We start from the raw sequence: 57,671 nt of genomic DNA on the forward strand, positions 1-57,671 counted from the left end.
ATAATACTAAGCAACTGACTTTATTTTTCATTATTTAAAAATCAAGAAAAAAAATTAAATTGACAAATCCTTTATTTGTTTTTTATCTTCTGTTTTTAAGTCTTTTATAATTTTCCCAAAATCAAATTTAATAATACGATCTGCATGATTGAAATAAGCATCGTCATGCGTAACTGCAATTATTGTTTTTCCATCTTTTTTAAATTTAGGAATTAACTCTTCATAAAAGAATTTCCTAAAGTAAGGATCTTGATCTGCTGCCCATTCATCTAGAATTAAAACTGGTTTTTTTTCTAAAAGCGCAAAAATCATCGACATTCTTTTACTTTGTCCTTTTGAAAAATTTCTTCTAGCAGATTCTTCTTTATCATCTTCTACAACAACATCTAGCTCCATTTGCTTTAGTAACTCTTGATATTCTTTATTACTTTCGAGCTTATAATCATCATAGTTTTTTGAAAAAATATGATTGTTGGTAAAAATTGCCGTCATGTAGTTCTGTAGTTCACTTTTTGGATCAATAATAGATGATTCATTTACAATAATTTCTCCATCAGAAGGCTGATAAAGTCCCGTAAGGATATTTATAAACGTACTTTTTCCCGAACCATTTCCTCCAATTATAAAGATGACTTCTCCTTTTTTTACTTCAAGATTTACGGGACCAAGAGTAAATGTATTTTCTTTGTTTTTCTCTTCGTAATTAAAACATATGTTTTTGAATTCGATAGATTGAAAAGATGTAGAAATTTGTGGAGTATCTACTCGATCTTCTTCAATTTGGAAGTCTTTCCTAAATTTTTTAATTCTCCTATTTGCTACCATAAAACGTGTATATGTTTGCTGCAAGTTGATAAGATTGTTTATAGGTCCTGAAATGAATAGTATCACCACTACATATGAGATGACTCCTGCTCTATCAAGAAGTCCTAAGGCAGGCAATCCAAACATTACAACAGCTATAAGGAAATGAAGCCCATATTGACTGATCATATTAATAGATAAAAACACATAATTTATTTTAAAATCTAGTCCTTCAGATGCATCACGGTTTGGACCAAGGTATTCATTCATTATATTTTTTCTTCTGTTGGCACTCAATTTTAATTCTTTGAATCCTCTGATTAAATCATTCACATAGCCATAATAATGCTCGTTGTACTTTCGCAAAGTTGCAACTTCTTTAGACATCGAATTCATGATTATAAAGTAAGATAACGCCAATAAAACAATAAGAACTGATACTACAATTGCAGATGGAACAGATAGTGATATCATATATATTAATCCGATGACAAGCATTAAAAGAGAACTTACAGTATGTGTTATAACATAAGGTAAGTTTGAGAAGATTCTTAAGTCTTCCATTGCGGTATAAAAACGTTGCGTTCCAAAGTTTTCTAAGGTAATTAATGGCGCTTTTAAGATTTGATCAAATAATTTTTTCTCATTCTCGTATAATATTTTAAAAGCATACTTATTGAGTCCTTTTTGAAAAACAATATTGAGCAGATAGGAATATACTATTATAGCTGAAAAAACTATAATCATATAATCTCTTAAAAAATTTTGATTTCCTGAAAGTACATTATTAATTATATATATGACACTAAAACTTAATATTGTATTTGGTATAGCATATAGAATAACTAGGAGAATATCTTTTTTCTTAAATTTAAACATTCACTGATATTTTTAAAGAATTATAATAGGGCTTTTGATGTAGATTGTTAACATCATTGTCTTTAGTAGTATACTTTCGCACTTTTAATAACTTCCGCTATTTTTTCTGGATACTCATAAATAAAGAAATGATTTCCTTTTAAGATTTGGCTTTCAAAATATGAAAAAGTATATCTTTTCCAATTGTCTATATAATCTACATATTCCTCTTCATCACCCATTAATACATGAATTGGGATGTTTACTCTTTCGTTTTGTGCTTCTAGATTGCTTTCATCCTTTTCAACAACCTCGAAATCAGCTCTTAGAATAGGTGTAAAAAAATCGAACAGTTCTTTGTTTGTAAAGATTTCTTCATTAACGCCACCTAATTCTTTTAGCTCTTCTTTAAATTCTTCGTCATTCATGAGATATCTTTTGGGCTTTTTTACAATATTTCCCTCTTCATCATATTCAATGACATTTGGCCCAGAATTTCCAGATAGCACAAGTTTTACTGGTGGATCTCCAATTCGTTCCATTTCTTTTGCAACAAAATAAGCTAAATAAGCACCCATACTATGCCCGTATAACACATAAGAAGCACTAGTTCTTTTTTCTTTAATTTGAGATACATAATCTTTCACCGCATCAGATCGGTTCATCAAAAAGGCATCTTTATAGCGTTTGCCTCTACCTGGCAATTCTAGCTGTAAAAAATCAAAGTTATCTGGTATGCTTTTTCTTAAAAACTCATAAGAATAACAGCTTCCGCCAGCAAAATGTAGTAAAAAAAGTTGCATATTTTATTTAATTATATCTAAAATAATATGTGTCTGGTTATAAAGCTTTATTGGTTGTGTCTTAATGTTTAAAAACGGTTTCTTTCGTTTTCATTACCAAAGTCTCTTTCTCGGTTTTGTAAATCTTTGTTCCCAAAACTATAAGATACTGATAAACGGAAATATCTTGTAAAGCCAAAGTATCGCTGTTCTTGTCTGATATTATTGATGTTAGAAACTCGCGTATTTGCCGATTTATTGAAAATATCAAACATTCCTGCTGATAGATTCAAATTGTTGTCCATCATTGAATATCTAAGAGAAACATCTAAACTGTGTGATTCTGAAATTTCGTATAAGCTTCTTACAAAAGGAGAATCATACCAAAAACTTACTTGTGCTTTTAATTTTTTCTTGCTGTCTAGAGTAAATGTATTGCTCGCCTTGAAATAGTAACTTAATTGATCAACGTCTGCGATGGAATTTTGATTGCTATCTCCGTTAAAATCTGCTCTTACAAAGTAAGTGTATCCGTTTAGAGATGTTTCCCACCAAGGGAAAATTTTGGCATAATACGACTCACTTAAACCAATGGTAAATTGATTGAAAAAGTTGTCTGTAATTAATGCTGTTTCATTCGTGTCTTCATCTCCACTCAAAATAACGTCAAATCCATTGGTCACGTAACTCATAAAAAGATTGGTGACAAATTTGCCTTTGTAGGTGTGTGTTAATTCAAAGTTATGATTGATAGATGGCGTGATGAATGGATTTCCTTCAGAGTAGATGAATGAGTTGATGTAGAATCGGAAAGGACTTAATAGTAAGAATCCTGGACGATTGATTCGTTTTCCATAATTCATTGATAATGAATTGTTTTCATTTGGTTTGTACCAAATATAAAACGTTGGAAATACATTGAGGAAATCTTGTTTTGCTTTGGTGTTTTCTCGCTGAGAAATGGTTTCTATGTGTGTATTTTCTAAGCGTATTCCTGCTTGTACATATAGTTTTTTACTTAACGATGTGGAAGCACTTGCATAAACCGCTTCAATACGTTCCTTGTACTGAAAGTTATCTGTTTGATCTGCTATTACAACAGGTGTTCCTGTGATTTCATCCACAAATTTGGTGGCACTTTCATTTTCAACATATCCAATTCGCACTCCGTAGGATAGTTTCAACTTTTTAATTGGATGTTCCACATCTACTCTAGCACTGTAATTGACAGCATCAAGCTCGGTTTTGTTCATTCCTAAGAAGTTAATCTCAACAAAGTCACCATTCTCGTCAAACTCATTTGTAAGAAAGTTGTGTTCTTGAATAGAATTGTAGTTTAGAAAGTCTAAATCGACACTTATTTTTCTTCCAAGTGTGTCTAGTTTTGAAATTAAATGGGCATTGATCGTATTGTTTGTGGCGTTGAATGTTGATGGTGAATCTGCTCTTAGCAACGCAAAATCGGTTGTTCTGATAAAAGTGTCACCCGTGTTGTCTTTGTTAGCGTCCACAAAATTTCCATAATATTGCACACCTATTGTTGTGTTTTTGGAAACGGAATAGTCTAGTTCAAATCTTCCTGTAAAAAGGTCTCTGTTTCTGTCTATGTTTCTAAATGTTTCCCATCTTCCTTCATTAAATACAGATTTTATATCTTCTTTGAAGATCATGTTTTCTTTTCTGGCATTGATATTTGCTAGCATTCTAACTTTTCCTTTTTTGTAGGTAAAATTGTTTTGCAGATTGTAAAAAGGCACTTGTCGTTGAATGTAACGTCCTATGATGGTATTTTTCCAACTATCTATCGTTGCTTTTTTTAGAACAATATTGATTAAGCCTGAATTTCCAGAAGCTTGGTATTTTGCTGAAGGATTCGTAATTACTTCAATTTTTTCGATTTCATCGGAAGCAATGGTACTGATATAAGTCGATAATTCTTCCCCGCTAAGTTGCACAAGTCGATCATTAATCATGACACGTACACCATCTTTTCCAATAAGCGATATTTGATCGTTCTGAATTCGTATACCTGGCACGACGGTTAAGACTTCCATTGCGTCTGTTCCTGAGCCCATAACGCTGTTTTGCACATTGAAAACTAGTCTATCAACCTTGCGTTCTATCAACTTTTTTTCTCCTATAACAACAACTTCATCTAAGTCATTACCTCCAGATTGTAAGATAATAGTTCCTAAATCCATATTTTCTTTTACACTAATACTTTTTTTCAATTCTTTATATCCCAAGAAACTTACTACTATATCGTAATCTCCTGCTTTAGTTTTGATTTCAAAACTTCCGTCATCTTCACTAATTGATCCTGAAATTATTTTATTCGCATTATCCAGAAGTACTACGTTCGCATACGGGATAGGATTCGTTCCATCAGTAACTTTTCCTGTGATAGTATGTTGAGAAAAAACACAAACAGGTAAAATGAATAGGAGTATAAAAATGATATAATTTGGTTTTGTTTTCATGGTAAAAAAGATTTTGTTGTGTGATAATTTACGATGGTTTCTTATAAAGTTTTGCATGCTGACTTATAGATTGTTTTGTTACATAAGACATTGAGTTGGTTATTTGCAGCTTCCCATTTTGATGTATACTTATTGATTTTCCTCTCTAGCATTTCAATATTTTTTTTCAATTCTTCAAAATTATTTTCTGTATTTATTGAAGATGGTCCTCCTCCATATTTTGAATTCTCAACAATATCTTCTATAGAATCCGAAAGATTATATTTATTTAAAGATTCTGACTCGTTCAATTTACTAATTTTTGTCATATTAGAGATAGATTTCCCTACTAAAAAATGTGCTTCTCTAAAAGGAAATCCATATTCTAAAACAAGTTTATTGGCATATTCAGTAGCAATAGTATGTGATTCTAAGGCTCTTTTTTTCATACTCCCTTTTTTAGGTTTGGCATTTTCAATAAAAATTTTCAAAAGCTCTATAGCATCAATAAATTCTTGCTTAGATTGGTTTAAAAATAATTTTGATTCTGTACCAACGCTGATGCTATTGGTGAAAGGTGTTTTATGCATCGCCGTGATTGCGCCTGAAAAAGATGCTGAAACTACTCCTAGTTTTCCTTGAATATTCTCTAAAATAAAAGGATTTCTCTTGTTTGGCATAATAGAACTTGCGCCTGTAATTTGGTCACTCAATTCAAATAAACTAAACTCTTGGGTATTCCATAAAATAAAATCGGTTGCAATTCTACTTACAAGAACACTACTTATTGATATTTTAGACAAAAAATCTAAAATAAAATCTCTTGATGCAACAGATTCCATTGCATTCATAGGTCCTTTATCAAAGCCCAATAATTTAGCTATAAAGTCTGTATCAATTGGCACAGATGTTCCTCCAACAGAACAACTTCCCATAGGAGATACTTTTAAGGTTTCCTCAATAGAAAGGAATTGTTCTGTATGTTTTTTTAATGCAATTGCAATTGCTTGCAAATAATACCCATAAGTTATAGGTACCGCAGGTTGAAAATGTGTGTATGCAGGCATCACAAAATCTTTGTATTCCTTTGATATGGAACATAACATTTCAACAAATTCCAGCAGCTTTGCTACGACTTCTATAATATCTTTTCGCGTTTGTAGCATTGCCATAGTAGCATTCATATCGTTTCTTGATCTTCCTAAGTGAATTGACCCAGCAACATCCATTCCTAATTGTTCTATTAGCCAATTTTCATAACACATGTACAAACCTCGTGGTGCATGCGTACCTATAAGAGGTTCAAAATTGATTTTTTCAAAATAGGCGATTTCAAAAAGTATTTTTGAAGCCTTTTCTTGAGACATCAACCCAACTTCTTTAAGCATTAAAATATGTGCTTTATCTATTTTAGAAATCAAGAACAATTCTTTCAAATCTTTCTTTTGAATTTTATTTCCAAAAATTATTTTTTTTATACGAGGATCTATACCCTTTTCAATTCTTCCTGTATTATCCATATCTAAGAATTTAATTCTATCTAATATATTATTAAGTAGCTCATTCACTTCTTCCTTAGCTTTATCTAAAGCGGAATCAACAGTAATAACATGTCCTATTCTATCTCTAAAATCAAAGGATTTCACAAATGGATTAAGAGTTTTATTATACATTTTAAATTCTAAAAAGGATTTCCAGTTTTGAGTATTTAGAGTAGTGAAGTCACATCCTATTTTTCCTGATTTTTCTGGGATTATAAATCGTATGCAAGCGCTTGCATCTTTATTCTTTTTTTCAGTATTTGGTTTCGCTGTCACTTTTAGGAATAATCTTTTAAGCAGATCAATACCATATGCTTCTTGTATTAAAAGTGGAATAAATCCTCCAGCCAATCTAGGATTGACTTCAACAATGAATAGTTCATCTATTTTCTGAATAAATTCTATGTGAAAAGCTCCCCAATTTAGGTCTACTATATCTTTTAATTGATCGAGCATTTTTGCCACTAATTCCATAAAAGCATCATTCCCTATGAAAGGAAAGTCATGTCCTATTTCTACAAAGTATGGTAATTGACTTTTATATTTTTTTGTAACACCAATGATTTCTCCATCAAAAACTTCTAATGAAAACTCATCTCCTTCAATAAACTCTTCAACTAAAAACGAATTGTCTACTTTTTGTTTTCTTTCGTTTACCGTTTTTTTAAGTAATTCTTCTCCATGACTTACAAGCGCTGCATGGTTAGTTATCAGCTTAACTCCTATGCTTCCAGAACCAGTAACAGGTTTTACGATAACGGGATAATTAAAATTTTTATCAAAGTTTTCATTGTGTAATGATTCCTTATCCTTTATCAATTTAAACTGTGGGCATTGCATTCCTTCTGCAAGAAGTAAACTTCTAAAATCAAATTTGTTTCTGCATTGTTGAATCGTATTGACATTAGGATGCGGCAAGTTGTATTTTTGAGCTAGTTTTCCAGCCAATTCTATGTAATAATCTGATGTAGAAGTAATTCCAACAAGTGTATACTTCTTCCCTAATTCTGAAATAACTTTAAAAAGTTCATCAAATTCAAAACTTTCAGAAATTTGTTTTTCTACATGTGAATCAAAATTATAGTTTGTAATTCCCTGTGTGATTAAGATCACTTTTAAATTTTCTTGATGCGCTAAATTTGCAAAAATTACTCCTGTTCCAGAAGTATTGCTTTCAATTAATAGTATAGCTTCTTTAAAGTTATTCTTCATGGCAAACAATATTTTTTTCTTCTACAGATTTGATATTTCTTTTATTCCATTGCATGTATGACCATTTTTGATCTTCACATTCTAAAGGACCTTCTACAAGTACTGGTTCACTTATTTCCCCAGTTTTTTTATATAAGTTTTGTTCTTTTAGCCAATCATCATTAAAAATAGTACTGACGTATCTATGTCCTTCATCTGGAAGAATGATGACAACTTTCTTTTTAGGATTTTTCTCAGCCCACCATTTCCCTACTAAATAAGCAGCTCCGCTTGTTCCGCCCATATATAAAAGAGCGTTCCTATACATTTCTTTACATGTTAGATATGCGTCTGGAGCATTTACCCAATGTACTTCATTGAATACGGAATGATTTACATTTTTTGGAAGTACACTATTTCCCAAACCTCTTAGATGCCGCACACCATCTTTTTGACCAAAAAGTATGCTACCATGTGTATCTACTCCAATCACATGTAAATGATTTCTTTTTTCTCTTATATAGTTTGAAATTCCACATACAGATCCTCCAGATCCAACAGGTCCGACCAAACAATCTATCGTATCTAAATGAGATAAAACTTTATCTGCTACAAGCTTGTAAGATTCTGTATTTAAGTTGTTATCGTATTGTTGTGGCCAAAAAGTATTTTTATTTGCCTTTCTAATTTCATTAAGTTTTTCCAAACGCAAGTTTTGAATTCCTTTGCCTTCTTCAGGAAGTACTATTTCAACTTGCGCTCCTAAGATTTCAAGTTTTCTTTTGAGATTGTCATCAATTGCCGGATCTCCAACAATTATTAACGGAAGTTTGTGTTTTGCACAAACAAGTGCTAATCCTAGTGCAAATGTTCCTGAACTTGACTCAATAACAGTCATATCCTTGGTTAAGACACCTGATTTCAAGGATTCTTCAATAATATATCTTGCAGGTAATAGTTTCATGACGTGAAATTTTAAAACATGCACCTGCTCTGTGATTTGTATTATCTCAGGAAGTTCAATTAATTCTATATTATCTTTGTATATCATAATTATTTAGTAAAAGTCCAGAATGATTTAATATTTAGTGCTCTAAGTTGTTCTTTAGTATTTTCTATTTTATCCTCAATGAATGGTATTGAATTATCCCAAATTAATCCCATTAGGTTTCCAGAGTGAGAGATCTGAATACCAGCTGATTGATTGTCTTCCATAATTTTAAGAATCTTATCTAAATTCTTTTTTTGATAGTAATTTTGATTAATTAGCGTTGACTGTGTTGTGACTTTACCCAATAAATTTACATCTTGAGTTTTGATTGAATTTCTGAGTATATCTCTTAGTTCATTGAATTGGAGTTTTTCCTTAGAATTGTATTTCAAAGGTTCCATACTTACAGTACAGTATCCATCATTTGAAGGATCTGAAAAACCTAAAACATGTATTTGAGGAATACTTTGAGGAAATTTTTCAATGATTAGTCCCTTTCTTTGAGCAAATAAAACTTCATCCTTGAACATGATGCTATCACTAGCGGTTTCTGAATATACAGCCAACTTTGCTATTGTCATTTCGTTCAATTCGAGTTCTAAAACATCTAATACTGCCATGATTGAACTCACAACATCGGTTGTAGAAGATCCGAACCCTAGTTTTGGACGAATATCGCTGTCTATTACTAATCTTCCTCCAATATTAATGTTTAGGTATTTTAATAAGTTTTCCACACCCTTTTTTGCTTTTATTTTATATTCTGGAAACACCTTTATTTCTTTATCATCCGTTTTATAAAACTGAGCTTTAGAAGAAAATATATTACATTTTAGAGTGCATAAACCATAAACACTTTGTTTGAGTTCATCACAATAAAATTCTCCCTGCAATATTTCTCCATGATGGCAGAATGAGGATCCAACTCCGGGGACTTTCCAATTTTTGTTAGTCGCTTGAAGTTTTTCCTGATATAATGCCTTTATTTTTTCTATTTCCATTTAAGCAAACAATATTAGTATTTATATAAAATTGTATTTAGTATTTAGTATCTACTATAGATGATTACTCTAAATCATTTAAGCATTTAGTAACTGGTATGAAATACAGATTAGTGTTGTGGGGAATTTTACTAATCTTCGTTATTACTTGTTGTATTGTAAAGTGTTCTTAATTTCAAATTAATTAAGACTTAAAAATTCGATGATACCATTTTTGAAGAGGTACAAAGTATTTTAGTATTGTTGAGTTCTGATTTTTTTCTACAGAAGTAGCTACTGTTTTGAGTCTATTAATTTCTGTATCAAACGCCTCTTTGTTTTTACTTATTCGCTCTTCGAAAACTTGACAAGCATATTCATATAGTTTGTAATCTAGCGCATTTGTTTTCTTTATAAAGTTTTTTACCTCATCTGTGGTTTGTTCAGGAGCCAAAACTACTTTAGCTACATTATGCTTCTTCTTATCATGAAGATGTATTCGCATTCCGTGTGTTATATTTAGCATTGTCACCGTATCAGTAAATCTTTCTGTGATACCAAATGTTGGGAAAAACTTTGTTAGGTTCGTTTTTGCTTTTTCTAACAGTTCTTCTGTGCATTTTCCAAAAGGTATATCATATGAACCGGACAACATTCTAACCATTGCATTGTCTAGTTCTGTACTTATTTTACTTTCTACAAACTCATGTAAAGACCACCTATTTGCTATGATTTGATCATGCAGATAATGTCCTTCCCAACCTAATGCATATCCATAAATAGAAATAATACGATCTACTGGGTTTCTTAATAAAGTAAAATAACTATAGTTTGAATAGTATTCATGAAGTCCAAAGTATGCATGACCGCCAATAAATTTTATCTTTTCTTTTTCCGCTTGTGGAAGCTCTATAAAACGTTGTACAGCATTTCTGGAATTTCCACCTTCTTCTTCAACGTAAACAACATAGCGTTCCTCTGGTTTAAAAAAAGGATATAGAATTTTACTCATAGACACGCCTCCAGTTCTTGGAACATGTAAAAAGATGAATGGTAATTTGTTGGGTGTAAGCATGTGTATATTCTATTTATTAATTGTAATTATTCAATTAAAGTGTTTATTTTTATTTTAGTTACTTCATTGAAAATATCAGCCATTTCTTTCGCTGCATCTCTAGGCAAATAGTGTCCAACATCTGGAATTTCATATAAACTTACATCGCTTGCAAAAGCTTCCCATTCTTTATATTTTTTCTTATATCCTTTTGTCACCGGATCTTTATCACCTGTGATGAAATGAATTGGAAAATTAAACTTTGGAAAGTCTCTTTTTTCTATTGCTCTTTTGTAATGATAAAACCCTATTGAACCTACAGATGTATCATATTTATAATTACTGATAAAAAATTCTTTGTCAGGAGATACTTTTGGATAATTCCCTCCTAATTTTTCTAAGAAGTCTAGAATTGTAGTTTCACTTCTTCTATCGGGTTCACTAGCTGGATTTGCAGGCAATAGCATTGCTCCAATACAAAGCCCCATAACCTCTGCATTTTGGTTTCTAAGTTCATCAGCAATTCCTAATGCAAGTGCACTTCCATTACATTGTCCGTATATTAGCACAGGTCCAGAAATAGTCGTTTTTATTTCGGCAACTATTTCTTTTATTAATTCTTTTCGAACTTCGTCAAAACTTTGTCCGTCTTTCATTCTTCTTCTAGGTAATTCAACTCCATAATAATCTACATACGGATTGTTCTGTTGCATTTCTATGGCGATGTCTCTAAAACTAAAAGGTTCGCCAGCTGAGTTTGGAACAGATACTATTGAAACTACCGTATGTTTATTTGCTTTTGTTAATCGTTCTAATACATTTACATTTGCTTCTTTGGTTGTTTTATTTTCTTTTATGAGAAATTCAGCTAATTGCTTAATTGTTGGATTATTGTAAAGATCATTAACCGTAAATAAGTTTTTGCTTTTCGCGACTAAGCGTATTGCTTTAAAAGAATCTCCTCCTAAGTCAAAGAAATCATCATGTATGCTTATCTCTCCTAGATTCAGCGTTGTTTGCCATAATTTCATTACCTCAGCTTCTTTCTCATTATTTACAACTTGATTTACAACTTGCTTTTCTTCTGGTAAGTCTATTGATTTGATAAGTTTTCTGTCGGTTTTACCATTTGGAGTTAATGGAAATTCTTTTATATCTATTAAATATGAAGGAATCATATAATTTGGCATTTTTTCGCGCAGATTTTTTCGGATAGTTTCTTTATCTATATTCTTATCTATTGTATAGTAAGCAGCTAATACCAATTCTCCTCTACTGTCTTTTTTATCAACTACAATGGCTTGCTTTATTTCTGGAATTTTATTCAGGTTTACCTCAATTTCTTCCATTTCAATTCTATGTCCTTTTATTTTTACTTGATAGTCTTTTCTACCGTAGAATTCTAAATATCCTTCTGATGTCAACTTTCCAACGTCACCTGTTCTATACATTCTTCGCCCTTCTACATGCGGATCGTCTAAGTATGCTTTGTTCGTAAGTCCTGGCTCATTTAAATATCCTCTTCCAACACCTATTCCTGAAACTATGATTTCTCCTCTTACGCCAATTGGACAAAAGTTAAAATCGTTATCTAATATATAAACAGCAAAATTTTGAATTGGTGTTCCTAATGGAATGCTAACACAATCTGGCATTACGTCTGTTATATAATGTGTTACATCATCGGAAGCTTCTGTTGGTCCGTAAGCATTTGCTACAGGTATATGTGTATAATTGTCAAACCATATTTTCATTAAGTTAATAGGTAATGTTTCTCCATTGAGAATCATATATTCCATATCGGAAAATTTAGGTCGTATACTTTCTGGTTCTTCGGTAAGCTCAAAAAATATCGATAAGTATGAAGGAACCAATTCCAAAATAGATACTTTGTCTTCATCAACAAGATTGAAAAAATGAACTGGATCTAAGATGGTGTTTTTATCATATATAATTGTTCTTCCACCAATCACTAGTGGCGTAAGTGCCTGCCATACAGAAATATCAAAACATTGTGATGAGTTCTGAGCAATGATACTTTTATCAGTTACCTGAAAGTCATTTACTTTAGCCAAAATATGATTGGTCATTCCTACATGTTCAATCATAGCTCCTTTTGGCTTTCCAGTAGTTCCGGATGTAAAAATGATGTATGCCAAATTATTCGGTGAGACTGTAATTTCCGTATTGTGTATGTTTTTCTGAGCTTCAGGTGTATTTAACTTTTCAAAGAAAGATTCTTCTATGATTAGTTTACACGATTCACTAATGTATTCAATTCTTGATTGTGGAAAATCAGGATCTATTGGTACATAAACTGCTGCCAATTTGAACAATGCAAACATGCAAACTACCATCATTTCAGATCTATCAAACATAATTCCTACCAAATCTTCCTCTCCTATTTTATGATGTTCTTTTAGGTAGTGTGCTAATACATTGGCTTTTTCATTGAGTTCTTGATAGGTTAATTTAATTGCTCCGTATTCTACAGCAATATTGTTCGAGTTTAGTACAGCTTGTTCTTCAAAACGCCCCAATACGGTTTTATGATGATCGAAATCAACACTTGTATCATTGAGTTTATTTATTATTGCTTCTTCTTCTTCCGAAATCCAAATAATATTTTTTATTAAGATGGATTTATTAGCAATGATTTGCTGAATAATTCTAGTAATTTGCGCTTGTAGTTGTTTTATGAATTCTGCACCATATACTTTTGGATTGTAATTGAATCTAATTTCAGTCACTTCCTGCGTAAAGATATCTAATGCTAAGTCATAGTTGGTTTGCTCAAAACTTTTAGAATGCGCTACTGAAAACTCTGGACGCTCAGTTTTTGTTATACTATTATTACTTAACTTTTCACCTTGTGGTAATTCTACTATAGGGTAGTCTTCAAATACTAAAACATGATCGAATAATCCTCTTTTTAATCCGCTTTTTGATTGAATCTCACTTAGCTTTAAATAGTGATGATCTAAGCTTTCTAATGAGTTTGCCTGCATGTTTTGTAATAAGTCTTTGAAAGAAGTTTTTGCATCAAATTTTACTCTTACAGGGATTGTGTTTATAAATAATCCAATCATGGTCTCTATTCCGTCTAAACTAGGCGGTCTTCCCGAAACAACCATTCCAAATAAGGCATCTCTAGAATTGGTATGTTTGGCAAGTAATGTTCCCCAAATTGCTTGTAAGAATACGCTTTCTGTGATTTCTAACTCTTTGCATAGAGCAGCTATTTCTTTTGATTGTTTTAGTGTAAATTGAGATACTTGTGGTTCAAAAGTTAGGTTTTCCTTTTTTATCTTTTTTTCAAAATTAGTTTGCGAGTTGAAATCAGATAAGTAGTTTTCCCAATAGCTTTGTGAAGCTTGCTTATCTACGGTATCTAACCATTGTATATAATTTGAATATGGATGTATTTTTTCTAATTGAATCGGTGCACCTTCTATCATTTTAAAATAGGCTTCAAAAAACTCTTTGGTGATAATGTTATTACACCAACCATCCATTAAAATATGATGGTAACTCCAAATGAATTCAAATGATTTTGCTTCTGTTTTAACTAAAGTTAAGCGCATTAAGGGTCCAGTTTCTAAATCGAATCCCTTTTTTCTATCTTCCTTTTTAAAATTATCAAGTTCTGTACTTGGCTCATCACTGAAATCCAAGTAATTAAAATCGCATGTCTCTGATTTTTTCACCACTTGCAATAATTCATCTTCCACTTCTCTTGTAAAAACTGTCCTCAGTATTGGATAGCGATCAATAATCATTTGAAAACTTTTCTTGAGCGTTTCTATTTCTATATCTCCTTGCACTTTATAGCACATTTGTTGAAAATACAACGAAGGATTTTTTGAAGTAATCCAGTGATAGTAAATTCCTGACTGCAAAGGACTTAAAGCATAAACATCTTCAATCATTTTTATATATTTTTAAGTTTTAATCGATTTTTTTTGATAACTGATGAGCATCAGTTATATCTTTATTGTAACTATATATAGTAGTTAGTATGTTATTAATTCTCTTTTTTTTGGAATAGCTTTTCGAGCTTTTTGAATTGATCTACGTTTAATTTTTTATAGGTCAGATCAACGGGTGTAATTGTTTTTTCTCTGTTAGAAAGCGTTTGGATTAAATCCGTCAGATTTTTTTCATACGCAGCTAATAAACCTTGTATGGTTTCTCTATAAAATTGTTTGGCACTGTATCCTATTTGAATGCTTAATATTCCTGCGACAACCATTCCTGAGATATCTAAAAGTGCATCTCTTTCCATTGTTGATGATAATACATTTCCTTTATACACATTTGTATATTCAAAATGATTGGACTCTTTATTATCATTGGGAACATTGCTTCCAAAATCGCCTAAATAATTGAATGTTATTTCTGAGGAAATCGTCTCAATGGTATTGGATATGTATTTCAATATTCCGTAGCCAATTCCTTTATCAGGTATTCTATGCAACGTTTCTTTTACACTTACTAGGTGATCTTCTGCTTCTTTCTTTTCAACATTTATGTAGACTGGAAATAGCGTAGTAAACCATCCTACTGTGCGTGTAATATCTAAATCGTCTTCTATTTGTTCTCTTCCATGACCTTCCATATTCACAAATACTTTTTGCATTCCAAACACTTCCAAAAGCGCGGCGCTAAAAGAAGCAAGTAGTACATCATTTACAGAAGTTGAATAGGCTTCATTAGCTTTGGTGAGCAATAGATTTGTGAGTTCTTCTGAAAGTGCGAAAGATGCTATAGAAGAATCTCCATAAAAATTATCTGTAGTATTTATATCAATTGGTAATTTGTCTGCATGTTTTGCATTATTTACTAGTTGAGTCCAGTAAGGAAGTTGTTTTTGAATATGATTAGTTTTAGAAAATATAGTTAATTGATCTACCCAATACCCGAACGAATGTGTTTTTAATGGCATTGCAAAACTTTCCCCTTGTAAATATTGACTGTGTAAATTTGTAAAATCTTCAAGTAGTATTCGCCAAGAAACACCATCAATTATTAAGTGATGTGCTGTAAATAGCAAGTATTCCTCATTTTTATTTTTTAGTAATGCCACTTTGAAAAGCGGTCCTTCTTCCAGTACAAAATTTGCTTGAAAAGCATCACAATATGCTTTGTAGTCTTCATCATTGCTTACTTCTTTTTCTTCAAAAATATACCCTTTAGTGTTTCCTTCATTTTCCTGAATCCATATGCCTTTTTCTTTGTAAAACACCATACGAAGTGCATCGTGATGCAGCACTAATTTGGCAATTACAGCTTCTACAGCTTCTCTTGAAACGACATGGTTACTTTTTAGAATTACTGATTGGTTGAAATGATGTTTACTCGTTCGTTCTGTATTTAAAAACCATTTTTGAATTGGACTAAGCGACAATTTTCCAACTATTATTTCTTGATCAATTTTCTTTGTAAGCGGAAATACTTTATGAGATAACTCTTTGATGACAGGAAATTGTAATATATCTTTTAAATCTACCTTATAGCCGTTTTGTTTTAGTCTCGATACAATTTGTATCGATTTTATTGAGTCGCCTCCTAATCTAAAAAAGCTGTCTTGGATTCCAATACGCCTATTTGGAAAAATATATTCATAAATCTGTACTAGTAATTCTTCAATTTCGGTTGTTGGTGCTTCATATATATCTTCGCTTTCCAGTGTTGTACCTTCTGGATTGGGCAATTTACTTCTGTCTAGTTTTCCATTGGTTAATAGTGGCAATTCTTTTAATTTCACAAAGTAATTTGGCAGCATATATTGCGGAAGAGACTTTCCTAAATAGTTTCTTAATTCACTTATTTCTAACTCTTTTTCAGGAACTATATAAGCAATTAACTCCATTTGTTCTTTGATTCTTTTTGCAATTACAACCGATGTTTTGATAGTATTATATTGATTTAATTTAGATTCAATTTCTCCAAGTTCTATACGATATCCTCGTATTTTAACTTGAAAATCTTTTCTTCCATATAATTGAATGGTTCCATTTGGAAGCCATCTTCCTATATCTCCAGTTTTATATAATTTCTGACCTTTCACATATGGATTATCAATAAATTTCTCATTCGTTATTTCTTCATTATTGATATATCCTGGCGATAATCCTAAGCCTGTAATGCAAAGTTCTCCTGGAACGCCAACAGGTTGAAAATTCATTGTATCCGAAAGTATGTAGATATTAGTGTTATCTACTGGTGCTCCAATATTGATAGCTTTTTTATCTGTAATTATAGCCGTGGTTGTATATATAGTATTTTCAGTAGGTCCGTATAGGTTTCTCACTTTTACTTTTTGAAGGTCAACACCTTTTAAGTGACTTTCTTTGAGCTGTTCTCCTGCTAAGTTTATAGCTGTAAACGCCCTAAAATCAATTTGTTTTGCTCTTAGGATATCCATAGCACTTGGCACTGTGTTTAAGAGTATTTTTCCTTCTTTTAAATCTGTGGCCTCAATTTCAAAAACGTTTTTAAAGAGTACTAGTTTTTTTCCTGAGCATAATGTGTAGAAGAATTCAAATATCGAGATATCAAAAGATACCGAAGTTGTTGCTAATACAGTATCTATATCATCTAAACTAAACTCACTTCTTGCCCAACTAATGAATGAAGATACATTTTTATGGCTAATCTTCACTCCTTTTGGTTGCCCTGTTGAACCTGAAGTATAAATGATATATGTTATGTCATCTTGCGTTGTGGCGGTAGAGAGTTTACTTTTTTCATATGTATCAATAGATGATACAAACTCTTGGACAGTAGTAGTATTTATTATTATTTTACTCTTACAATTACTTGCTATATAGTCTATTCTTTCCTGCGGATAATCAATTTCAATAGGCACATAAACTGCTCCTAGTTTTTGTATTCCTAAGATAATTGTCATCAACCATTCATCTCTTTCTGCATGTACACCTATAATATCTCCATGTACTATCTTATACTTTTTACTAAGAAAATTGGCAAATTGGCATGCGCGCTCATTGAGTGTCTTATATGAGATTTCGGTTTCCTTTACTACCACAGCAATTTGATGCGATTTTTTTTGTACTTGTGCTTCAAATAGTTGGTTGATGGAAGTCCATTTTTTATCCCAATTAAGTTTAGGATTGAATGTGTTTACAACTGCTTCCTTTTCAGTAGCATTTAAAAAATTTAAAGCATTTATACCCATTTTGGAATTGCTCGTGCAAGCCTCCATCAATGTTTCAATGTGATCAAAGAATCGTAATATGGTTGTTTCTTTAAATAAATCGGTATTGTATTCAATTGTCGCCACTAAATCGTCGCCATATTCTTCAAAACCAAATGTAATATCAAACTTGCTATATACTTTTGGTGCTACGTCAAAACTACCAATTGTAATATCTTTATTTGTGTCTTCTGAAATTTCTGCTGTTTCATCGTTTTGCAGTAACAACATCACATCAAAAATTGGCGTTCTACTAGCATCTTGTTTTAAGTCGAGAGATTTTACCAATTCATCAAAAGGATACTGATCATTTTCAAAGACACTAATCGTATTTTTTTTAATATCGTGAAAGAGTTTTAAAAAACTAGTCTTAGAAGTAAAGCTATTTCGTAATGCTAGTGTGTTGATATAGCACCCTAATTGATGTTCTAAATCAACAGAGTTTCTTCCTGCTACTGGTGTTCCTATTATAAAATCTGTTTGATTCGTGCATTTATAGAGAAATATATTTAGTATTGTTAGTAAGCCAATAAAAAGTGTTCCTTCTTCTTTATAACAAAAAGCATTGAAACGTTTGAAGGTTTCTGAATTGAATACTTTTCTTTTCTTGGCTCCATTGTATGTTTTTATCGGTGGCCTTGGATAGTCAGTAGGCAGGTTTAATACAGGTAATGTACTGTTTAGTTGATCGGTCCAAAATGTTTTTTGCTGCTTTTGGTTTGTATCATTTAGTAGATTTTGCTGCCAAACTGCATAATCTTTGTATTGAATAGTTAACTCAGGTAGGTTTTCCTTTCTATTTTTTGTGATAGCTTCATAGATTTCTAAGAATTCTTTGATAAAAACTCCCATTGACCAACCATCACTAATAATATGGTGCATTCCGAGCAATAACCAATATTTGTCAGATTCAACTTTGTAAAGCGAGAGCCTTACTAAGAGACCTAATTCAAGATCAAAAGATGCAATGAATTCTTTTTGTGCATTTTTTTGTATGTCAGCTATTGATTTGTTACTACAATCTAGATAACGGATATTCGTATCTATCTCGTTCATATTTTTGATATACTGCCTTAACTCTCCTTCATTATTTTCCTTGAAAACAGTTCTTAAAATTTCATGTCGTTTCACTATCTTTTTAAAGGCAGTTTCAATAGCTAGTTTGTCTATTTCGCCATTTATTGTATTTAGACTATACATATTGTAAGCGATACTACCTTCTTCTAGTTGACTTAATAACCAGATTCTATATTGAGATGAAGATAGAGGATATGACGTATTTTCCATTGTTAACGGAATATTATCTTCTTGACCTGCATCAAATTGTGACAAGTATTGAATGAGTTGTTCTTTGCTATTCCGAATTTCTTTTATCAATAAAGGATCTATATCAGATACAGCAGATACTTTTAAGACTCCGGATTCTAAGAATACGTGAATATTTTGGGTTGCTAGTTTGTTTATTAAATCTACCATTATATTTAGTTCAGACTATAGTATTGTATACTTTTCGCTGTTTTATATTTTGTTTTGAATGTACCTATTGTAGTATTAATTTATAGTACTGTTTGAATTAGATGATATCAATGATTCTACCTTCTGCTTTGCTTGCTTTTTCAGAATCTTTAATCCAAAGATTCGCTTTGATGACCTTACCTAGTTCTTCAATTGTAGGATTGGTAAATATATCTTTGATTTTAATTTTGATGCCTAATTCGCTATTGATAAAACTTGCCAAACGCGTTGCTTTTAAACTGTGTCCGCCCAAATCAAAGAAGTTATCTTTTATCCCTATTTTTTCTTTAGATAGTAGCAGTTTCCAGATTTCTACCAATTGAATTTGTATCTCATCTGTAGCTTCAACATATTCTGTTTTTTCATTAACCATCATAGGATTTGGCAATGATTGTCTGTCTGTCTTTCCACTATTATTTAGCGGTAATGATTCCATGAATACAATATGAGTTGGAATCATATATGCAGGCACTTTTTGATTTAAAAAGTCTTTAATTTCATTACGTTTTATATCTTTTTCACATACTAAGTATGCAATTAGCTCTGTTTCATTTTCTTCATTGATTCTGCTAATTACAACAGCATTGTCAATTGCGTGATGTTGATGCAGTATTGTCTCTATTTCACCTAATTCAATTCTAAAGCCTCTAAGTTTGATCTGTTCATCTTTCCGTCCTAAAAATTCTATATCTCCATTAGACAACCATCTTCCCATGTCTCCGGTTTTATAGAGCTTGGTATATTTGAGCGCTTCTTCATTGATAACTTTACTTTGTTTTATACCACAGAAAAAGTTGAGATTGTATTCTTGCAAACCATTTTTACTGCGAACTCTTGTTTTTACAGTGTAGTGCTCAATTTCTGTTAAATTGTATTGCAGCAACTTTTCAATGATATAGTATTTATCTTCTGAAGCTGTAATTCCAGGTGTTAATTTGTTTTCGTACTTGGTGTAACTAAAATTACTTGTATTGATACCATCTTCAAATTCAACGATTGGTAAAAGAGTTCCGAGGACAAATCTTCCGTCATCTTTTAGGCTCATTGCCATATTTTTCATCAAATTTTTAGGAAATTGAACTCTATCTAGCGTTAGGATACTAATGGCAAAATCAATTGAGTTTGGATTGAGTTTACTCATTTCAAAGAAATACTCGTTAGTTGTATCTACTTTACATATATGACTTTCAATTCCTTTTTTCTTTAGGTTATTCACAAAAAATGGATTAATATCTAAGCCAACAATATTTTTCACTCCATTTTCAAATATTCTTTGCACTAATTCTCCGTTTCCACATCCAAAATCAACTCCTTTACTATTTTCTGATATCGGTATTTTTAGTAAAGCATTTAAAGCTTCCCATGATAAGCTGTCTGAGCTATAGTTTTGATACATACCTTCGTAGAAATATCGTTGGAATGCATAGATAAATTGCTCATCATGTGCACTCTGTTTCAACATGGTATTTACATCTTCACAAATTTCTGTACTGAAACGAGTTTTTATATCTTCTTTAATTTCTTCAATGGTTTTATTTGACAATTGATTGATGATATCGTAATTAATCGCATTCAGAGATACAAATTCATCTTGCCCAATTACATTGTTTGGAATTTCATCACAGTCTTTAAAGAACATTTTTAAGTATGTTACATTAGGAACAAAAGATTCAAAAGTCTTCTTTACGTTGTTCAAATATCCTCTACTTATTCCATAACCACTTAAACAAATTTCTCCAGCTATTCCAACAGGAGCTAAGTTCAATGACTCATCCAAGATGTAACTCTTCAAATTATGTCTTGGTTTTCCAATAGGAATAATATCTCCAGAAGTTTTATCATCCCACACATGAGAATATACAGTATATTCTGTAGGTCCATATCCATTAATTAATGTACAGTATAGATTCCATTTTTTATATAAATCTTGTGGACACTTCTCTCCTACTGAAACGATTCTTGATTTGTATTCTAAATATTGTGGATCTAGTTGTTTAAGTAATGATGGTACTGTTACAATAACATCTATTTCTTTTTCATTGATGATCGCTATTAAATTCAAGAAATCTTCATTAGAAATCATTTGCAACTTACATCCATTTGTCAATGCCATGACCATTTCTCCTATGGAAGCATCAAAACTCAGTGATCCCATTTGGGATATTGTTTTGTAACTTGATAGATTGAAATATGCTTTTTGCCAAATCGATAAATCTACAATCGATTTATGTTCTATCATTACTCCTTTTGGCTTTCCTGTAGATCCTGAAGTATAGATAATATATGCTAAATCTGATCCAGATATGTGAACTGACGGTTTGCTAAAATCATATTTATTAATAGCACTTCTATCTATTTGATATTTACTTTTTTCCAAGTGAGAAGTATCGAAAGCCTTGTTTACTGTCAGCAATGCATCATATCTAAACTTCGTTAATTCATTTTTTATCGTGCAAATTTTCTCGCTAAACTCAGCATGTGCGATACCAAGATTTTCATGTGTTAAATCTTCTAGAAAAGCTTTAGAAATAAACAATTCATTTGACCAATCTAATTTTGTATTGTAGTCTGAATTGGTATTGTTTATTTTAAAATTCTCCAAGTCATGAATTAAATCTTCTCGTCTGTCTTCATCCATTAAATCACCTAAGAAAATATATCCATTAGGTTTCATTTTCTTGGTTGCCTTTCGAAGTACATCTCTCAAATAATTATGACCATTAAAACTTTGCACTACACTATTGATAATAATTAGATCAAAATCATCATAAGAAAGTTGATCAATTTCGTTGGCAGCTATACGTTCAAGACTGATATTGGTGTGTCCATCTTTAGTTACCTTTTTCTGCGTTAGTTCTAATATGTTTTGAGAAATATCTGTTCCTATGTATTGTTTTACTTTTGGAGCTACTGGAAACATTGTTAGTCCTGAAGAGCATCCTATTTCCAAGACTTTCATATTTTCATGTAAAATAGGCGCTAGTTTTAAATATGCATTGCTACTGTATTCCGCCATTTCTTTTTCTGAAATGTATTCGCCCGTGTAACTACTCATCCATCCTCCGGCAGTAATTTCATCAACAGCGGTTTCTCCAACATGTTCCCACAAATCTCTATCCATATATTCATTCTCGATACGACCAGATTCATTGTATATTTCTTCTGTATCAGTACAGAGTATATATTTAATTGATTTTACTCTCCATTGTAATTTATTTGCAAACTCAATTAAGTTTTTCTCTGTAATTAATACTTCAACATCCGAATTTTCTAAGATATATACGAGTCTGTCTTCTGGCGAATTTATATCTAATGGAACATAAGTTCCTCCAGCTTTCATGATTCCTAGTATATCTACAGTAATGTCTTTTGTACGAGAACGCAAGAGCCCTAAACCTGTTTCTTTGGTAAGGTGTAATTCTTTCACTAAGAATTGCGCCAATTGATTGGATTGGTTTTGCAATTCTTCATAGGTTAACGAACCATGATCATCTTCTACTGCAATTGCCGTTTCTGTTTGAGCAGCATGATGCTCGAATAGTTGTAAAATATTTTCAGATTTTTTGACATCTGTATTTACTTTTCCATTTACAAAATTGGTAGCTATTTTTTCTATCTCATGAGATGATAATAAATTGATATCATTTATTTTGATAGTTGGCTTCTTCAGTATAATTTGTATGATGTTTTGGAAATGTTCTGCCATACGAACAATTGTTTCTTCTTTAAAGATTGCGGTATAGTATTCTATTTCAATTGTGATTGTTTCTGCTGAATCATAGATAAACCAAGTTAAATCGAACTTACTTGAGGTATGCTCTTTTCCCAGTCTATTCATTGTTCCCATATTGATAGACTGCAATTCTTCTATTTCCGCATATCGTCTATCATAATTTTGAAGCACCATAGATACATCAAAAATTGGGTTTCCAGAAGGTTCACGCTGTACATTAAGTAATTGCACTAAATCTTCAAATTGTAAATCCTGATTTTCATAAGCGAGAATACACTTAGAAATTACTTGCTTGTAAAACGATTGGAAATCTTGATCGGTTTCTGGAAAACAACGAATACATATTGTATTTACAAACATTCCAACAATTGTATCTAAATCGGAGTGACGGCGACCATTTATTCCACAACCAATCACAACATCTTCTTGTTGTGTATACTTATGAAGTAGTGTAAATAAAATAGTCATTAATGTCATTTGCAGACTGGCTCCGTTTTGCAAACCTAATGCTTTGAGTTGCTCGCTATCTTCTTTGTTTATTGTAAATATGTGGTTGGTCCCTTGAAATGTAAAAACCTGTGGTCTTGGAAAATCTGTAGGTAAATTTAATTTCTCTGTTGGTACTGCAAATTCCGATTGCCAATATTCTATTTGGTTTTGTATTCCGCCAGTTTCAAACAAGTTGTTTTGCCATTCTGAAAAATCTTTATACTGTAATCGTAATTCTGGTAATTCTTCTTCATTGTATAATTTTAAAAAGTCATTAATAAGAATTTGTTGAGAGCTTCCATCAGAGATTATATGGTGCAAATCTACAATCCAAGCATATTCGTCTGCTCCAATTTGGACTATTGAAGACCTAATTAACGGTGCTTTTGATAAATCGAAAGGACGTGTATATTCTTGAATATAGGCTTCTAATTCTTCAGAATTATCAATAGCATGTGTATCTAACTTAAAATCAAAATCTGTATGCACTAGCTGCATTACTTCTCCTTCAATTTCTACAAAAGAAGTTCGTAAGATTTCATGTCTATTGATTAATCGTATGATGGTATCTTCTATTTTTTCAGCATGTACATCTCCACTCAAAACTCTTACAACTGGCATATTATAAGCAATACTTTCTGTATCAAATTGTTGTAAGAAGTACAGGCGTTTGTGACTTGATGATAATGGATAGTGGGGTTTTGTATCCGCAACTTCAATTTCTTTAAATGCAACTTTTGCTTTCCCTTTTATGGTTGTTGCCATCTCTTCTAAAACTGGTGTTAAGAAAATTTCTTCTATTCCTAGAATGACATCAAATTCTTTATGTATTTGTGTAATTAAGCGTGTTGCACTCAAACTATGTCCACCTAATAAGAAAAAATCGTCTTTTATTCCAATCTGTTGTGTGTTAAGTATATTTCCCCAAAGAACTATAAGCCTTCGTTGTGTATCATTGGTTGGCTTGATATATTCAATAGTTTTATTACCTGAATCTTCAACTTGTATCGTAGCTAAATGCTTTCTATCAATTTTCTTGTTATCTGTTAGTGGAAACGAACTTAGTTTAATAAAGTTTTCAGGAATTAGATATGAAGGAACACGTTGTTCTAAAAACTTCTTTATAGTCGTTGTTTCAATACCTTCTTGAGAGATTACAAACGCTTTTAATGTGTTTTCATTTTGCTGATTTTTATGACAAATTACCACAACCGAATCAACGCCTTCACATTCATTTATAGCTTTCTCTATTTCTCCTAACTCAACTCTGTATCCTCTTATTTTTACTTGATTGTCCTTTCTTCCAATAAATTCTATATTGTTATCAGGAAGCCATCGAACCAAATCACCTGTTTTATAAAGCAAAGTATTCCCACCTGCATCAAAAGGATTCTTAATAAAAGTAGCCGCTGTTAACTCCGATTTGTTTAAATATCCTTTAGCTAAACTTTTTCCGCCAATATATAGTTCTCCAATAGCACCTTTTGGCATCAATGCTAAATTAGCATCGAGTACAAAAAAGCTTGTTTGATTTATTGGACTTCCTATAGAAATATGTTGTTCAAATTCTGAGAAATTTTCCTTTGTAATATTGTAAACACTTACACCAATAGTAGTTTCTGTAGGTCCATAGTGATTGATGATCTGAATATCTGAATTGTATACTACTTTCTTAATATATGATGTATCTGCTTTATCGCCACCAGTAATAATTAATCGTAAAGTTTCACTATCTAATAACTTAGAAGATGCTGTATTCTCAAACAACAAATGGAGATATACAGGAGTTCCTTTTATAAATGTGATTCCTTTATCAGAAATATAGTTGATCATTTTAAAAGGATCTTGCACTGTTTGGCTTCTTACAATGTGCAATGTTGCTCCAGTTAGCAAACATCCGTATATGCAGGTTAAAACACCATCAAAAGATGGACTCGACACCAACATACTACTATCTAATGCTGAGATTTTATATTCTTTTGCAAACCAATCAACATAATTGAGTAGTGATGCATGCGCTATCACTACACCTTTTGGGTTTCCTGTAGAACCTGAGGTGTATATAACGTACATAGTACTTTCAGGCGTACTTGTTGTAGTGATACTTTCGCTAGAGAATGTAGTTTGCGTAGCTATAAACTCTTGAATGTCTTTCGCTTCAATACATACTTTGCATTTGCTGTCTTCTTTTATGTATTTAATTCTAGTTTCAGGATATTCATTATCAATAGGAACATAAGCTGCATCACATTTTAAAATTCCCAACATGACTATGATGATCCATTCGCTTCGTTCAAGATTGATGGCAACTAAATCTTCTGCTAATACGTTGTGTTGTTGTTTTAAAAAGTTTGCAAACTGATTAGAGCGTTCTTCTAGTTCTTTATACGTGATTGTTGTTTCTTCAAAAACAACTGCTACAGCTGTTGGAAAAGCATTTGCTTTCTCTCTGAATATATCTATAACCGTTTTTTCTGTTTTGTTTTGCATAGTAACGCTTTCTACTAGCGCTAGTTGTTGTTTGGTTTCTTCTGCAGATAAGAACGTAATGTCTTCAATTATAGTTGCTGTGTTCTCTACTATTTGCTGTACTAAGTTTTTATAATGTGATAGTAAACTCATCATCATTTCCTGCTCATATACATCTTCATTGTAGTCAAACCTTAAGTATACTTGCTCTCCTATTTCTTCCGCAGCGATATTGATATCAAATTTCACATTACACTTTCCTAGATCTGTGATTTCATTCTCATCAAAATTTTTAGATGGTATCAAATCTCTTTTATCACCAGCATTTTGTAATGTTAACATAACATCAAATACAGCACTTCTACTTGTATCTCTAGTTAGCTGTAATTTTTCTATCAACATATCAAAAGGATATGCTTGGTGTTCATATGCCGCAAGTGTATTGTCTTTTACTTTTTTGAAAAAGTCTATAAATGAATCTTTAGGATTGAGCTGATTTCTTAGTGTTAATGTATTCACATAGAAACCTATTTGATTTTCTAGATCTAAATGTTCTCTTCCAGCTACAGGAACACCAATTATCAAATCCTTTTCCATTGTATATCTATACAATAAGACATTCCAACTTGAAAGTAATCCCATAAATAGACTTCCATCTAGTGTTTCACAGAATTGTTTTAACTTTTGAGTACTTTCTTTAGGAAGAAAGGTTCCAAGTCTTTGTCCATTAAAGGTCTTTATAGCTGGTCTGATTTTTCTAGAAGGCAAATTAATCGTTGGCAAATCGCTCGATAATGTGTTTAACCAATATTCTTGTCCTTTTTGAAAAGCGCTAGATTCTAATTGTTTTAATTGCCATTCTGAATAATCTTTGTATTGAATATTTAAAGGTTCGAAAGAAGGCGCAATTCCCGTTGTCAAAGATTCGTAACAATACATTACTTCTTTAGAAAGTATATCTAACGACCAACCATCACTTATAATATGATGCATATTGTAATAGAATACATAACGATCTTCTTCTAATTTTAAAAAGCTTACTCTCAACAAGGGTTCATTTTCCAAATCAAATTCTTTGTAAGCGTCTTCTTGAATGTATTGTGCGACTAAATTTTGTTTGTTTTCTTCGTTTTCATAGTCCTTGAATTCGACTTTAAACCCTAGCTCTTCCCTTGATAAAATCCACTGACGAACTTCTTCAGAAGCATCTCTTTTGAATACTGTTCTCAAAATTTCATGGCGATCTACTACAGTTTCTATAGCCTGAATAAAGTTTTCAATATTTATATCGCTTGCCAACTCTATGCTTGTAGGCATATTGTATGCAATAGAACCATTTTTAAACTGACACATGATCCACAATCTTTTTTGCGCAGATGATAATGGATATGATTCTTTTATGGTTGCTTTAGGAATCTTCTCAGTGGTAATATTTTCTCGCTTATATTTAGTGAGGAAGTCTAATAATTCTTCCTTGTGTTCTTTAATTTCACTCACTAATTCATTTGTAAGTACTCCTTGAGGAGCCTCAATATCTAATTTTCCCTGAACTGCTTCGATTTTTACGTTTAGGTTTCTAAGCTTTTTATATAGGTCAAAACTCATATTGATATTTTTTCAGTATTATTAGATTCTTTTGTGTCTTCTTGACTAGCCCAATTTATTTTTTCAATTTCTGAGGCCAATTCTGCGATAGTAGGGTTATTAAAAACATCTCTGATTCCAATATTTACTTCTATCTTATTTACTATTCTATTTACAAGTGCTCCAACAGTTAGTGAGTCTATTCCTAGTTCAAAAAAGTTCGCATCTGTGCTTACTTCCGAGTTAAGAATTGATTTTAAAATATCTGATAATTTGATTTCTAACTCAGTTTGTGGATGCACATACCCTTCCTGATTGGATGAAGCTTCAGATATGTCGGGTTTGGGTAGTTGTTTTCTATCTATTTTTCCATTGCTGTTTAATGGCAATGCTTCTAAGAATACACAGTATTCAGGAATCATATATTCAGGCAGATAATCTCTTATATATAAACGTATTTCTTCAAACGTTATTGGTGTTTCTTGTACAACATATACTACCAATTGCTGAACATCTGCGTCATTTTTGAGTAAGCTTACAATGGCTTCTTTTACATGTTCATTTTTTCTAACCACACTTTCAATTTCGCCCAATTCTACTCTAAATCCTCTAATTTTTACTTGGTAATCTTTTCTTCCTAGGAACTCCATATTTCCATCTGGCATCATGCGTCCAATATCACCAGTTTTGTACATCATTCCGCCTAATTCTTTATCAAATGGATCGGGCACAAAAGAAGCATTCGTTTTTACAGAATCATTTGCATAACCTCTTGCCACACCAACGCCGCCAATAAAGAGTTCGCCAGAAGTTCCTACAGGAACTTTATTTAAGTGATCATCTAATATGTAGAAGAAATTGTTTTTTATCGGTTTACCATATGGTATTGAACTCCATGTAGGATCAACTTCTTTAATAGGATAATAATTAGACCAAACTGTTCCTTCGGTTGCGCCACCTAAACTGATTACATTGGCGTTTGGGAAAAACTTACGAATCTTATCTGGAAGTTGTGTTGGAATCCAATCACCACTCATGAATACAAGTTTTAATTCTTCTTGTAGAAAGTCTGTGTTTTCATATTCGAGTTCGGCTACGAGATAGTTCATCGTTGTTGGTACAGAATCCCAAAACGTAATTTTTTCTTTTTTGATGATCTCTTTTAATACCGAAAAATTGGTAATTTCTTCTTGTGATACGATTACGATTGATCCACCAGCTGCCAACATTCCAAAAATGTCATATACAGATAAGTCAAAACACATTGAGGTCACAAAAAGAAGGTTGTCATCTTCATTAATGTTGTAGGTTTCATTTACCCATTCTACTAAATTGACTGCTGCATGATGTGGAATCATTACTCCTTTTGGTCTTCCTGTAGAACCTGATGTATAGATTGTATAGGCAAGTTGATTGCTGTCTATCTCAATTCCTAGATTATTTGTAGCGCAATCTGAAATTGTGTCTTCATTTAAGAATATTTTTGTTATGTTTTCTGCATCAAAATCGTTTTGAATATCATCTATCAATAACCAACTTACATGTGAGTTTTCGATGAGATAGGATTTTCTTTCCGCAGGATAAATCGGATCAATAGGAATATAAACGCCGCCAGCTTTGAGAATCCCTAGTAAACCAATAATCATACTGAAATTTCTAGAAGCAATGATTCCAACATGATCGCCTGTATTCAGTCCTTTTTCTCTTAGGTAATGTGCTACTTGATTGGCTTGCTCGTTTAAACTTTTATAATCTAACTCGTTTATATTGTGCTTTAAAGCAATTGCTTCCGGTAATATTGCTGCTTTTCTTTCAAATAGTTCATGAATTTTTGAGTTAGATTCATATGCTTCTTTTGTTTGATTAAAGGCGTCAATTAATGAAGTATCTTCCGCTGTTAATAATAAAATATCTTCACATTGCATTGTTGGATTGTCTACAAAACTTTGAAGAATCATTTCATAAAGCTCAGCAGCTTTTATCATGTCTTCTTTGTTAAAGTATGTATTTGCGTATTTGATAGCAACCGTCAAATTATTCAATGTTTTATCGACTTCTAAATCAAATAATGTATTTGTCATTTCATGATTCTGAATTGTATGGTCAAACAACTCATTATGTGTTTGATTTACTTCCGATTCCTCATTCCAGTTTTCAAATTGATGGAAATCCGTATAGTTCATCAACGTATCAAAGATTGGATTGTTTAGTGTTGATTTTTCTCCTATGATTTGCGCTATTTCGGCAAGATGAATTTCTTTTGATTTCATTTTTATCAAATGCTCATTAACCATAGTTATTAGAGAAGTTACATTTGAACATTCAGCAATATTTAATCGGATTGGAACTGTATTTAGAAAACATCCCATAATGTTCAAACCATCTTCTATTTCTGGGCGTTCATGAGTTACAACACCAGTTACTATCTCAGTTTCAGAACAGACTACTTTGAGCAAATAGGCATGTGCAGCCAAACAGATTGTTTTTACCGATACTTTAAGTTCTTCTGAAAGTTTAGTGATTTCAGTCATTAATTGGGCTGGCAACCATCTTGAAATAATAGACATTCCAGTTTCATCATTTAATCTTTTTCTATTTGTATTGAATGGCAATTTATTTCGTGTATATCCATCGAGCATTTCTTTCCAAAAACCTTCTACGCCTTCTAATTTTTTTCTTCCAATAGTAATTGCGCAGTAATCTTTATATGTAGATTTTAAAGGTTTTAAATCTGTATGCGTGATGTTGGAAAGTTCTGTTTTAAAGATAGAAGTACTCCATCCATCTAGTAAAGCATGATGAAAACTAAAAAATATTGAATATAAATTGTCAGAGATTCGAAATGCTTTTACTCTCCAAAGAAGGTCGTCATTAAAATCGAGTCTTAAGTTAAGGTCTGCTTCTGAATAGTCTAAAATTTTAGATCTTTTTTCTTCATCTGGCACCATTCTTAAGTCTTCTATTATTAAAGGAACTTTTGGCGTTGTATATACTACTTTGGTTGGTTGACTAAAGCTTTTTGTATAATATTTGGTTCTTAGCGAAGCATGTCTGTTTGCTAATTTTGTGATGTTTTTTTCAAATTCAGCTTCGTTTTCAATGATTAAGGTATAGGAGTATTGATCGTAATATACAGGTTCTTCATTTCTGATTAAGGAAGAAAATATCATTCCAACTTCGATTGGAGTTAACGGATAAATTTCTTCATATTCATCTGATATAATTTTGATCCGCTTGTTTTCTTTTTCTATTCCTTTTTCAAATTTTTGTATTTCTTGATGTCCAGTTTTTAAGTATTCTTGAACTGTATTTCCTCCTCTTTTGTCTTCAATAACAGGAACAAGTTCTTGAATAGTCTGCTTTTCAAAAATATCAGCTACACTTAAATCAGAACCGAATATTTTCTTGATTTCAATTACTAATTGAATTGCTCTTATAGAATCGCCTCCAAGTGAAAAGAAATTATCTGTAATTCCAATGTCTTCCTTTTGCAAATGTTTTTCCCAAAGAGAAATCAACTGTTCTTCTGCAGCATTTTCTGGTGCCACATAACTAGTTTTGTTGGCTTCTTCGAAATCAATTTGTACTAGCTTTTCTTTGTCAATCTTTCCATTTGATGTTAGTGGAAATTCATCTAGTTCTAAGTAAATATTTGGAATTGTATACGCTGGTAATTTTTTGCCTACATATGATTTTAGTGCTTCAGTTTTTACTTCTTGCGTTGTTTTGATGTAAGCTACAAGTATTTTTTCTCCTAAAGAATTTTCCCTGCATAATACTGTAGAAGTTTCAATTGATGGGTGCGTAGAAATGAGTTCATTTATTTCTCCTAATTCAATTCTGTATCCGCTAATTTTTACTTGCTCATCATTTCTTCCTATGTATTCTAATTCTTCATCAAAAGACCATCTTCCTAAATCACCTGTTTTATAAATTCTTTTTTTCTGCCCAAAAATGCTTTCTTTAAATTTTTCTGCGGTTAGTTTTTCATTATTTATGTATCCTTCAGCTATACCCAAACCACTTATACATAATTCTCCCATAACACCTTTAGGTTGTATCATACCTGCAGAATTTACAATGTGAATGTCTGTGTTTAGAATAGGTTTTCCGATAAAAATGGTTTCTTCATTTCCTCTAATTTCATATACACTACAACCAACAGTTGCTTCTGTAGGTCCATATTCGTTTATGATTCTTGCAGATGGAAATATTTTTTGAGCAATCTCTACTTGATATTTATGAAGCCTGTCTCCTCCAACAATTACTAATTGAATGTTTGTATTTTGAATTTCAATACCTTCTAGTAAATTAATATGCGCTGGCGTAAGCTTTATACATGGTATGTTTTTGGAGAAATAGTTTTGCAAGGTTACTCCTATATTATTTTCTGAAGCTAATATGTGAAGCGTATGACCACTTACTAATGGAAGAAATAAGCTCGTTACTGTTAAGTCGAATGAAATAGACGTAAATAGTCCAAAATCTCCAGTATATTTTTGATCTTTTATATAATACGATTTTCCCCATGTTAAATAGTTAGCTAATGCCGTATTGGAAATCATTACTCCTTTTGGTTTTCCTGTAGAACCTGAAGTATATAATACGTATGCTACGTTATTTTTTGATGTAGAGGCTACATGTGTGTTTTCGAATTCTTCTGGATCAAACTCAACATCTATTGCAAAAACATTTCCATCATATTCAGGTAATTCAAACATGTAGTTTGTTTCAGTTATCAGCAATTTTGGAGCTGCATCATCTAAAATATCTTGAACTCTTGCTATTGGATAGTTTGTATCGATAGGAATATATGCTGCGCCCGTTTTTAAAATTCCTAACATGGCGATTACCATTTCATCACTTCTATCTAAATAAATTCCAACTAAATCATTTTCTTCTATAGCGTAATTTTGACGTAAGGAACTTGCCAATTTATTCGATAACTCGTCTAATTCGCTATACGTTATTTCTTTGTTTTGAGCTACTAATGCAACTGCTTTAGGCTTCTCTTTTGCCTGCTTTTGAAACATCTCTACAAGGTTTTGTAATGATGCTTCGCTTTCTGTAGTATGTGTAGATAAGGCTTCATCTTCAACAAGTGCTACTGTTCTAATTTCGTCATTTGGAGATTGTATGAGTTTTGATACCATCTTTTTATAATCTCCTAAAAATTGATGCATCAACTCACTTTCATAAAGATCGGTATTGTAATTCATTTGAATTTCCAAATCGTCTACCAAATCGGTAATATGAAACTCAATGTCAAACTTCACTAAACCTTTTCCTAATATTTTGATAGTTCCTGATTCCTCAGGCGTTAATAATGCTATTGGATTCTCATTGTTATGATAATCCATCAATACATCAAACAAAGGACTTCTACTGGAATCTCTTCGTTTTGATTGCGTATTTTTCACAATACTTTCAAAAGGATATTGCTGATGCGTAAAAGCTTCTAAGGTGGTTTGTTTGATTTTTGAAAATACTTGGTTGAATGACGCTTCTTCTTTTATATGATTTCTAAGCGGTAATAAGTTTACGTAAAATCCTATCTGGTTTTCTAAATCAGAATGATTTCTTCCAGTTACAGGAGCACCAATAATGATATCTTTTTGCAAAGTGTAGCGCTGTAAGATTACATTCAACCCAGAAAGTAAACTCATAAATACACTTCCGCCATTTTCAATACTATAAGTTCGAAGATTGGACGTTAATGAAGCTCCTAAATTTGTAACTATCTTTTCTGCATCAAAAGTTTTTATGAGTGGTCTTGTCGTTTTTGATGGAAAGTTGATGACAGGTAATGTTCCCGATAATCTTTCTGTCCAATAGTCTTTACTAATTTGATTTTGAGCTGTATCTAATTGATTTTGTTGCCAAGTAGCATAGTCTTTGTATTGAATTGATAAGTTATCTAACTTGATTTCTATTCCTTCCTTAAAAGCTTGATAATATGCTATGACTTCATCTGCCAATACTTTTATAGACCATTCATCACTAATGATATGATGCATGTTACAGTAAAATAAATAATGTTCTTTTTCTAACTGCAATAAACTGCATCTAAATGCTGGTGCTTCTTCTAAATTGAAAGGTTGTTGTAAATCTGTAGTGATATAATTTCGAATTGCAGCTTCTTGATTTTCAACATTTATATAATTGTGCGTTGTTATTTTTAAGTCTAATTCCTCTACTGATAAAATCCATTGACGAATTTCTCCTTCTTCATTTTCTTTGAAAGCCGTGCGCAGAATTTCATGTCTTTCAATTACGTTATGAATTGCTTTTTCAAAATTTGTAATATCAACATCTCCAATAATAGCAAACGTTTGCGGAATATTATATGCAATAGAGCTTGTTTCTAGTTGACTCGCTAACCATACTGCATTTTGTGGAGATGATAAAAGGTAATTTTCTGAATTAGTCGCTTTAGGAATCTTATTTTGTTCCATAGCGTTTGCTAACTCAATTGATTTTAAGTAATTTATTAATGCTGTTTTACTAGATTTCAACAGACTTAGAATAGCTTCTGGAAGCTTCTCTTTGTGAGATGTTACTCTTAAATTGTCTTGATCTAATGTTAATTTAATTTCATTTTCCCTTAAAACTGACAGTATTTCTTTAACAGATTGTGGCATGGTTTTGTGCTTTCGTTTTTAGTTTAAATGGATGGCTTATTAATATTCAATTGTTTTTTCTCCAAACAATCGTTCTGCTTCAATTAAGTTACTATTACAGTCTGAAACTAGCTTGTTAGATTCTACAATTGGTCTAGACTCATCAGTATATTTTAAAGAACTTATAAATTCTAACCAAGGTTCTAATCCCATTGCATAAACAAATACATTTTTAGGGTTAAAAATTTTGATTAGGCTTTTTCCCTGATCGTAATTACATCCTGCTAATCTTCTTGAGAAATCTTTATCTCTTTCTAGTTTTTCAGGCATTAAAGGTCCGTATAGCCATGATAGTGGAGCTCCATCACATTCCATCCCTAAGAAAAGAACATCTATATTTCCTATGATTTTTTGAACGCGTTCGTATACTGTTGGCTCTATATTGCAGGAATCTGCTGCAAATATTACTTTCAAATGATTGTGTAAAGAGACATGATAACAAAGCTTACTTCTCACATCTAAATCTGAATGTTCGCCTAAAAATGGTAAGCCTGTTATTTTGCATTTATCTAATGTTATAGATTCCATATCATCAAGTTCAATGATATTGTGAAATCCTATGTTATTAAACATTAATTTTAAATCTGGATCTTGTAAGTTTCCTTTTCCGCTACTTGGAACCACAATATTCTTGATCGTATGACGTAGTTGTAGTAATGTTTCCAGTAAAATATGATCTTGATGATTGTGAGTAATTAATACATAATCTATGGTTTCTGGCAAGTCATTAATTGTATAACGCGCAACGTCTGACTCATAACCATCGTAACTTAGTACTGGATCAACTAAAATTGAAATTTCGTTTGTCTCTAACAATACACAAGCGTGTCCGAAGTATCGTGTTCTGATACCTTTTCCTGTATACTTTTTGTATGTTGTTGGCGATTCTTCTGTGAAAAAACTTCTGAATAGTTCTTCATGTTCTTCCTTGATTTCTAATAGCGCTTTTATTTCTTCGTAGCTCCTCGCTTCTCGCTTCATTTTAAAGAGTTCGTCAATTACAGTATTCTTAAATGGAATCTCTAAGTGCAAGAGATTTTCATCGTTCAACCTTGGTGTACTTAATACAAAAGGGCGCGAATTATCTGCTTCTACTAATTGTAAACATACTGTTTGAGACGATTCATCGTAGTATTCACTTTGATATATTAAAGATTCAAAAAATCTAAAATTTGCATTGTTATTTAAATCATAATAGAGCTCTACAAATCCTTTAAGTAATTCTGGAATTTTATCATATAAAGGTTCTAGTGAGTACCCAACAGCTTCATTTTTCAAAATTCCATTCAATTCATTTATAGCATCAACAAATTCGAGCATATTAGCTCTTTTCTCTAGTGTTTTCTTGTGAAGTGTAGCAATTTCATCAACTCGTGCTTCTTTATAGTTAATAAAAGGACCGCCAAGCATTCCTGGTTTTTTAACAGCTGCCATATGAATTTTTGGATTCTTTATATATGAATCCATTATTTTTAAATGGCGTTCTTTAATATTCATTGCGGCTGTTGCCGGAGAGATGAGATGTGGCCAAGCATACCATCTATCAACTAATGCCTCAATAGCCACATTTGGTTTTAAATACAAAACTTTATTTGTGTTGCTCATTTTTGTCTTTTAAATAGTTTGACTATCTACTATTGTTTTTTCGGTAACTTCTTCTTTTTGCCAATTTTGGTTCTCAATTTCCTCTGACATACCTTGTATATTAGGATCTTGAAATAGTTTTACCATGTCTATTTGAACATTAAATTCTTGTTGTACTTTTGAAATTATTTTAATTGCGTTCAAACTATTCCCACCTATTTCAAAAAAGTTATCTATTACTCCTATTTTTTCAAAACCAAGCACATTTTCCCAAATAGAAACTAACTTCGTTTCTATTTCATTTTTTGGAGCCTTGTATTCATTTTTAATGGTGTCCTCATTGGTAATATCTGGTAATGATTTTCTATCTATCTTCCCATTGGCTGTTAGTGGAAAACTATCCAATTGTTTGTAATAACTAGGAACCATATAACCTGATAGCTTCTTCAATAATGAGTCTCTCAACGCTTTCTTATCTACTATTTTTGTAGATGTGTAATAAGCAACCAAGGTCTTCTCTCCTTCCGACTCCTTTGCCAATACGACTGCTTCTTTTATCTCTTGCGAAGATTCTAATACTACTTTTTCAATTTCTCCTAGTTCTATTCGATAACCACGTAGCTTAACTTGATAGTCATCTCTACCTAAAAACTCAATACTACCATCTAACATGCGACGTCCTAAATCGCCTGTGTAATACAAAGTCTCTTCCTTAGAAGTATCTGAAAATCTATGACTGATAAAACGTTCTGAGGTTAATGATTCTTTTTGGTAATAACCTTTCGCCAAGCCTGAACCGCCTATGTATAATTGACCAACTACACCTTCTGGAACTAGTTCTTTTTGCGCATCCAATAAGTAAATCTGTGTATTGTCTATTGGATACCCAATGTTATTACTTCGATCGCCCTCAGAAATCTTACGTAACATTGACCAAATGGTTGTTTCTGTTGGTCCATACATATTCCACAATTCTTTTACTTTTCCTAAAAGATTTGTGCTTAATCCTTCACTTAATGCATCGCCTCCGCACAATACTCGAAGTGCTGAATTGCCCAACCAACCACTATCTAATAGTAATTGATAAAAGCTTGGAGTAGCTTGCATGATCGTTGGATTGTATTGTTCTATTGATTCCTGTAATTTTAAAGGATCACTAAGTTCTAATCGTGAACTGATATATACACTTGCGCCACTGATTAAAGGAACAAAGAATTCTAAGATCGAGATATCAAATGAATACGTCGTTACCGAATACATACGATCTGATGAACTTATGCCTGGACTTTTTTGCATACTAAGTAAAAAGTTATGCAAAGAATCATGACCAATTTCTACGCCTTTTGGTTTTCCTGTGGAACCAGATGTATATATGATATACGCTGTATCTTCAGAACTCACTGGAAGAGTTACAACATTTACAACTTCACTTTTTAGAATCTCACCTTTGTCTAATACTTTAGCATTTACGCCTTTAAGAGGAAGTTGCAAGTTTACATCTGTGATAATATACTTCGCTTTGCTATCTTCTATGATATAATTGATCCGATCTTCAGGAAAACCTATATCGATTGGAATGTATGATTTGCCAGATTTTAGAATTCCTAAAATAATGAGTAACATCTCGCTACTGCGATCTAACAATACAACTATTGGTTCTTTAATTTCTCCTAATGTTGATACTAAGTGTGAACTAATATCTTCTATACGACTCCAAGTTTCTTTGTAAGTATAACTTGTTTCAGCGTCTTGAATTGCGATGGCATCAGGATTCGTAGTTACTTGTGTTGCTACTATATCTAAAAATGTTGATTCTTTGGTATATGATTGTTCTGTTTGATTGTATTGATGTACTAATCGATGTTCATCTTCCGTAGATAAGTAAGATAACGATTCAACATTTGTATCATAATCTATAGCATCTGAAAGTATATTTTCTAAATGAATAAAGATTCTTTGTATAAATTCTGAATCATAAATATCTGTGTTACTTTCTAGTGTTAATGATAATTGTTGATTTGCTTCTGAGAAAATAAAGCTGATATCAAATTGAGAAGTATTCGCCTTATGTTCATATACCTTCGTTTCAATTCCAATATCATTTATATATGAATCTTGAACATGTACTTGATTTTGATTTTGTAATATGACAAACACATCAAATAAAGCAGAACGACTTCTATCTCTGTTTATAGATAGCTTTTCAACCAATTCCATGAAAGGAAATATTTGATTTTCGTAAGCTCCCAATAATACTTCCTTTTCTTTTGATAAGAGTGCTGAAAAAGGTTGCTTCGGATCAAATTGTGTTCGGATGGCAAGCGTATTTAAGAATAAACCTATTTGATTTTCTAATTCAGGATGATTTCTTCCTGCTATTGGCGTACCTAATATGATGTCATCTTGACCTGAATAGTTGTATAAAAGCGCTTTTATTCCCGCCATAAGCGTCATAAACAACGTCACATTGTTGGCTTCTGAAAATTTAGCTAACTTTTTATAGAAATCATCAGAATAAGTATGCGATATGCGTGTTCCGTTGAATGTTTGAATTGCTGGTCTTTGCTTACTAGAAGGCAGCGAAAGTATAGGAATCTCACCTTTAAATTGAGCTAGCCAATAGTCTTCCATTTTCTGATATGCTGGCTGCGACATTTGATCGCTAAACCATACCGAATAATCTTTGTACTGAATTGTGAGCGTATTGGTATTTACTTTCTTGTTGTGAATTAAATCATGATATGTTTGAGTGAATTCGGAAAAAAGTAATTGCATTGTCCAACCGTCACTTATAAGATGATGCATTGTTAAAAAGAGAATGTATTCCTGTGCATTAATCTTTAATAAAGAAACTCTAAAAAGTGGAGCTGCTTCTAAATTAAAAGTCTTTCGACTTGCCAAAGAGATGTGTTCTTCTACACTAGATGATGTATTGGAATTCTTGGTGAAATCTTTATAATCTATCGAAAAATCTACTTTATCAGTTGGTACTATAAATTGTCGGACTTCTCCAGTATTAACATCTGTTTTAAAAGATGTTCTTAAAATTTCATATTTCTCTAGTAATAGTTTGAATGTTTCTTCAAATAGGCCTTCTTTAATATCTCCTTTTAATTGTATGGATAAAGGAATGTTATATGCTTCCGATCCGCCTTCAAGCTGACTTAAAACCCATAATCTTTTTTGTGCTGGCGTTAAAGGATAATTTTCTAATATAGCTGCTTTTGTAATAGCAGTATACGCTTTTTCAACTAATTTTTCTGCAACTTTTTCTACGGTGGCATTATTAAAAAATGTTGGGAAAGCAATATGTAGGGATAATTCTTTATGAATTTTATTGATTACCTGAGCCATTTTAAGACTTTGTCCGCCTAATTCAAAGAAATCGTCTTTAATTCCAATAGTTTTTTTCTGTAATACTTCCTCCCATATTTGAACTAATTTCGTTTCTATTTCATTTCTTGGTGGCACATATTCATTTTCAATAGTAAGTGCATTTTCTAATGGACTAGGAAGGTTCTTTTTGTCTATTTTACCACTAACAGTTAAAGGAAATTCCGTTAATTGAATATAATGATCAGGCAACATATAATCTGGTAAAAATTGTTTGATAAAACTCCTCAATCCTGTTATTGATTCTTCTATAGTTGAGATGAAATACATGGCGAGTTGTTCCTCATTCGTTTCATTGCGTTTAAATGTAGTTACAATTACTTGCTCAATTTCCTTTTTTCTTAATAGTGTATTTTCAATTTCTGTTAATTCAATTCTATTTCCTCTAATCTTAACTTGATTGTCCTTACGTCCCAAAAATTCAATGTCTCCATCTTCTGTCCATCTTCCTAAATCACCTGTTAAAAATAAACGCTCTCCTGTTAAAAAATGATTTTCAATAAATCGATTCTTGTTTAAATCATTCGCGCCAATATAACCTTCTGAAAGACAATCTCCACTAATGCATATTTCTCCTGTAACTCCTATTGGTAGTAAGTTAAGGTTTGCATCTAGAACGTATACTTTTACATTTTCAATTGGTTTTCCTATTGGAATATTAAAATCTTTGCCGTTAGTAGGTTTGTAGTCAGAAAGATGCTGTGTTTCACCTGCTATAGCTCTTTGTTCGTTTAGAAGTGCATAAATGTCTTTGACAGTAGTAAATGGATTCATGAAAACTGTTCTAAAAACTACTTGCTTTTCAGTATTTTCTTTTTTGGTGATGGTTGTGAACGAAACAAAAGAGTTTCCATTTTCAAACTGTTCTAATTGTATTTTTTTGTTAAGTGTATTGATGATTTTTATTTCTTCATCAGTATATCCGTTTTGTCCTCGAAGCGATAGCGGAATGTATCGATACAGTACAATATTGAGCGTAGGCTCATACATAAGTTCAAAATCTTCTTGATGTGTTATGATATCGGCAAATGTTTTTGCTAGTTCGTGATTTTGGCGCAATACTTCTGCAAAACCTTCTTTACCAACAATATGAAGAGCTCCATGCAGTATAAAACTCATGAAGTTTCTAGAACCTTCTATTGTAAATTTACCCAAGTCATAACTTTCGCTTCTTGCTTGGTAACGTGCATTAAATTCTGAATATACAGCATGATTGGGATCTTTAAATAAGCAGATACTTACTCCAATAGGTACATAAAACTGTTTATGCGCACAGATGGTTACGGAATCAGCCAATTCTATTCCGTTCAATTTGTTTTTTAATTCTTCATCCATTAAATAAGCGCCACCAAAAGCAGCATCTACGTGATAATGAATATCATGCTGGCTTGCAATTTGACCAATAGTATCAAGTGATTCAACATAGCCTGATTCTGTTGTTCCTGCCACACCAATAATCCCTAATATTAATGCTCGTTCTTCTTTAAGTTTTGAGATTGCACTGGAAATTTCTTCTTTTGTTTTGTTGTCAAAATCAAGTTCAACAAATGCTTTAGATCCTAATCCTAAAATTTTAAGTGTTTTATCAAATGAATAATGACACCATTTTGATCCTAACAATACAACTTTACTATATCCATAAGCTTGTAATGCATTTACTAAACCTTCTTTGGCAAGACCTTCAAAACCATTTTTAGGTTTTAGTTTCTTGTTCAATGTATAGTACATAGCCGTTACATTAGACATTGTACCGCCATTCGTTATAATTCCTAAAGAACTATTTGCTTCTTGTACATATTCGTCATAGAATGTTTTCGGTAAATTGAATGCTAGATTATGAAAGATTCCTATGAGTTGTCTTTCTATGATTGTAGCAACTGAAGAAGTTTCAATTTTTACCTGATTTTGATTTAAAGCAACTACCAAACTACTGAGTTGTCTCATGATTTCAGGAATAGGACCTGTCATATGACCTATATAAGATGTATTATTTACGTTGACAACATTAGGAATTACTTTGGTTTCTATAAACTTAATATACTCATCAATCGAAACATTTTCATCTATAGATGTTTTAGTAAAGTAGGCATCTTTTAATAATTCCGAGAGTGGGTTTTCTATTATTTTTGTAGCTGAATCATGTGTTTCAATGATGTTTTCTATTTCACTTTTTAATGAGGTTGAAAAAAGCTTAAACTCTTTATTTTTATTTTGATTAAACCTCTCATATGTGTCATAATAAGTAGCATCTGCAGTTACTTCTGTAGAACCATAAATATTGATGAGACGTGTTGTATTGTTTTGTAATACCGAATAAAAAGAATGTACGTCAGATGTTCTCAAAGCTTCTCCACTACTAATGCAAATTCGCAATGCTTGTAATTCTGCATTGCAAACATCAGGATACTTCATCATTTCTCTTAATAGGGAAGGTACTAATACAATTCTTGAAATCTGATTGCTATGCAGTTTATGAATGAAGTTTTTAATATCGATAACGGCTTCTTTATTAAATAGTACTAATGGAATACCTTTTAATAAGGGTCCGTATATCTCACAAATATGATCAACAAAACTTATGGAAGTTTTAGCACAAGCAACTTCTCCTTTTGCATATGGATATTTATTCCACATCCAATGCAATCTATTGATTACACCTTTAGATGTTATTTTAATCCCTTTTGGGTTTCCTGTAGATCCAGATGTATAGATAATGAACTCTACCGTTTCAGAATTCGTATGTTTTAAAACAGGAAGTTCTTGTGTTTCAGGTTTTGTAACAATTGGAGATAGTTTGTTTATAAACTCACTATCTATAAATAAAACACTTTTACTATCCTTAATCACATATTCAATACGATCTGAAGGAGTTGTTGGATCTAAAGACACATATATTGCGCCAATTTTTTTAATTGCTATTAAAATTGGTATGAGTTCTTTTCCATATGCTAAGGAAACAATTACTCGATCTCCATTAGATACTGAAAAATGACTATATAATGTTGAAGCATAATTATTCGCAATGTCATTAATTTCTTGATATGACCAACTTTTTTGCTCATATCGTATAGCTTCTAGCGTTGGTGTTCTTTTCACCTGTTCTTCAAATAAATCAAGGATTGTTTTTTCCTGTGGATACGTAGAAGTATTATTATTGAACTCTTCTAGAATTTTAGATTGCTCTAATTTTGGAATATAATTTAGCTGACCGATAGAAGTATGCGTATCATTAAGAATACTCGCTATCAATCCTTTGAAATGTTCTATTATTCTTGTGACAGTTTTGTATTCGTATACATCTTCATCATATTCCAGTTGTATCACAATATGATTTTCTATTTCAGTAAAGTTAAATAACAAATCGAATTTCACATATGCTTTTCCGCAATCTTCTATTGCTTCTACAATTTCTTTAGGTAATGTTATTTTTTGCTTTGTATTAGAAGTATTTTGTAGAATAATCATTATGTCAAACAATGGATTATTGCCCTTTAGGTTTAAAGCATCTACCAATTCATCATAAGGATACATTTGATGCGAATAGTCGGCTAATAAATTTTCTTTTATTTGTCCATATGTTTCTCCAAATGTTGAATCACTAGCTAGTGTATTTCTTAGTACTAATGTATTTACATAAAACCCTATTTGTTCTTCTAAATCTGCATGATCTCTACCTGCAATTGGACTTCCTAAAATGATATCATTTTGTCCTGTATATCTATGAAATAGTATTTTTAATGTCGTTAGTAAAAATGTAAATAAGCTTCCACCTTGCGCTTCAATGAATTTTCGAATTCCATCCGTGTGTTCCGTATTTAGATAGGTTTTTAGCATTCTACCAACTCCAGCATCTTGAACAGTATGTTTTTTTGCCTTAGGAAGTGTTATTTTGGTAAAATCACCTGACAGTTTTTGTAACCAATATTCTTTATGATTTGTATATTCTTGTGATTGTAATTGATTTTGTTGCCAGTTTGCATAGTCTTTGTACTGAATAACAAGCGGAGATATGTTAGGTTTTCTATCTTCTAAATACGCTTCATAATACGTTAAAACATCTTTAGATATTATATTTATAGACCATCCATCACTAATAATGTGATGCATATTGTAATATAAGATGCATTGTTCGTTTGCAAGCTCAAAGAATTTCACTCTAATTAGTGGTCCATTTTCTAAATTGAACGACATATAAGAATCTTCTTCGATTATTTTTTTAGCTTCTATTTGTCCATTAGGTTGTTTTGAAAAATCATAAAATTGACATTTAAAATTGAACTCCTCATAAGGAATAATCCATTGTTTTATATCTCCATTCTCATCTGCTTTAAAAATGGTACGCAAAATTTCATGTCGTTGAATTACTGAATGAATAGCTTTATCAAAAAAAGATAAATTATAATTTCCCATAAGCCCTAAAGAGAATGGCATATTGTAAGCTAAAGCCATTTCCTGAAACTGACTTAATACCCATAATCTCATTTGAGCTGAGGAAAGCACGTATGATTCTTGCATTGGCAGTACAGGAATACTTTGATATACTTCTTCTGTTTGTATTTTATTTAAATACTTAACTAACAATGCCTTATTATCTCTAATCAATCCGATAATATGCTCAGGTACATCATCATTTACAGTACTTACTTCCAAGTCAAGTCCGTCAAGTGATAAATACACTTGATTTTCTTCCAACTGGTTTAAGATTTCAAGAATTTGCATTAGATTTTGAATGTATTTTTTCGTGGTGTAGTTTTACTTATGTCCTTAAGTTTTAATAGAACTTCTATCTGCGAACTCAATGTCTTGATATTAGGACTATCATAGTAATCTTGAATTTCAATATTACAATTGAATTCTTTTTTGATTGCGTTTAAAATTGACATTGCTTTTAAAGAATCGCCTCCTAATTCAAAGAAATCATCTTCAATGCCTATTTTTTCATAACCAAGTGTATTTTTCCAAATTGATGATAAACGTATTTGAATATCATTTTGGGGGGCTATATAATTGGTAGTTAAATTTATTCTCTCATCATTTTCTATTTCTCCATGTTTTTCTTCTTCATCTAATTCCTTCTCATCAAAAATAGTATTTGACGTCATTTTTGATAGTACTGAAGTTAGATCTTTACTGTTGCTAAATTGATTTTGCACTAATCGCAAAGCATCAATTCTACTTGGTAGTTCCGTTTGATCAAAAACATAAGTCGGAACAGGTACTTTTTGTGAATTTTCCGGATACAGTTTAGCTGTTTCTACAGAAGCTCCAACTTTCCACAAAAGACCAATGTTGGTTAGAAAATAACTGTAATCATTTTTTGATTCTTTCGCTCTTCTAATCATTGATACATTGGTGATAGCTTCTGGCACTTGCTTTTTCAAGAAACTAGAGAGTGTTTTTCCAGGTCCTATCTCTATAAAAATGGTGTTCTCTACATTCCACTTTTGAATGGCACTTTGCAATCCTTTATGAAATAATACCGTTTCTCTAATATGTTTTGTCCAATATGATGATGGCATATTTTCATCTGTCGTAATGAGTTCTCCCGTAAGATTAGATATGATTGGAATTTTTGGTTTTTCAAATTCTAATGTGTCCAATTTTTCTTTAAATGGCGTTAGCATATCATTCATCATGTTTGAATGAAAAGCATGAGAGGTTTTAAGTTTTGTAAAAGCAATAGCTGCGTTCTTGAGTTTTTCTTCTAGGGTTGTTATAGATTTACTTTCGCCAGAAAGTACACAGGTATCATCACTATTAATAGCTGCAACAGATAATTCCTCAGTTATATATTCTGTTATACTTTCATGTGTTGAATGCACCACAATCATATCTCCAGATTTCATTTGGTTCATTAAGGATGCTCTTGTGCAAACAATTTCCAATCCAGCTTCAAACGAAAAAACACCAGCAACACATGCTGCTACATATTCTCCAAGACTATGACCAATCATTCCGTCAGGTTGTATTCCTAAATGTATTAAAGTTTTGGCTAACGCATATTCTACAACAAATAGTAATGGTTGCGTATGCAATGTTTCATGGATTAACTCTGCATTTTCAGAAGTTGTGTATCCTATTATTTTTTTATAATCTTTATTTGTCAATGCATTCAACAACTCAAAACCAGTATCCATGATCGTTTTGAAATATGGTATGTTGTCATAAAGATCATTCGCCATTTTAAGGTATTGTGTTCCTTGTCCAGGAAACATAAAGACAATATTTTTATGTCCTTTTGCAGGTTGTATAGAAGTTTCTGAAAGTAATTTTTTTTGAGCTTTTTCTCTATTTTCAAAAACAATAAAATCTCTATAAGGAAATGGGCGCGTATTTTTTGCTAGACTATAACTAATTTGCGCATTGGTATATGAATCATTTTCGAGTAAATAAGCTGCGAGTTTTTGTCGATATTCCTTTAATGCCTTTCTTGATTTTGCGGCATAAAAAAGCACATGCTGTTTGGTATTACTCGTATCACAAACAGTTTCTATGAATTCTTCTAATACTGCATGACAGTTAGTTCCTCCTATTCCTAAACTGTTAATTCCTGCTCTTCTTACATTGTCGCTTTTCCAATCTTGTAATTCGGTATTCACATAAAATGGTCCTCCATCAAAATTAATTTCAGGATTTGAATCATTGAAATGGAGAGATGGCGGTATCATTTTGTAATACAAACACATACAGGTTTTTATAAAACCAGCAATTCCAGCTGCTGCATCTAAATGTCCCATGTTTGTTTTTACTGATGCTATCGCACATTTATGATTTATGTCGTAATTGAATGCCTTGTTTAATGCTTCTATTTCTATAGGATCGCCCAATTTAGTTCCTGTTCCATGTGCTTCTATATAACCTATAGTGTTAGGCTGTACTCCGGCTACTCTATGTGCCATTTTAATACAATCTGATTGTCCTTCAACACTTGGCGCGGTGTATCCAACTTTTCTTCTTCCATCATTATTAACCGAAGTTGCTTTAACGACTGCATAGATATAATCTCCATCTTTTATAGCGTCTTCATATCGTTTTAATACTACTGCGCCAGCGCCTTCTCCCCAAATTGTACCTGTTGCATCTTTATCGAACGCTCTACAGAATCCATCTTTTGAATTGATGAATCCTTCTTCATGTAAGTATCCTTTTCTGTCTGTAGAATCTATGTTTACGCCTCCCGAAACTGCCATATTACATTCCTTTAACAATAGACTTCTACAAGCCAAATGAATATTACTTAATGAAGCTGAGCATGCTGTATCTGAATAAAAACTGGGACCAGTTAATCCTAAATTGTATGAAATTAGTGTACTTACATATTGTTTGTTCGATAACTTTCTAGTTATATAAGGAGCCAATGTTCCTTTGTTGTAAAACATTTCTAATAGTCTCCAATTAATATTGTCTGAAGCAGATAAGTAGAGCCCAATTGCCTTTTCGGTGAGTCTATTTGCATATCCTGCGTTATCTAAAGACGCATATACAATTTCGTGCATAATACGTATCTGTGGATCCATTACCGATGCTTCTTCTCGTGTATAACCAAAGAACTTATAATCAAAACTACCAGCATTGTCTATTCTAGATTCTACAGGTACATAGTTCGGTAGATTTATTAACATTGTATCTCCATTTTCTTTGGAATAGTGATGTGATAACTCTGTTCCTTGTTTTAAATTTTCCCAGAAAATAGACAAATCTTTTGACTTAGGAAATACTCCTGCCATTCCTATTACAGCGATATCTTTTTTTCTGTTAACCATGTTATAATTTTAAATTCTTAAAAATGGATTGAATACTTTATTGAGGGGAAATTTTATTGTTGTTATTTCTATTACTCATCAAAAATGTCTAAGATTTCATCCATATCTTCAAAGATATTTGAAGATATTTCTTCCTGACTTGTTTGATCATTAAGTACATTCTCGACTAGCGCTTTAATGTTTGGATATTGAAATAAATCTAATGGTCTAAGTGTTAAGTTTAAAGTTGAATTAAATTGATTCAACACTTGCATTAAAGATAACGAGTTCAATCCTAAATCAAAAAAGTTATCGGTTGTACCAATTATTAAAACATCTTCTTTTATTGAATTCTTTAGTATCTGAACCATAGCTTTTTCTATTTCATTTTTTGGAGCCTTGTACTCGTTTTTAATGATGTCCTCATTGGTAATATCTGGCAGTGATTTTCTATCTATCTTCCCATTGGCTGTTAGTGGAAAACTATCCAATTGTTTGTAATAACTAGGAACCATATAACTTGATAACTTCTTCAATAAAGAGTCTCTCAACGCTTTCTTATCTACTATTTTTGTAGATGTGTAATAAGCAACCAAGGTCTTCTCTCCTTCCGACTCCTTTGCCAATACGACTGCTTCTTTTATCTCTTGCGAAGATTCTAATACTACTTTTTCAATTTCTCCTAGTTCTATTCGATAACCACGTAACTTAACCTGATAGTCATCTCTACCTAAAAACTCAATGCTACCATCTAACATGCGACGTCCTAAATCGCCAGTGTAATACAAAGTCTCTTCCTTTGAAGTATCTGAAAATCTATGACTGATAAAACGTTCTGAGGTTAATGATTCTTTTTGGTAATAACCTTTCGCCAAGCCTGAACCGCCTATGTATAATTGACCAACTACACCTTCTGGAACTAGTTCTTTTTGCGCATCCAATAAGTAAATCTGTGTATTGTCTATTGGATACCCAATGTTATTACTTCGATCGCCCTCAGAAATCTTACGTAACATTGACCAAATGGTTGTTTCTGTTGGTCCATACATATTCCACAATTCTTTTACTTTTCCTAAAAGATTTGTGCTTAATCCTTCACTTAATGCATCGCCACCGCATAATACTCGAAGTGCTGAATTGCCCAACCAACCACTATCTAATAGTAATTGATAAAAGCTTGGAGTAGCTTGCATGATCGTTGGATTGTATTGTTCTATTGATTCCTGTAATTTTAAAGGATCACTAAGTTCCAATCGTGAACTGATGTATACACTTGCGCCACTGATTAAAGGAACAAAGAATTCTAAGATCGAGATATCAAATGAATACGTCGTTACCGAATACATACGATCTGATGAACTTATGCCTGGACTTTTTTGCATACTAAGTAAAAAGTTATGCAAAGAATCATGACCAATTTCTACGCCTTTTGGTTTTCCTGTGGAACCAGATGTATATATGATATACGCTGTATCTTCAGCACTCACTGGAAGAGTTACAACATTTACAACTTCACTTTTTAGAATCTCACCTTTGTCTAATACTTTAGCATTTACGCCTTTAAGAGGAAGTTGCAAGTTTACATCTGTGATAATATACTTCGCTTTGCTATCTTCTATGATATAATTGATCCGATCTTCAGGAAAACCTATATCGATTGGAATGTATGATTTGCCAGATTTTAGAATTCCTAAAATAATGAGTAACATCTCGCTACTGCGATCTAACAATACAACTATTGGTTCTTTAATTTCTCCTAATGTTGATACTAAGTGTGAACTAATATCTTCTATACGACTCCAAGTTTCTTTGTAAGTATAACTTGTTTCAGCGTCTTGAATTGCGATGGCATCAGGATTCGTAGTTACTTGTGTTGCTACTATATCTAAAAATGTTGATTCTTTGGTATATGATTGTTCTGTTTGATTGTACTGATATACTAATCGATGTTCATCTTCCGTAGATAAGTAAGAAATATTTCCTATAAGATTCTCTGACGCTGGTAATAAATTAGTTATTAAATTTTTAAAACGTTTTATTAGATTTTCTATGATTGTACTTTCATAGATATCTGTATTGTAACGTACTTGACAGAAAATACAATCGCCAACTTCACTGAAATCAAATTCAATATCAAACTTAACCATCATATCAACCTCATGATGAATTTGATCGATTTCTTCTTCATTTATTTCTGGCATTTCTTCATCATCACCAGTATTTTGAAGTAAAACTAAGATATCGAATAAAGTACTTCTACTTGTATCTCTTGTCAGTTTTAATTCTTCAACCAATCTATCAAAAGGATATGATTGATGTGAATATGCATCTAATAAATTATTTTTTACTTGCGCGTATAGTGTATCAAATGACACATTACTTTGTATTTGATTTCGTAACGCTAACGTATTTAAATAACAACCTATTTGATCTTCTAAATCTGCATGCTCTCTTCCTGCAACAGAAGTTCCAATGATAATATCATCCTGGTTGGTATACCGGTAGATTAGTACTTTTAACGCAGTGACCAAAAACATGAATAATGTTCCGCCATTGTAAGTTATATATTCGCGTATTTCGCTCGTTAGTTTTTTATTTATGTATGTATTTAATACATGCCCGTTGTATGTCTTTAATTTTGGTCTTTGTTTTGCTCCAGGCAAATTCAATACTGGTAATGTTCCTGAAAGTTTGTCAAGCCAATATTCTTTTAATGAACTAAATTCTTCCGATTGTAATTGATTTAATTGCCATGCTGCATAATCTCTATATTGTATTTGTAATACCGGTAATTCTAATTCAATTTGCGTTGAAAAATGCTTGTAATATGCCATTATATCTCTTGACAAGATATTCATAGACCAACCATCACATATAATGTGGTGCATATTGTAGTATAAAATATACTTAGCATCATCTAGTTGAATGATTTTTACTCGTAATAATGGTCCGTTTTTTAAATCGAAAGGAACATAAGCATCAATGTCTAAATAGTTAAATGCACTTTTTAGAGGAGATTCTTCATTACTAAAATCTTGCTGATCAATCAAAAATGCTAATTCTTCTGGTTGTAAAACGCATTGTCGTATGGTTCCATCTGTTTGCTCTTTGAATACTGTACGCAAAACTTCATGTCTTTCTAACACGCTATGAATGGCTTTTACAAAAATTTCTATATCATGTATTTCTTCCAGTAAAGTTGTATTTGGCATATTATAGGCAACAGATCCTTCACCAAATTGGCTCAATACCCATAATCTGCGCTGCGAATCAGAAACTGCATAATTATTAGCTTGTTCAAGTTTTGGTATTGTACTAAATGCTTCTTTTTTTGCTTGTAAAATAAGTGTTTCGTGAGCTTCTAAAGATCCTTGTATAAATAAATTAGTTATAGAAACCTTTGCATTAAATATTTTATGATACTCGCTTATCAGACGAATAATTTTAAGACTATGACCGCCTAATTCGAAGAAATCGTCTTTGATTCCTATTTGTTCTTTTTCAAGTATAACTTTCCATATTGCTATTAACTTACGTTGTATTTCTGTTGTAGGCGGAACATAAATTGCGCCAGTAGCTATACCTAAATCTTCTGGAGCTGGTAATCCTTTTATGTCTATTTTTCCATTCGCAGTTATTGGAAATGTATCTAAAAAGATAAAATAACTAGGTACCATATAGGCTGGCAATTGGGTTGCCATATATTGTTTTAAATCAGAGGATTCAGACGACGACTCATTTGTATAATAGGCAATAATATGTTTGTCACCTGATATAGATTCTTTTATAATTACAACTACTTTTTTAATTCCTGATTTAGCAGCTAATACTTTTTCTATTTCTCCTAACTCAATTCTGTTTCCTCTAATTTTAACTTGATTGTCTTTACGTCCTAAAAATTTTATATTTCCATCTGGAAGCCATTTCCCTAAATCTCCAGTTTTGTAGATACGTGAATTATTATCAAAAGGATTTGGAATGAATTTTTCTGCAGTTAAATCATCTCTATTTAAATAACCTCTGGCAATTCCATCTCCTGTAAGGCTAATTTCTCCAACAACACCTTTAGGCTGTAAACCATTTTGATCGTTAAGAATGTATACACTAGAGTTTGCGATAGGTTTTCCTATTCCGATATCTTCAGTACTATTTTCAACTTTTCCTACAGTTGCCCAAACAGTGTTTTCTGTTGGTCCGTATTCATTGTATAATTTACATAAAGGAAGATGCTCAAAATGTTTCTTTAATAATGTTTCATTTAATGCTTCTCCAGCAGAAATAACGCGTTTGAGTGACAAATTTTCTACATCTACATAGTCCAATATCAAATTATAGAAAGACGGAACTGCAAGAATAGATTCTATACGATACGTATTGATCAATGATAGTAATGCAACTGTATCTTTTAGTGTTTCATTGTCTACAATAAATAATTGAGAACCTTTGGTTAGACTTTCCCATATAATTGCTACAGATGAATCAAAAGAAAAAGAGGATAGCAGTAATTGAGATTTTATGTAATCATAGTATTCATTCCTTGCTAAAGTAGACGTGAGTAAGTTAGCATGTTCTATCATGACACCTTTAGGATTTCCTGTTGATCCTGATGTGTAAATGATGTAAGCCAAATTATTTTCCGTAATAGTAGTCGCTACATTTTCTTTTGAATATGTATTTACCGAAGCATAAAACTGCTCCATTAACTTCTCCTCTATTATTACTTTGCAATTACTGTCGTTTGTAATATATACTATTCTTTTTTCTGGGTAATTAATATCAATAGGAACATAGGCTGCTCCGGCTTTTAAGATTGCCAACATCGAAATAATTACTTTCTCACTATTTACCAATTTAATTCCAATTAAATCGTCTTGTTTTGGTGAATATTCTTGTTTTAAATAATGACTCAACTGATTTGCCTGTTCATTGATTTCTTGGAACGTAAAATGCTTATCATTAAATGTTACAGCAATGTTATCTGGATGTTTTTGTACTTGTGCTTCAAATAAATCTAAAACTGTCTTGTTTTTTGGATATGATTTTCTGGAAGCATTAAATCCTAGTAATAATTCTGTTTCTTTGGTAGGTGATAAAAATGATAGTGTATCAATTTCTTGATCAATATCTATTAAAATATTTTTGCAAAGTTGTTGGTAATCGTACAATAATCCAGACATCATTTCATGATCATGAATATCTTCATTATAGATTAATTCAAGTTTTATATGATTTCCGACTTCAATAAACGTAAATGTAAGATCAAATCTAGCTACAGCTTTTCCTCCATCATTAATTGTCATTATTTCATCGGAAGCAATTTCGAGATTTGTATTTGTATTGAAGGTGTTTTGTAATACAATTAAAATATCAAATAATAAACTTCTACTTGTATCTCTCTTAATATCCAAATCTTCAATTAACTTGTCAAAAGGATACATTTGATGCGCATACGTTTCAAGTAAATTTCGTTTTACTTTTTCAAATAATTCTTTAAAAGATATATTCTCATCTATTTGTGTTCTTATAGGTAACGTATTTACGTACAATCCTATTTGATTGCTTAAGTCGGTATGTTCTCTTCCTGAAACCGGACTTCCAATTAATAAATCTCTTTGTCCTGTATACCTATAAAAAAGTACTTTTAGCGAAGTCAACAAAAACATAAATAAAGTACCTCCACTATTCTTTGAGAAATCTTGTATGGAACTTGACGTTTCCTTGTCAAAATAGAAAAATAGTTTGTATCCGTTATAAGATTGTGTTAACGGCCTTTGTTTGTTACTTGGTAGCTCAAGAATAGGAAGTTCGTTCGCTAATGTATGTTTCCAATATTTTTTATGATTTTTGAAAATATCTGTTTCTAACTGCGTTGTTTGCCAGTATACATAATCTTTATATTGAATAGGTAATTCAGGCAACATCTCAGTTGTTTCTCCCTTGTAATAGCTATAATATGATAAGATATCTTGTATTAAAATATCTAAAGACCAGACATCTCCAACTAGATGATGAATATTATAATAGAATATATATGTATTCGCTGCAATTTTGATTCTCTGCGCACGAATCAATGGCCCATTCTCTAAATCAAAAGGAAGAAATTTATCTTCATTTATGTGCTGAAATGCATTTTGCTCTGGTGTTTCTGTATTCGTTAAGTCTATGGTAGGAATACTGAAATTAAATTCATTAAAAGGTGTTATATCTTGGTAAGCTTCATCGTTTTCAACTTTTAAAGTAGTTCGTAAGACTTCGTGTCTTTTTATGGTTTGAAGAATCGCCTTCTCAAAAAGTTTGTATTCATCGTCATTAAGATTCATATATAAATATGCAGGCATGTTATATATTGCTGAACCTGAAATTTGACACGCTATCCACATATTTCGTTGAGAGAAAGATAATGGTATTTTCCCCGTACTTTCACTTTTAGCAATTGATACGAAACTTGTTTTATTTGCCTTTTCTATTAATTCTTCATGTGATTTTAAGAAAGGAGATTCAAATATTTCTGCAAATGTAATTGCGACATTAAATTCTTTTTGATATGCTGTAATTAAACGCATAGCACTAATACTATTTCCTCCTATTTGGAAAAAATTATCCTGTAAGAATACCGTTTCTTCATCTAGTATATTTTGCCATATTGCAACGATTTTTTGTTGCAGTATATTTAATTTTTTTGAAGATTTATTTTTGGCCGTATTTCGTAAGTTGTCTATAAGTGCTTTTTCATCTATTTTACCATTGGCATTTAATGGAAATCTATCTAAATGTATAAATAGAGAAGGCATTTCGTATTCCGACAAATATGCTTGAGAATGTTTGAAAAGCGCATCATTAATCTCCTTTTTTGCGGTATAAAAACAAATAAGACGTACTTGTGATTCTTGTGTTTGTATGCTACATTTAATACTTTTTACAGTTGCGTTTTTTAGTATTGTATTCTCAATAGCGTTAAGATTTACTTGAACTCCATTAAGCTTTGTCATGGCGTCAATTCGACCTAAAACAGTTGTATTCCAATCCGTATCATATTGTCCATAATCACCTGTTTTATATACAATTTCGTGTTCCTCTTTCAGCGGATTCTGTACAAATCGTTCTGCCGTTGCTGCAACATCTTTATAATATCCTTTAGATAAGAATGGAGTACGAATGTATATTTCTCCTTCTTCACCTGATTTACATAATTTGCCTTGTGCATTTATTATTAAAATAGCCGTATTAGCTATTGGTTTTCCTACGCTTAGCAACTCAGAAGATATCGATTCAATTTCTTTGTCTGCTATATAGAACGTTTTAATTAAGGTAGATTCTGTCGCTCCGTAAAAATTAACCAATTTTGTATTGGATCCATACTTTTGTTGCCAATTGTAAATATCTTTTTCATATAGTTTTTCACCTGATAAGAATAAATAACGCAATAAGAAAGGTTCTTTGCTAGTATCTTCAGAAAGTATTAATCTACAAAAAGTAGGCACCATATGTGCCAGCGATATTTTCTGCGCTCGCATCCACTTAGAGAGTTGTACGATATCAGAACGTATTTCTTGCGATGGAATACATAATGTCGCTCCATTAGCTAATGATAAAAAGATGTCACGCAAAGAAGCATCAAACGAAAAAGAAACTAATTGTCCTACACGGTCGTTTTCAGTTACGTTGAATTCATTTGTTTGCCAGTTTATAAAGTGTCCTAAACTTTTATGACGTCCAAGAATTGCTTTTGGTTTTCCTGTTGATCCTGATGAGAAGAAAATACTATTTGAATCTTCTCCACTTGCCTCGTCAAATACGAAGTTAGGAACTGTTTCATCTTCAAAATTGATCTGTACTTTTAATATATCTTCGTATTTAGATAATTGAATTCCACTAGTGTTTACCTCAACAATAAAAACAGTTGGAATATTATATTCAAACAATTCATTGTAATGTTCAAAATTGGCTAATTGATTTTGCTCTACAAATACAACATTAGGTTTGATTGTTTCAAATAATGAAGCCCAATGGTTTTTTCTGTATTTTTTATCTAATGGTAAATAAACCGCTCCAGCTTTAAAAGTTGCTATTAGTGAAAATATGTATAATATTTCCTGACTTGCATACATAGCCACAACATCATCTTTACCTGCGTATTGATGAATTAATTTTGCAATTTGATTGGCAATAGTGTTCACCTGTTGATAGCTAAAATGAGTTGTACTCGTTTCAACAGCTACCTTTTCAGGATATTGCTCAGCGCAATGCTCAAATAATGTATGTACTAACTTCTTATTTTTCATTAGTTCTTTTCAAATCCATTTTTGTAATAACTTCTTCCACCAGCATAGATATTGTGTCCACATAAACAATATCGGTTTGTAGGCTTTCGTATCCTATTTGCATTTCAGAACAGCCACCAATGATGACTTCAACTTGTTGTTCTTTGAGCGCATTGAATGCTTGCTTAAAAAGTGAAAATGCTTCTTGTGAAATTTTTGATGATTTTAATCCGCCTTTCATATATATGCCTTTCATGAGAATATCTTCTTGCGTGGTTGCATCAAGAGTAACAATTTCCATATGAGTTTGGTCATGAAAGAGTCTAGATTTTAAAGTGCCAGTGGTTGCTAACAATCCTACTCTTTTAATTCCCTTTTTTTCTAAAGCTTTTAGCGTGATTTCGATCGGGTTTATTATATTTTTTTTTAGTTTTTCATCTAATTGATTTACATAATAATAGGATGTAATACATGTCAAGACTATATAATCTACTCCTAAGGAATGCATCATTTTAATTGACTTTTCTATTTCATCTTTTGGTGATTCTTGACCATAGACAATTGCGAGTGTCCTATCTGGAACTTTGCTGTTATTATGAAGTATAAACTCAGGAAAGTCTTGATCTGTAGGCGCTTCTATTCTATTTATAAGTTTATTCATAAAATAGAGCCCAGCGCGTGTACCCATACCGGAAATAATTCCTAGTTTTTTCAATTGTACGTTGTTTTATTAATTATTTGGTTGATACAGTAAAAGGTTGATAATGTATAATGCTAAAAATCATCACTCATTTCATTATTTATTTTTTCTAGAAAATCGTCGTATTCTTTTTTATCTGTTGTAGAAACAGTTTCTTCTTTAATTACTTCTAACGATATAGTAAAATCTTGTATGTTTAGTGCTTCAGAATTTGTTGCTTGCTGTACTAGTTTCCTATAGTTAAGCAGTAATTCGCGCATGGTATCATCATTATAAATATCTGTATTATAATTTAAGTCTATACTTAACAATCCTCCTATTTCAGCAAAACAGAATGTAAGATCAAATTTAGAAGCCACAGCACCATACGATTCTACTGCACCTATATTTTTCACTTTAAATTCTTCCGTGTTTTTAGAATTTGTAAAGTTTTGGAGTATGACCAATACATCAAAAAGCGGATTTCTATTTATACTTGTTTTTATTTTGAGATCGTCAATTAATTGATCAAATGGATATTTTTGATGCGCATAGACTTCTAATATATGCTGCTTTGTTTGATTATATAATGCATTAAACGACATTGCAGCATTCATTTTCGTTCTTATAGCTAGTGTATTTACATAAAATCCTATTTGATTTTCTAATGCTAGATGTTCTCTTCCTGCAACTGGCGTTCCTAATATTATATCATCGCTTCCTGAATACCTGTATAGTAACGTATTTAAAGATGCAATTAAGAACATAAACAGAGTTCCTCCTTTGCCAGAAATATAGGTGTTGATGTTTTTGGTCTCACTTTCTGGTAAATACATTCGTAAAAGGTGACCATTATTTGTTCTTGCATTTGGTCTTGCTTGGTGAGAAGGCAATTCCAATACAGGGATTTCATCACTAAAAATAGTTTCCCAAAAAGCTTTGTCTTTTTTATTCTCTGCTGTTTTTAATTGTATGCGTTGCCATTTAGCATAATCTTTATACTGGATACTTAGTTCAGGTAATACAGGTGTTTTTCCTTCGGCATATGATTTATAAAATTGCATAATATCTCTAGAAAATATATGAATAGACCAACCATCGCTAATTATATGATGCATGTTAAAGTAGAAAAGCCATTTCTTTTCATTAATTTTTAATAGCATACATCGTATTAATGGTCCGTTTTCTAAATCGAAAGGAACATAATAATCTTCTTTTATTGTTTTATTCGCTAAAGTTTCAGCATCTTCTTTAAGTGATACATCAATAACATTCAGTTCAAAATTTAATGCTTCAGGAGTTATAATCCATTGTTGAATTTCACCTTCTTCATTTTTCTTAAAAACCGTTCTCAGTGATTCATGTCGTTTGATAACAGAAGAAATTGATTTTTCTAATAGTGAAGCGTTAATTTCTTCTTCCAAAACTATTTGGAAAGGCATATTGTAAGAAATAGAATACTTCTCTATTTGAGATATAATCCACAAGCGAAATTGTGAAGAAGATAACGGATATCCAGTATCTGAAATCTCTACTTTCGCTATTTGATTGTTTTCTTTATCCTTTAGAAAACCCAGTAACTCCTGCTTATGAGCTTTTAATTTTTCTATAAGAACAGGCGCTGGTTTTGTTCCATTAAACTTGAGTTTAAGAACATCATCTC

General features: G+C 31.8%; 17 protein-coding genes and 1 pseudogene (2 of these 18 cut by a window edge). All 18 read right to left on the reverse strand.

Annotated features, from left to right (window positions below):
- Positions 1-31 carry the start of a penicillin-binding transpeptidase domain-containing protein gene (locus tag IMCC3317_RS03790; RefSeq protein ID WP_160128177.1) on the reverse strand. 827 nt of this gene lie to the left of the window's left edge, so 31 of the gene's 858 nt are visible here — the first part of the coding sequence; it begins with the start codon at positions 29-31; its stop codon lies beyond the left edge, outside the window.
- Positions 32-54: 23 nt separating this feature from the next.
- On the reverse strand, positions 55-1,683 hold the full coding sequence (locus IMCC3317_RS03795; protein WP_160128178.1) for a cyclic peptide export ABC transporter: 1,629 nt from the start codon (positions 1,681-1,683) through the stop codon (positions 55-57).
- 62 nt (positions 1,684-1,745) lie between these two features.
- The gene (locus IMCC3317_RS03800; RefSeq protein ID WP_160128179.1) at positions 1,746-2,465 is read right to left on the reverse strand and encodes a thioesterase II family protein; all 720 of its coding nucleotides are present in this window, start codon (positions 2,463-2,465) and stop codon (positions 1,746-1,748) included.
- A gap of 68 nt (positions 2,466-2,533) precedes the next feature.
- Positions 2,534-4,924, reverse strand: coding sequence for an outer membrane beta-barrel protein (locus IMCC3317_RS03805; RefSeq protein WP_160128180.1), 2,391 nt, complete (start codon positions 4,922-4,924; stop codon positions 2,534-2,536).
- Between the two features lie 41 nt (positions 4,925-4,965).
- Positions 4,966-7,656 carry an argininosuccinate lyase gene (argH, locus tag IMCC3317_RS03810; RefSeq protein WP_160128181.1) on the reverse strand — a complete coding sequence of 897 codons (2,691 nt, stop codon included), beginning with the start codon at positions 7,654-7,656 and terminating at the stop codon, positions 4,966-4,968.
- The gene (locus IMCC3317_RS03815) at positions 7,646-8,599 is read right to left on the reverse strand and encodes a cysteine synthase family protein (protein ID WP_160128182.1); all 954 of its coding nucleotides are present in this window, start codon (positions 8,597-8,599) and stop codon (positions 7,646-7,648) included. Before IMCC3317_RS03815 ends, argH begins: the two co-directional genes overlap by 11 nt.
- 89 nt (positions 8,600-8,688) lie before the next feature.
- On the reverse strand, positions 8,689-9,627 hold the full coding sequence (locus IMCC3317_RS03820) for a GHMP family kinase ATP-binding protein (RefSeq protein ID WP_160128183.1): 939 nt from the start codon (positions 9,625-9,627) through the stop codon (positions 8,689-8,691).
- A 184-nt stretch (positions 9,628-9,811) separates the two neighbouring features.
- The gene (locus IMCC3317_RS03825; protein ID WP_160128184.1) at positions 9,812-10,681 is read right to left on the reverse strand and encodes a sulfotransferase family 2 domain-containing protein; all 870 of its coding nucleotides are present in this window, start codon (positions 10,679-10,681) and stop codon (positions 9,812-9,814) included.
- 26 nt (positions 10,682-10,707) lie between these two features.
- Complete coding sequence (locus tag IMCC3317_RS03830) at positions 10,708-14,589, reverse strand: non-ribosomal peptide synthetase (RefSeq protein WP_160128185.1); 3,882 nt, start codon at positions 14,587-14,589, stop codon at positions 10,708-10,710.
- A 95-nt stretch (positions 14,590-14,684) separates the two neighbouring features.
- On the reverse strand, positions 14,685-19,355 hold the full coding sequence (locus tag IMCC3317_RS03835) for a non-ribosomal peptide synthetase (RefSeq protein ID WP_160128186.1): 4,671 nt from the start codon (positions 19,353-19,355) through the stop codon (positions 14,685-14,687).
- Positions 19,356-19,452: 97 nt separating this feature from the next.
- A pseudogene (locus IMCC3317_RS03840) lies at positions 19,453-27,660 on the reverse strand (amino acid adenylation domain-containing protein); the annotation flags it as partial.
- 26 nt (positions 27,661-27,686) lie between these two features.
- Positions 27,687-34,310, reverse strand: a complete 6,624-nt coding sequence (locus IMCC3317_RS03845; protein ID WP_160128188.1) for a non-ribosomal peptide synthetase — start codon at positions 34,308-34,310, stop codon at positions 27,687-27,689.
- A 39-nt stretch (positions 34,311-34,349) separates the two neighbouring features.
- The gene (locus IMCC3317_RS03850; RefSeq protein WP_160128189.1) at positions 34,350-35,954 is read right to left on the reverse strand and encodes an MBL fold metallo-hydrolase; all 1,605 of its coding nucleotides are present in this window, start codon (positions 35,952-35,954) and stop codon (positions 34,350-34,352) included.
- A gap of 9 nt (positions 35,955-35,963) precedes the next feature.
- Positions 35,964-44,045: a non-ribosomal peptide synthetase gene (locus tag IMCC3317_RS03855; protein ID WP_160128190.1), complete on the reverse strand. Its 8,082-nt coding sequence runs from the start codon at positions 44,043-44,045 to the stop codon at positions 35,964-35,966.
- Positions 44,045-47,089, reverse strand: coding sequence for a type I polyketide synthase (locus tag IMCC3317_RS03860; RefSeq protein WP_160128191.1), 3,045 nt, complete (start codon positions 47,087-47,089; stop codon positions 44,045-44,047). Before IMCC3317_RS03860 ends, IMCC3317_RS03855 begins: the two co-directional genes overlap by 1 nt.
- 71 nt (positions 47,090-47,160) lie before the next feature.
- Positions 47,161-55,350, reverse strand: coding sequence for a non-ribosomal peptide synthetase (locus IMCC3317_RS03865; protein ID WP_160128192.1), 8,190 nt, complete (start codon positions 55,348-55,350; stop codon positions 47,161-47,163).
- Entirely contained in the window at positions 55,340-56,044 is a 705-nt protein-coding gene (locus IMCC3317_RS03870) for an aspartate/glutamate racemase family protein (RefSeq protein WP_160128193.1), read from the reverse strand. The genes IMCC3317_RS03865 and IMCC3317_RS03870 overlap by 11 nt, the downstream gene beginning before the upstream one ends.
- 59 nt (positions 56,045-56,103) lie before the next feature.
- Positions 56,104-57,671: the 3' portion of a condensation domain-containing protein gene (locus IMCC3317_RS03875; protein ID WP_160128194.1), read on the reverse strand. 73 nt of this gene lie beyond the right edge of the window; 1,568 of the gene's 1,641 nt are visible here — the last part of the coding sequence; the start codon falls outside the window, past its right edge; its stop codon occupies positions 56,104-56,106.

Source organism: Kordia antarctica, assembly GCF_009901525.1.
GTDB classification, from domain to species: domain Bacteria; phylum Bacteroidota; class Bacteroidia; order Flavobacteriales; family Flavobacteriaceae; genus Kordia; species Kordia antarctica.

Bases quoted from the DNA above. Each gene is read 5' to 3' on its own strand.
- IMCC3317_RS03830 (WP_160128185.1), bottom strand. From the start codon at position 14,589: ATGATTGAAGATGTTTATGCTTTAAGTCCTTTGCAGTCAGGAATTTAC.
- IMCC3317_RS03835 (WP_160128186.1), bottom strand. From the start codon at position 19,355: ATGGTAGATTTAATAAACAAACTAGCAACCCAAAATATTCACGTATTC.
- IMCC3317_RS03865 (WP_160128192.1), bottom strand. From the start codon at position 55,350: ATGAAAAATAAGAAGTTAGTACATACATTATTTGAGCATTGCGCTGAG.
- IMCC3317_RS03825 (WP_160128184.1), bottom strand. From the start codon at position 10,681: ATGCTTACACCCAACAAATTACCATTCATCTTTTTACATGTTCCAAGA.
- IMCC3317_RS03845 (WP_160128188.1), bottom strand. From the start codon at position 34,310: ATGCCACAATCTGTTAAAGAAATACTGTCAGTTTTAAGGGAAAATGAA.
- IMCC3317_RS03855 (WP_160128190.1), bottom strand. From the start codon at position 44,045: ATGCAAATTCTTGAAATCTTAAACCAGTTGGAAGAAAATCAAGTGTAT.
- IMCC3317_RS03795 (WP_160128178.1), bottom strand. From the start codon at position 1,683: ATGTTTAAATTTAAGAAAAAAGATATTCTCCTAGTTATTCTATATGCT.
- IMCC3317_RS03805 (WP_160128180.1), bottom strand. From the start codon at position 4,924: ATGAAAACAAAACCAAATTATATCATTTTTATACTCCTATTCATTTTA.
- IMCC3317_RS03820 (WP_160128183.1), bottom strand. From the start codon at position 9,627: ATGGAAATAGAAAAAATAAAGGCATTATATCAGGAAAAACTTCAAGCG.
- IMCC3317_RS03815 (WP_160128182.1), bottom strand. From the start codon at position 8,599: ATGAAACTATTACCTGCAAGATATATTATTGAAGAATCCTTGAAATCA.
- IMCC3317_RS03860 (WP_160128191.1), bottom strand. From the start codon at position 47,089: ATGGTTAACAGAAAAAAAGATATCGCTGTAATAGGAATGGCAGGAGTA.
- IMCC3317_RS03800 (WP_160128179.1), bottom strand. From the start codon at position 2,465: ATGCAACTTTTTTTACTACATTTTGCTGGCGGAAGCTGTTATTCTTAT.
- argH (WP_160128181.1), bottom strand. From the start codon at position 7,656: ATGAAGAATAACTTTAAAGAAGCTATACTATTAATTGAAAGCAATACT.
- IMCC3317_RS03850 (WP_160128189.1), bottom strand. From the start codon at position 35,954: ATGAGCAACACAAATAAAGTTTTGTATTTAAAACCAAATGTGGCTATT.